The organism is Paenibacillus sp. Paensp111, from assembly GCF_059492195.1.
The window spans coordinates 4,103,701-4,161,371 of the sequence record NZ_CP168527.1; the positions used below are offsets into that span (position 1 = coordinate 4,103,701).

At 52.1% G+C, this 57,671-nt stretch carries 53 protein-coding genes and 1 riboswitch (1 of these 54 running past the window's edge); of the genes, 16 read left to right on the plus strand and 37 right to left on the minus strand.

Going from position 1 to position 57,671, the window contains the following annotated elements; all coding sequences use genetic code 11:
• The 3 genes from ACEN86_RS19285 to ACEN86_RS19295 all read right to left on the minus strand — a co-directional run.
• Positions 1 to 434: the 5' portion of an SUI1 family translation initiation factor gene (locus tag ACEN86_RS19285; RefSeq protein ID WP_495632093.1), read on the minus strand. It extends 43 nt beyond the left edge of the window; the window shows 434 of its 477 coding nt (coding positions 1-434); the start codon lies at positions 432 to 434; its stop codon lies beyond the left edge, outside the window.
• Positions 435 to 674: 240 nt separating this feature from the next.
• On the minus strand, positions 675 to 1,856 hold the full coding sequence (locus ACEN86_RS19290) for an NAD(P)/FAD-dependent oxidoreductase (RefSeq protein WP_495632094.1): 1,182 nt from the start codon (positions 1,854 to 1,856) through the stop codon (positions 675 to 677).
• Between the two features lie 34 nt (positions 1,857 to 1,890).
• Complete coding sequence (locus ACEN86_RS19295) at positions 1,891 to 2,349, minus strand: DUF1641 domain-containing protein (RefSeq protein WP_495632095.1); 459 nt, start codon at positions 2,347 to 2,349, stop codon at positions 1,891 to 1,893.
• 356 nt (positions 2,350 to 2,705) lie between these two features.
• Between ACEN86_RS19295 and ACEN86_RS19300 the strand changes: the two genes are divergently transcribed.
• Entirely contained in the window at positions 2,706 to 2,870 is a 165-nt protein-coding gene (locus tag ACEN86_RS19300; protein ID WP_495632096.1) for a hypothetical protein, read from the plus strand.
• Between the two features lie 123 nt (positions 2,871 to 2,993).
• On the opposite strand, the gene ACEN86_RS19305 is transcribed toward ACEN86_RS19300, so the two are convergent.
• The gene (locus ACEN86_RS19305) at positions 2,994 to 3,350 is read right to left on the minus strand and encodes a hypothetical protein (protein WP_495632097.1); all 357 of its coding nucleotides are present in this window, start codon (positions 3,348 to 3,350) and stop codon (positions 2,994 to 2,996) included.
• 39 nt (positions 3,351 to 3,389) lie between these two features.
• Positions 3,390 to 4,382, minus strand: a complete 993-nt coding sequence (locus ACEN86_RS19310; RefSeq protein ID WP_495632098.1) for a ketoacyl-ACP synthase III — start codon at positions 4,380 to 4,382, stop codon at positions 3,390 to 3,392.
• Between the two features lie 104 nt (positions 4,383 to 4,486).
• A riboswitch (cyclic di-GMP riboswitch) is annotated at positions 4,487 to 4,569 on the minus strand.
• A gap of 200 nt (positions 4,570 to 4,769) precedes the next feature.
• Between ACEN86_RS19310 and ACEN86_RS19315 the strand changes: the two genes are divergently transcribed.
• Positions 4,770 to 5,489, plus strand: coding sequence for a 3-ketoacyl-ACP reductase (locus ACEN86_RS19315; protein ID WP_495632099.1), 720 nt, complete (start codon positions 4,770 to 4,772; stop codon positions 5,487 to 5,489).
• Between the two features lie 488 nt (positions 5,490 to 5,977).
• On the opposite strand, the gene ACEN86_RS19320 is transcribed toward ACEN86_RS19315, so the two are convergent.
• Together ACEN86_RS19320 and ACEN86_RS19325 are read right to left on the minus strand one after the other, a co-directional pair.
• Entirely contained in the window at positions 5,978 to 6,571 is a 594-nt protein-coding gene (locus tag ACEN86_RS19320; RefSeq protein ID WP_495632100.1) for a hypothetical protein, read from the minus strand.
• A 217-nt stretch (positions 6,572 to 6,788) separates the two neighbouring features.
• Complete coding sequence (locus ACEN86_RS19325) at positions 6,789 to 6,998, minus strand: DUF378 domain-containing protein (protein WP_495632101.1); 210 nt, start codon at positions 6,996 to 6,998, stop codon at positions 6,789 to 6,791.
• A 113-nt stretch (positions 6,999 to 7,111) separates the two neighbouring features.
• Here ACEN86_RS19325 and ACEN86_RS19330 point away from each other — a divergent pair, with 113 nt between their 5' ends.
• A complete protein-coding gene (locus tag ACEN86_RS19330; RefSeq protein WP_495632102.1) occupies positions 7,112 to 7,630 on the plus strand; it encodes a cupin domain-containing protein in 519 nt (172 codons plus the stop codon).
• Positions 7,631 to 7,927: 297 nt separating this feature from the next.
• Here ACEN86_RS19330 and ACEN86_RS19335 read toward each other — a convergent pair whose 3' ends face one another.
• From ACEN86_RS19335 to ACEN86_RS19420, 18 genes are all read right to left on the minus strand, one after another.
• Positions 7,928 to 8,455 (minus strand): hypothetical protein, encoded by a 528-nt coding sequence (locus ACEN86_RS19335; protein WP_495632103.1) that lies wholly within the window; start codon positions 8,453 to 8,455, stop codon positions 7,928 to 7,930.
• Between the two features lie 180 nt (positions 8,456 to 8,635).
• Positions 8,636 to 9,394, minus strand: a complete 759-nt coding sequence (locus ACEN86_RS19340) for a Na-translocating system protein MpsC family protein (RefSeq protein WP_495632104.1) — start codon at positions 9,392 to 9,394, stop codon at positions 8,636 to 8,638.
• Between the two features lie 339 nt (positions 9,395 to 9,733).
• Positions 9,734 to 10,663 (minus strand): NAD-dependent epimerase/dehydratase family protein, encoded by a 930-nt coding sequence (locus ACEN86_RS19345; protein ID WP_495632105.1) that lies wholly within the window; start codon positions 10,661 to 10,663, stop codon positions 9,734 to 9,736.
• A 120-nt stretch (positions 10,664 to 10,783) separates the two neighbouring features.
• Entirely contained in the window at positions 10,784 to 11,806 is a 1,023-nt protein-coding gene (locus ACEN86_RS19350) for an LCP family protein (protein ID WP_495632106.1), read from the minus strand.
• Positions 11,807 to 11,834: 28 nt separating this feature from the next.
• Positions 11,835 to 13,265, minus strand: a complete 1,431-nt coding sequence (locus tag ACEN86_RS19355; protein ID WP_495632107.1) for a sugar transferase — start codon at positions 13,263 to 13,265, stop codon at positions 11,835 to 11,837.
• Positions 13,262 to 14,452: a glycosyltransferase family 4 protein gene (locus ACEN86_RS19360; RefSeq protein ID WP_495632108.1), complete on the minus strand. Its 1,191-nt coding sequence runs from the start codon at positions 14,450 to 14,452 to the stop codon at positions 13,262 to 13,264. The genes ACEN86_RS19355 and ACEN86_RS19360 overlap by 4 nt, the downstream gene beginning before the upstream one ends.
• Positions 14,418 to 15,539, minus strand: coding sequence for a glycosyltransferase (locus ACEN86_RS19365; RefSeq protein WP_495632109.1), 1,122 nt, complete (start codon positions 15,537 to 15,539; stop codon positions 14,418 to 14,420). The genes ACEN86_RS19360 and ACEN86_RS19365 overlap by 35 nt, the downstream gene beginning before the upstream one ends.
• Positions 15,505 to 16,782, minus strand: a complete 1,278-nt coding sequence (locus tag ACEN86_RS19370) for an O-antigen ligase family protein (RefSeq protein WP_495632110.1) — start codon at positions 16,780 to 16,782, stop codon at positions 15,505 to 15,507. The genes ACEN86_RS19365 and ACEN86_RS19370 overlap by 35 nt, the downstream gene beginning before the upstream one ends.
• Positions 16,779 to 18,380: a glycosyltransferase gene (locus ACEN86_RS19375; protein WP_495632111.1), complete on the minus strand. Its 1,602-nt coding sequence runs from the start codon at positions 18,378 to 18,380 to the stop codon at positions 16,779 to 16,781. The genes ACEN86_RS19370 and ACEN86_RS19375 overlap by 4 nt, the downstream gene beginning before the upstream one ends.
• On the minus strand, positions 18,377 to 19,795 hold the full coding sequence (locus ACEN86_RS19380; protein WP_495632112.1) for a polysaccharide deacetylase family protein: 1,419 nt from the start codon (positions 19,793 to 19,795) through the stop codon (positions 18,377 to 18,379). The genes ACEN86_RS19375 and ACEN86_RS19380 overlap by 4 nt, the downstream gene beginning before the upstream one ends.
• 10 nt (positions 19,796 to 19,805) lie before the next feature.
• The gene (locus ACEN86_RS19385; protein ID WP_495632113.1) at positions 19,806 to 21,419 is read right to left on the minus strand and encodes an oligosaccharide flippase family protein; all 1,614 of its coding nucleotides are present in this window, start codon (positions 21,417 to 21,419) and stop codon (positions 19,806 to 19,808) included.
• 30 nt (positions 21,420 to 21,449) lie between these two features.
• The gene (locus tag ACEN86_RS19390) at positions 21,450 to 22,574 is read right to left on the minus strand and encodes a DegT/DnrJ/EryC1/StrS family aminotransferase (protein ID WP_495632114.1); all 1,125 of its coding nucleotides are present in this window, start codon (positions 22,572 to 22,574) and stop codon (positions 21,450 to 21,452) included.
• Between the two features lie 3 nt (positions 22,575 to 22,577).
• Complete coding sequence (locus ACEN86_RS19395; protein ID WP_495632115.1) at positions 22,578 to 23,210, minus strand: acyltransferase; 633 nt, start codon at positions 23,208 to 23,210, stop codon at positions 22,578 to 22,580.
• Between the two features lie 25 nt (positions 23,211 to 23,235).
• On the minus strand, positions 23,236 to 24,573 hold the full coding sequence (locus ACEN86_RS19400) for a nucleotide sugar dehydrogenase (protein WP_495632116.1): 1,338 nt from the start codon (positions 24,571 to 24,573) through the stop codon (positions 23,236 to 23,238).
• 25 nt (positions 24,574 to 24,598) lie between these two features.
• Complete coding sequence (locus ACEN86_RS19405) at positions 24,599 to 25,618, minus strand: Gfo/Idh/MocA family protein (protein ID WP_495632117.1); 1,020 nt, start codon at positions 25,616 to 25,618, stop codon at positions 24,599 to 24,601.
• Positions 25,619 to 25,643: 25 nt separating this feature from the next.
• Positions 25,644 to 26,279 (minus strand): YveK family protein, encoded by a 636-nt coding sequence (locus ACEN86_RS19410; protein ID WP_495632118.1) that lies wholly within the window; start codon positions 26,277 to 26,279, stop codon positions 25,644 to 25,646.
• 58 nt (positions 26,280 to 26,337) lie between these two features.
• The gene (locus ACEN86_RS19415) at positions 26,338 to 27,390 is read right to left on the minus strand and encodes a polysaccharide deacetylase family protein (protein ID WP_495632119.1); all 1,053 of its coding nucleotides are present in this window, start codon (positions 27,388 to 27,390) and stop codon (positions 26,338 to 26,340) included.
• 221 nt (positions 27,391 to 27,611) lie between these two features.
• Positions 27,612 to 28,991, minus strand: coding sequence for a glycosyl hydrolase family 28-related protein (locus ACEN86_RS19420; protein WP_495632120.1), 1,380 nt, complete (start codon positions 28,989 to 28,991; stop codon positions 27,612 to 27,614).
• A 267-nt stretch (positions 28,992 to 29,258) separates the two neighbouring features.
• Between ACEN86_RS19420 and ACEN86_RS19425 the strand changes: the two genes are divergently transcribed.
• The gene (locus tag ACEN86_RS19425) at positions 29,259 to 30,206 is read left to right on the plus strand and encodes a GNAT family N-acetyltransferase (protein WP_495632121.1); all 948 of its coding nucleotides are present in this window, start codon (positions 29,259 to 29,261) and stop codon (positions 30,204 to 30,206) included.
• A gap of 64 nt (positions 30,207 to 30,270) precedes the next feature.
• Here the strand turns inward: ACEN86_RS19425 and ACEN86_RS19430 are convergent, their stop codons facing one another.
• A complete protein-coding gene (locus ACEN86_RS19430; RefSeq protein ID WP_495632122.1) occupies positions 30,271 to 31,341 on the minus strand; it encodes an HNH endonuclease in 1,071 nt (356 codons plus the stop codon).
• Positions 31,342 to 31,839: 498 nt separating this feature from the next.
• Between ACEN86_RS19430 and ACEN86_RS19435 the strand changes: the two genes are divergently transcribed.
• The 9 genes from ACEN86_RS19435 to ACEN86_RS19475 all read left to right on the plus strand — a co-directional run bounded on the left by ACEN86_RS19435 (position 31,840) and on the right by ACEN86_RS19475 (position 38,670).
• Positions 31,840 to 33,381 carry an alpha-amylase gene (locus ACEN86_RS19435; RefSeq protein ID WP_495632123.1) on the plus strand — a complete coding sequence of 514 codons (1,542 nt, stop codon included), beginning with the start codon at positions 31,840 to 31,842 and terminating at the stop codon, positions 33,379 to 33,381.
• A gap of 102 nt (positions 33,382 to 33,483) precedes the next feature.
• Positions 33,484 to 33,657 carry a CsbD family protein gene (locus ACEN86_RS19440; RefSeq protein WP_495632124.1) on the plus strand — a complete coding sequence of 58 codons (174 nt, stop codon included), beginning with the start codon at positions 33,484 to 33,486 and terminating at the stop codon, positions 33,655 to 33,657.
• Positions 33,658 to 34,156: 499 nt separating this feature from the next.
• The gene (locus ACEN86_RS19445; protein WP_495632125.1) at positions 34,157 to 34,750 is read left to right on the plus strand and encodes a TetR/AcrR family transcriptional regulator; all 594 of its coding nucleotides are present in this window, start codon (positions 34,157 to 34,159) and stop codon (positions 34,748 to 34,750) included.
• A 227-nt stretch (positions 34,751 to 34,977) separates the two neighbouring features.
• Positions 34,978 to 35,202 (plus strand): helix-turn-helix transcriptional regulator, encoded by a 225-nt coding sequence (locus tag ACEN86_RS19450; RefSeq protein WP_495632126.1) that lies wholly within the window; start codon positions 34,978 to 34,980, stop codon positions 35,200 to 35,202.
• A 1-nt stretch (position 35,203) separates the two neighbouring features.
• Positions 35,204 to 35,533: a hypothetical protein gene (locus tag ACEN86_RS19455; RefSeq protein ID WP_495632127.1), complete on the plus strand. Its 330-nt coding sequence runs from the start codon at positions 35,204 to 35,206 to the stop codon at positions 35,531 to 35,533.
• A 193-nt stretch (positions 35,534 to 35,726) separates the two neighbouring features.
• Entirely contained in the window at positions 35,727 to 36,353 is a 627-nt protein-coding gene (locus tag ACEN86_RS19460) for a TetR/AcrR family transcriptional regulator (protein ID WP_495632128.1), read from the plus strand.
• Positions 36,354 to 36,386: 33 nt separating this feature from the next.
• Positions 36,387 to 37,664, plus strand: a complete 1,278-nt coding sequence (locus ACEN86_RS19465) for an MFS transporter (RefSeq protein ID WP_495632129.1) — start codon at positions 36,387 to 36,389, stop codon at positions 37,662 to 37,664.
• Positions 37,665 to 37,976: 312 nt separating this feature from the next.
• Positions 37,977 to 38,414 carry an SHOCT domain-containing protein gene (locus tag ACEN86_RS19470; RefSeq protein WP_495632130.1) on the plus strand — a complete coding sequence of 146 codons (438 nt, stop codon included), beginning with the start codon at positions 37,977 to 37,979 and terminating at the stop codon, positions 38,412 to 38,414.
• Entirely contained in the window at positions 38,395 to 38,670 is a 276-nt protein-coding gene (locus ACEN86_RS19475) for a hypothetical protein (RefSeq protein ID WP_495632131.1), read from the plus strand. The genes ACEN86_RS19470 and ACEN86_RS19475 overlap by 20 nt, the downstream gene beginning before the upstream one ends.
• Here ACEN86_RS19475 and thmT read toward each other — a convergent pair.
• The 3 genes from thmT to hxlA form a co-directional block, all read right to left on the minus strand.
• A complete protein-coding gene (gene thmT / locus ACEN86_RS19480) occupies positions 38,643 to 38,834 on the minus strand; it encodes a 2-hydroxymuconate tautomerase (protein WP_495632132.1) in 192 nt (63 codons plus the stop codon). The two genes, ACEN86_RS19475 and thmT, sit on opposite strands and share 28 nt — an antisense overlap.
• Before the next feature lie 84 nt (positions 38,835 to 38,918).
• Complete coding sequence (gene hxlB, locus ACEN86_RS19485; protein ID WP_495632133.1) at positions 38,919 to 39,476, minus strand: 6-phospho-3-hexuloisomerase; 558 nt, start codon at positions 39,474 to 39,476, stop codon at positions 38,919 to 38,921.
• Between the two features lie 8 nt (positions 39,477 to 39,484).
• Complete coding sequence (gene hxlA, locus ACEN86_RS19490; RefSeq protein ID WP_495632134.1) at positions 39,485 to 40,117, minus strand: 3-hexulose-6-phosphate synthase; 633 nt, start codon at positions 40,115 to 40,117, stop codon at positions 39,485 to 39,487.
• Positions 40,118 to 40,317: 200 nt separating this feature from the next.
• On the opposite strand from hxlA, the gene ACEN86_RS19495 reads away from it, so the two are divergent.
• Positions 40,318 to 40,674 (plus strand): winged helix-turn-helix transcriptional regulator, encoded by a 357-nt coding sequence (locus tag ACEN86_RS19495; protein WP_495632135.1) that lies wholly within the window; start codon positions 40,318 to 40,320, stop codon positions 40,672 to 40,674.
• Positions 40,675 to 40,735: 61 nt separating this feature from the next.
• On the opposite strand, the gene ACEN86_RS19500 is transcribed toward ACEN86_RS19495, so the two are convergent.
• Positions 40,736 to 41,053, minus strand: a complete 318-nt coding sequence (locus ACEN86_RS19500; RefSeq protein ID WP_495632136.1) for an MGMT family protein — start codon at positions 41,051 to 41,053, stop codon at positions 40,736 to 40,738.
• Positions 41,054 to 41,235: 182 nt separating this feature from the next.
• On the opposite strand from ACEN86_RS19500, the gene pepT reads away from it, so the two are divergent.
• Entirely contained in the window at positions 41,236 to 42,471 is a 1,236-nt protein-coding gene (gene pepT, locus ACEN86_RS19505) for a peptidase T (protein WP_495632137.1), read from the plus strand.
• Between the two features lie 203 nt (positions 42,472 to 42,674).
• On the opposite strand, the gene ACEN86_RS19510 is transcribed toward pepT, so the two are convergent.
• The 7 genes from ACEN86_RS19510 to ACEN86_RS19540 all read right to left on the minus strand — a co-directional run bounded on the left by ACEN86_RS19510 (position 42,675) and on the right by ACEN86_RS19540 (position 56,339).
• The gene (locus ACEN86_RS19510; RefSeq protein ID WP_495632138.1) at positions 42,675 to 47,357 is read right to left on the minus strand and encodes a S8 family serine peptidase; all 4,683 of its coding nucleotides are present in this window, start codon (positions 47,355 to 47,357) and stop codon (positions 42,675 to 42,677) included.
• Positions 47,358 to 47,569: 212 nt separating this feature from the next.
• Positions 47,570 to 48,688: a response regulator gene (locus ACEN86_RS19515; RefSeq protein WP_495632139.1), complete on the minus strand. Its 1,119-nt coding sequence runs from the start codon at positions 48,686 to 48,688 to the stop codon at positions 47,570 to 47,572.
• A 21-nt stretch (positions 48,689 to 48,709) separates the two neighbouring features.
• A complete protein-coding gene (locus tag ACEN86_RS19520; protein WP_495632140.1) occupies positions 48,710 to 51,841 on the minus strand; it encodes a hybrid sensor histidine kinase/response regulator in 3,132 nt (1,043 codons plus the stop codon).
• A 261-nt stretch (positions 51,842 to 52,102) separates the two neighbouring features.
• Entirely contained in the window at positions 52,103 to 52,642 is a 540-nt protein-coding gene (locus tag ACEN86_RS19525; RefSeq protein ID WP_495632141.1) for a DinB family protein, read from the minus strand.
• A 100-nt stretch (positions 52,643 to 52,742) separates the two neighbouring features.
• A complete protein-coding gene (locus ACEN86_RS19530) occupies positions 52,743 to 53,687 on the minus strand; it encodes a helix-turn-helix transcriptional regulator (protein ID WP_495632142.1) in 945 nt (314 codons plus the stop codon).
• Between the two features lie 210 nt (positions 53,688 to 53,897).
• Complete coding sequence (locus ACEN86_RS19535) at positions 53,898 to 54,932, minus strand: NADH:flavin oxidoreductase/NADH oxidase (RefSeq protein ID WP_495632143.1); 1,035 nt, start codon at positions 54,930 to 54,932, stop codon at positions 53,898 to 53,900.
• Positions 54,933 to 55,175: 243 nt separating this feature from the next.
• Positions 55,176 to 56,339 carry a GGDEF domain-containing protein gene (locus ACEN86_RS19540; RefSeq protein WP_495632144.1) on the minus strand — a complete coding sequence of 388 codons (1,164 nt, stop codon included), beginning with the start codon at positions 56,337 to 56,339 and terminating at the stop codon, positions 55,176 to 55,178.
• 147 nt (positions 56,340 to 56,486) lie between these two features.
• Between ACEN86_RS19540 and ACEN86_RS19545 the strand changes: the two genes are divergently transcribed.
• Complete coding sequence (locus tag ACEN86_RS19545; protein ID WP_495632145.1) at positions 56,487 to 57,533, plus strand: LLM class flavin-dependent oxidoreductase; 1,047 nt, start codon at positions 56,487 to 56,489, stop codon at positions 57,531 to 57,533.
• Positions 57,534 to 57,671 lie beyond the last annotated feature (138 nt).

The window sequence follows — 57,671 nt, forward strand, 5'->3', positions numbered from 1 at the left end:
TCGCCTTTATTCGTCTTCACCGGCGGCTTCTTCTTATCCAGGAAGACGATCTCCTTGCATTTGGTACAATACCACTTGGTCCGGAAATAAGGGGACTCGGTCGTATACGTAGTACCGCATTTACAGTCAATATGTATCCATACCGAATTCTTCTTGAACTCCTCTGACAGTCTGTTGTAGACGACTTCCTGCTGCTTGGGAAGGACCACTTCCCGGTAGCTCGAGAATACATTTTGCACTTTGAAATCCGCCACCAATTCAGGGTTCAGACCAAAAAACTCTTTTCCAATCTCGGTTACAAACTTAGTACTGCTTCTATAACTGTCCAGCCACTCACCAATCTGGGCCGCAGAGAGGGGGACGGTTCCCTTAACCCCGCTGTTCAGTGTGTACGTCATTATATGTAAGTTATCTTCTTGTTTGCCAGAATACATTATTATACCTCCACTAAAGAACCGAATTTGGGATTATTCCCTAGGACTATTACACATTAATGTACCACTAAGTAAGAGCTAAACAAAGTCCGTTTATGTTGGAAAAATCATACTTCTCCCTCTGGGAGTTCTATTAATATAGGACTGAGCGGCGTAAAAGGAGATCAACGTACACCTCAGCTTAACAAAAAAAAGAAGAACACTTGGCGTGTTCTTCTTCTTGAAGAAATGAGCGATGGATTAGTAAGCCAGGGCGAAAAGGCCGTGGATATGGGACAAGTAACGGATATTACTTGCTTCTTTCATAAGGGAAGCCGGAGTTCCCTTCAAGCGGGTCTGGTTCGCACCCAGCATCGCGATTCCGTCTTTACGTCCAAGGCTTCCAAGCGTACCTGAGAATACAGGGTTGAACGCTTCAAATGGAGCGCCTTTGATCATAGCTGACAGGTTGTACCCAATGGTCTCGCCCATTTGCCATGCCAGCTGAGCCGTTGGCGGATAAGGACGCGCGCCTTCGCTAGGAATAACAACCGCACTGTCCCCAGCGATGAATACATCCTTGTGGGAAGTGGATTGAAGAGATTCGGTAACGGATGCACGGCCGCGGTTAACTTCGATGCCGCAGTTCGCAACAACGGAATTCCCTTGAACGCCGCCTGTCCATACCAGTGTTGAAGTTTCGATCGAACGACCGTCCTTCAGGATAACCGAGGTCGGCTTCATTTCTGTAATTGGCACGCCAGTTACGAACTGAACGCCGCGCTTCTCAAGACTGGTTGTTGCGCGTTCCACAAGCTCCGGCGGGAATCCTGCCAGAATCGAAGGACCTGCCTCAACACAGTACAGGGATACTTCATTGAAGTCGATACCTTTTTGACGGCAGATCTCAGGAAGCTCATCCGCGAATTCACCCACAAGCTCAACGCCAGTCAGACCGCCGCCGCCAATCACGAATGTAGCATCTGCTTTATTCTTGGATTGCTTGTAAGCATTAAGTCTTTCTTCTACATGAGCGCGGACACGGTTCGCATCATCCACAGATTTCAAAGTGAAGCTGTATTCCTGAAGTCCTGGGATTCCGAAGAATGCAGTCTCACTGCCCAGTGCGATGACAAGTGCATCGTATCTGAGGGTATTTCCGTTGCCAAGAACGACTTGCTTGTCATCCGGCTTGATGGTTTGAACTGTGTCAATCACCAAATTTACATTCTTGCCTTTAAGCAGCTTCTCAAGTGGAAGTGCTACTGCTTTCTCATGAAGATTGCCTGCAGCAAGGCGGTGAAGTTCAGTAATAATCTGGTGTGTAGGGTAACGGTTAACCACGGTAATGTTGGCTTCATTCGCATTAAGATACTTGCGTGCAGTCAATGCGCTCAGCAAACCGCCGTAGCCGCCGCCCAAAATCAAAATTTGCTTTGACATATCCATCCTCCGTTCTGAATTGTGTTGGTTTGAATTAACGTTGTCCTTTTTGACGATCGTTCAGCGTGTCCAGGAAAGCCTGGGCGAAACGAAGTGATTTTTGCACATTCGGATCTTTAAGGATTTTGAGCAGGCCAAATACGCCGATCGTTGAAGTGTCGGCTTGTGCGCGCTCGTTCGCTTCGATTGCTGCAGCAGCAACGCCCTTAACCTTACCTACTACTGGAGTAGCGAATTCTGCGAACCCGTGCTTAAGGTCGTTAACGAATACCGGATCCTTGGCGATGCTTTGAGCGAAGTCATAAGCTGTAGTAAGACTGCTCATCATTTCCGTGAGCTTTGGCAGCTGGTCAACCAGCACCAATAGGGATTGCTGTACCTCCGGCTTCATCAGCTGATCCAGCAATTCTTTACCAGCTTCAGGAGATACCGCTTGAGCAGCAACTGCCTCCTCAGCAGCAGCTGTCTCTTGTTGATTAGAAGTTTGTGACATTTGGAACTTCCTCCTTTACATTGAATTATACAGCGTGAATTTTGGAACAAGAATAGGAATACTCATCTTCGGTTCACTCTGTATAGCAGTCCGTTATATACGTAATACCTGCAGACCTTACTAGCCCGGCTTAGTTACCCGGCATAGGCAAGGGACTGTTTTCTTAACGTTTCCGAGAAGTTGAACAGGCCGAAACGGAACTCTATACTTCTATATTACACCACTTGTCAAAGAACTGAAAAATAATTTTCATAATATTTCAAATATCGCAATGAAATTTAGCTTAGACATGCTACAATTTGGTCATCATGTGCGTCACACATGCAACAAAACTAATCCAAGGAGGCGTTAGAATTATGAAACAAGAGGCCTTGCTCCGCCTTCTTTTTGCTATTGTCCTCTTCACGCTTGTCCCGTTCCTGTATGAATATCGTCTGGTTGCATCCTTATTCACAGTATTGGGCATTTACTTCGTCGTGACAGGGGCCTCCAAGTTCACCAAGCAACGTCCCAAGAAATAATCTACCCGGTCTTCTTGCCCGGTACTCTAGGTTTCCCTGAACCCCATAAGGTATGCGTGTGAAGTACTGATTTTGTCACAAAAAATAAACGGCCCTTCTTCTCGAAGCAGGGCCGTTTATGGTTTAGTTATAAGCGTAAGCCTCTTCCATCGTATCCATGAATATTCCTGTGTAGGAGATGGACTGGGCCAGCTTCTGCATTTGATTCTTGGCGATAACAGAAGAAGGATTAACCATCAGAATTTTCTTGAATCCATTCGACATGTACAGGTTGAAGCAGCCCTCAAGCACAGGCAGCATGTCCTGCTTGGATACAGCAAGGTCCGTGGAATCAATGATCAGCTTGTACTCAGATGGCTGAATGGAATTCACATTCTCCTCATATTCCTTCAGGAATGCCTCGGCCTCGTCTGGCTTCATGAATCCTCCAACCGTGATGACCAGAGCCTTCTCAGCCTGCTTCTTCTCAAATTTAAACATGTTGATTCTCCTCTGCATAATAATATTTAGTCTACCTGGCTAAAATTGATATAAAAGTGCGGACATGGTATATCCGATTCCCACCGAGCAAAAGACTACTTTGTCTCCAGGTGAGATGGTGCCGGCTTCAATGGCTTCCTCTAATGCGAAGATCGGGCTCGTCACCCCGGTATAGCCGTATTTCTCACCGACAAACGTATATTTATCCAAGCCTGCATTCATCTTCACCAGCGTCTCCTCGATCTCCGGACGGGAGAATTGGGAGAATAACCAGTGATTCACATCTGCGGCGTTCATCCCGTTCCGCTCCAGCATGACGGAGATCATATCTCTCCACTCATCTGAGAAATAGCTAACATCATGAGGGATGAAGCGCAGTCGCTTGTCCGATTCCTGCACGCCTTCACTGAACATCTTGGACAGGCCTACCGCCGGGAAAGTCACCGTATCCCCAAGCTTGGAGTCTGTCTTATAGTTCGCATCCAGGAAGCCTCCAGGGATGTCCTGCTTCTCCAGGATGACCGCCGCCGCCCCATCCGAGAAATTCGGATAGACTACAGTATCATCCTTCCGGGCAATGTTGCTGACATGCACACTGCCTACAATCAGCGCACGCTTGACGAAGCGGTTCCCTGTAAGGTACTGACGCACCTGATCCATGGCTGTGAGCATTCCAATACAATTCGTGTTCAGATCATAGACAATATGGGCATTGACCGCCCCAATCTCCCTATGAATCAACAAAGCGTTGCTTGGGTAGGTGTATTCAGGCGTATCCGATACGAATACCACCATATCCAGTTCTTCCGCAGATACCTTCGATTCAGTGAGCAGCTTCTGTGCTGCCGCTACCCCCATGGTCAGTGAATTCTCATCCTCGGAGCTCACCAGATATCTGGTCTTTCTCCCCAGGTGATTCATAAGATTTTCCGATTCCAGGCCCATCTTGTTAAAATGCTCTACGAAATAAGCATTGTCATAGGCCGTAGACGGATGGTAGGTTGCAATTCCCTTGATGTGAACCTGCTGCACGTGATTAACCTCCTAATAGAGTAGGTCTCTCCTTATTGAACCCAGACAAAAGGCCTACTCCGAAGAGTAGACCTGAGGTTATAAAACCTAGTATTCATCCTCCTGCTGGTAACCGGCTGTCTTAGCGAAATGCCTTAGACCCGTGGCTTTGCGTCCTTGCCTTTCAGCAAGTTTGCCTTTTTCAAGTTAGAGAGTGTTTAGACCTGTTTTGCTATTCTATTATAGTTCTATTTTCCTGCTATGTAAATAAAACCCTAGTATTTTTCATAAAAATTCCCTATCATTCCTAATCCCAATTCGCTTCCTACCCATGGAAGTGTAAAAACGGAGCGGTTCGGGGTATTATTATAGAGGTGTGAACTAATGAATGGACTGGAGTGATTCAAGATGGAACTTACCGGGAAGAATGCCCTGATTACGGGCGCCGGAAAAGGGATCGGGCGAGCCGTAGCTGTCGCCTTGGCCAAAGAAGGCGTAAATCTTGGCCTGATTGCCAGAACCGAATCGGACCTGAAAGACCTCGCCGTGGAGCTGCAGCGCGAATATAGTATCAAGGTCAGCATCTCCCCTGCGGATATCTCCAATTCCGCTGAGGCAAAAGCTTCCGCTGCCAAGCTCAAGCAGGAGCTGGGATCCGTGGATATCCTGATCAATAATGCGGGGATCGCCAAGTTCGGAACCCTGCTGGAAATGGATCCGGAGGAGTGGAAAAGAATTCTGGATGTGAACGTGATGGGGACTTATAACGTCACCCGTGCGGTTCTCCCTGATCTGGTCGCCCAAAATAGCGGCGACATTATCAACGTGGCTTCCACAGCAGGTGAGCGCGGCTTCGCCACAGGCTCAGCTTACTGCGCATCCAAATTCGCCCTCATGGGCATGACCGAGTCGCTGGCACAGGAGGTTCGCAAGCATAACATCCGCGTCACCGCCCTGACGCCGAGCACGGTCAACACCGACCTGGCCTCGAACGCCGGACTCAAGATCGGCGATGAAGACCGCATGATGCAGCCTGAGGATGTGGCGGATCTCGTTCTCGCTGCACTCAAGCTTCCTGCTCGCGTCTTCCTGAAGACGGCCGGGATCTGGACAACGAATCCGCAGTAAGGAACGGATTGGGATGAACGTGGGCCCCTCTGGAAGCGGCGGTGCGTTGTAAAGTAACAGGCTGTGAAGTCTGGCGTACGTTGCCACCCGTAATATCATGTAGTAATATGGGTATAAAGATAACAAGCGTAAGATACTATGAAATAAGGGACTGGTGGCGACCAGTCCCCGGTACAACAACTTGAGTGGGGTTACTCCTCCACGGTTGAAGTTACAAGCGGAAGAAGTGACCTGCACGGTTTGCCGACCTGGAGCAGGTTACTTCTTTTTTCGTTCGATGTAGGTCAGCAGCGCGACTATAAACGCAGCAAAGCCAATAACATCTGCAAAAGAGAAGTTCATACGCCTCACCTCCTTTCCGGAGGAAAGCGCACCCACTCAAGGCGTGTTGTCCACGCCTATTATATCAGACCGTTCCTTTTTATGGATACGGTCTTTGTTTGTGTATACCTAAAGTTCTAATGTCGGCACCGTGAGCGCGTTCTTGTCTATTTCTGAACAGTTACAGGAATCTTCTTGGACCAACTCAGGCCCCCTGAATCCTGCATATAAGTCACTACGATAAATGTATTGTCTGGACTCGCCAGAGGCGCGTCTTTCCGAGTGAAATACATGGGTCTAATCGGATAGCTGGCCTTCAAGTAGGCAAAGCCTGTGGATTCCTTAATTAAATCCCACTGACCAGCAAATCCGGCTTTCTCAACCTCCTTCTTAACAAGGGCCAGACTCGCTGAGCTGCTGCCGATAGAGAAGTCATATGGATTGCCAGATACATGCGTTCCTGATCTAAGAACTGAATAGGCGCAAATCGGATATATCATGATCGTGTAATGATCGGCTGTAAGCGGGATATTCTTTTTATTATCAATTTCCATCTGGATCGCCTGCTTGTAGAATGTTTTGGTCGGTATATCGGTGCCGGGCAGTATGGAATTGGGATCTACATCTTGGAGATAAGCCTGAATCACAATATCATCCGGATGAATATGCATTACCACTGTGGTTCTGGTTAACCAATATGTAAAGATAATGACGAGTAATAGAATCACAGTAACACTGAAAATTCCCCTTTTATGGCTCAAAATAAACCTCCCTCTTGATCAAGAAAGCTTAACATGAATTGGTATCCAAAATTAGGATATGATTACATTATACAGCTTATTAAGGGATCGCCTTCTGATAATTTCGCAAGGATGAGATTATTTCAAGCAAAATAAAAAAGCCCCAGTCCGGTTGAATCCGAACTAAGGCTGCAAGTTCTTGCATAATGATCTGTTTGACGCGATCAGCTGCTATTGACTATACTCTTTCACGGTTGTTAACACCCGCGAGGAATTTAATGCAGTACATGGCACAGAGTCCAACAATTACGTAGACCAGTCGGGATAACCCGCTATCTGCTCCTCCGAAGATTGCAGCAACCAGGTCGAATTTGAATAAACCTACGAGAAGCCAGTTGAGTCCGCCCACGATAAGCAGAACAAGAGCAACAGTATCTAATGTTTTCATATTTGAACCTCCATCTATCCGATTTGCGAAGCAGTTATCTTCATGCATTATCTTTACCCTTCAAGGACTTTCCTAAACATATCCATTTCTTTATTCAGAAAGGAGTCATACTTATGACCATGCCAGAAGCCATCCCCCTTCAGTTCGCTGACGACGGCATCATCCCAGGCAATCCAGATCTGCCTGTTCTGGTGTATTCGAGAGCACTGAAGAATAATCCCCAGGACACTGAGGCTGTCTTCAATTCCCATGGCTGGCTGAACAGCTGGACGAATGGCGTGTTCGATTACCATCACTATCACAGCAACAGTCACGAAGTGCTTGGCGTTATCCGCGGCACCGTCCTGCTTCAGCTGGGCGGCGACCAAGGCCAGCAGATACAGCTGAATGCCGGAGATGTCGCCCTGCTTCCGGCGGGAACGGGGCACAAGAAGGTATCAGCGAGCGCCGACTTTCAGATCGTCGGCGCATATCCAGGCGGCATGAAATATAACACACGCCGGGCAACCCCGAACGATCGGCAGAAGGCGCTGGCCGAGATCCCGCAGGTGCCGATACCGGAGACCGACCCGGTCTATGGCCGGGTTGGGCCTGTTCATAGGCTGTGGAGGAAGGGTAACCGGCAGGACTAAGACACTTGTCCAGGAGAAATACTTGTCCGGGACAATGCCGAGGAACGGCCTCTTTAGCTGTATTGTGAGTGATTGCGCCATAGTCGGCGGAGAGAAGAACGATTGCGGACAAGCGGCAGCGCTCGCCTTTGTGTTCGGATATCTTCCACCAATCATCATTCAGGATATCCGAACACAATAAGCGATGGGAGCAACGTTCTTTTCGGAGCGGTTCGAACGCTAACCAACCTCTTACCGCAAAAAGCTAGGGCCGCCCCTTGTGGGACGGCCCTCTGTTATATTTTCATATTCGCTTCCTTAAGGAACATACTGCTGCACGATCTTGATCACTTGACCCTCTTTAATCGTAATGTGATACGGGAATGCCCGTACGTCCATCAGCTTGGTATTACGGTAGATCGACTGAAATTTCTTAAGTGATACATGCTCATTCCATTTGATGTCGATGTCTTCTGCCTTACCGGTACGGTCATAAATCTGCATCATAACCTTGGCATTCGCTGCTACCGGGTAGCTGACCGTGCGCTTGCTGTCATTGGTAATGTAGTAGCCGTCGGGGGCTCCCCCAATCTCCTTATAAGCCTTGGGCTCGCGCTCCTTGAACTTCAGATCCGCATCCTTGCCCATATACCAGCCGATCGGGTCCACCGTGATGCGCACCTTCCCGTCCGCACTCTTCATCTGCTTGATGTATACGGTTCTCGTCTGCGTCTTGACTGCTTGCTTGGAAGCCCCTGTTGCTGAGGCTGTACTTGTTGACGTACTAAATACGGTAAATACGGCTAAGCTGAATAAAGTAAGTATTATCGCTGCTGATTTTTTCACACTGCATCCCTGCCTGTTTCTTAGTGGTATATCATTCAATAACCAATTTAACGCGCTTCAAACGCCGGATCGGTGTTTTCTTTAATTATATATGTGCAGATCTGGAAATGGATAACAATATCGTTACAGAGAAACGCCTGATTTGTCATAAATAATTGCAAAAAAATACCGCGCTGAAGCCTAGCGCGGCGGATTTGTAAGTATGACGGTAATGCTTTGATCCAGCTCATCATCCCAATCCATGAAGCAATCGGCAATGGTTCGGCCAAGTGTGCTGCTGATCTGAGTGCTGCTTGTTATGTAGCCCTTTTCGAGCCGTCTTTTCACATCTCTCAGAAGCTCTCCACACTCCAGACGGATCAATTCCTTCTCCAGCTCGCCAAAGACCCCTCTGCAAAGGATTAGCAGCGTTCTCGGATTAACCTCATAAGAGGAAATCTCCAGCGGTTCCTTCTGCACCCGCCCGCTGATCCGTACCCATTCACGTTCGATCTCTGACTTTCCAGGGTAATCCTTCGGCTGCATCTGTGCATCATTTACACTTATAACTTCAGGGAAGATGGCCACCAGCATTCCGTTCTTGCTGCCGAAATCCCAATCATAATAAAGCTTCTCCGGCTCTATACCAAGTACGAGCTTGAGATAGCTTGTAATCTCGGGGATAACGCGCTGCATGATCTGGTCTCTGATTTGACGGATAATAGATTCATGATTCTGTTCCAGCAATACACGCTCTGAATTGATCAGGAAGTTTCTCAAGTAAATCGTAGTGAACTTATGGCTGATCGAGACGACAACGGATTCAGGTCCTTTACCGAAGTGCTCTCTGAATACTTTTCCTGTAAAACTTGCGATTAACTGATATAGCTGCTGAGATTGTATATGATCCATTAACAACAGACTCGCCTTCAGCGGCGGCCAGACCGGCCTATGCTGCATTCCGGGCCTCGTACTTACATGCTGCCGCGAGTCATTCTATCCCTCCCTTAGCAAACATAAAAAGGCCTAACATCCCTGTTCATAGAGAGGTTAGGCCATGAAATTGACTTTTATCCTAAGATAGATTCATTCATTTACCTGACAATATAAAGTTCACGTTCTGCTGATGATATATAATCCGTCAACCCAGTAAACTGCGAGCATTGGGGTTAGCCTGCAACTTTCACTAACTTATACACACAGTCCTCTTTATAATATCACATTCTACTTGAGAATAAAAATACCAATTTTTATAAATTAAAAAAGTTAATTTAACGGGACACAATCATTACTACAATGCTAGCGCGCGGCCGCTTGATGGAGGGCATATTCATTCAGAGTCATCTGCAGTCCGTCTACAAGGGAATGAACAGGCTCCCAATTCAGCAGCTTAATAGCCTTATCATTACTCAGCAGGCTGTGAACAATATCGCCCTCTCTGGGTGCCTGATAGTCTGGCACGATATGTAGGCCCCTTAGATCACGCAGGGTTTCGAACAGCTCAAGAATCGTCAGCGGCTTCCCGCTGCTGATATTCATCACTTCGCTGGATCCACCCCAAAGGGCGGCAATATTGGCTAAGGCTACATCTCGCACAAAAATAAAGTCTCTCGAATGCAGCCCATCCCCGTAGATAACAGGGCGCTCGCCCTCCAGCATCCGGTTCACAAAGGAAGCAACGACTGCCCCTTCGCCCTTCACCGTCTGTCCGGGTCCGTACACGTTGGCATATCTCAGAATAGTATAGTCGAGACCGTGTTGATGGGAAAAGAATTCAATATATTTCTCCGAAGTCAGCTTGGAGAGTCCATAGAAGGAGAGGGGATCTACCTTATGATCCTCTTCAATCGGGAGGCAGAGCGGATTGCCGTAGACGGCTGCCGTAGAAGAGAAGACGATTTTGCGGACATGATAATCCACACACTGTCTCAGCACATTGACCGTACCCAGAATATTGTGCTGAGCATCGAGGTAGGGATGGTTCAGAGAGCGCTGCACACTGATCTGACCAGCCAAATGAATAACCGCATCCGGCCGCTCCGTGCTGAAGATCTGCGAAAGCATGCCTGAGCATATGTCCGTCTGATACAAGGTAACTCTCTCATCGAAGTAGGACCTGGTCCCGTCCTCCAAATAATCGATAACCACGACCTGGTGGTTCTGTTCCAGCAATGCCTCAACCGTATGCCTGCCGATAAAGCCGGCGCCGCCTGTTACTGCGATCTTCATTGAATCTACTCTCCCATTCTTATAAGTACATGTACATGGAAGTGAACCAAGCTCGCAGTTCTCTCTTCCATGTGAGTCGATTCAATGTATGAAGACGGCAGTGAAAATATGACTTTTATTTTATTTCATATCATATATTTCTTTCATCTGCGTTAAGTCGGGTATCCAGTAATACAGGTCCTTCTTGACCAATGGATCGTACAGCTTGTCACTATGTCCCGGGATTTGATAGTATTTCATATCTTCCATCTTCATCTCTTTGGCCAGCAGGGATAAGCTCATTATATCGCTGTCGCTCAGATTCGTATCTAGAATATCCTCTCTCACCTGCTTGATCAGAGCTGGAAGGTTCGCAAGATTCGCCGGCTGCAGCAGAGTCCGCAGAACGCTCTTCAGCACAAGGGCCTGATTCTGCTGACGCCCCTGATCGCCTTCGGCAAGCGAATGGCGCTCTTGTACCAGCTTCAGCGTCAAATCCCCGTTCAGCCGCTGCTCGCCTGCGGGCAGTGTCAGGTGAGCATAGGTCAGCTTCACCGGGGCAGGAAGCGTGACCTCAAGCCCGCCCAGCGTATTAATGAAATGTTCAAACCCTTCGAAATTGGTCTTCACATAATAATTGATCGAGCAGCCGCATAAGTTGCTGACAGCCTGAAGAGAGGCCTTCGTCCCTCCATGGTTGCCGCCGCCGTGAAGCTCTCCGAGCAGATGGGCATGGTTAATCTTCGTATATCCCACTCCCGGCAGCTGAACCCGGGTATCCCGCGGAATCGAGACAAGACTAACCTTCCCCTCGTCCACGTTAACCTTGGCCAGCATCATCACATCGGTCCGGGAATCTTCAGTTCCTCTGGCGTCTATGCCCAGAATTAGAATAGTAAGATGGGTCTGTTCCAGGCCGGACTTCTTCTCCTCCATCTGCGAAGAGCCCGAAGAGGCGGCCGCTGCCAGCGATCCGGTGCCAGAAGGTACCGTGCTCGGGTTGCCTTCTCCTGCTCTAGCGCCCGAGTCCGGGGCAGCCAGCACGGGAATCTCCGAAGAGCGGAAATGATGCGCAGGCTGAAGGGACCAATAGAAGGCATAGCCCCCAAGAGCTGTGCAGAGCAGGAACCCGGCTATCAGCATGTATACTCTGCGTTTTCTCATATTTCTGCCCTTACCTCCCTTCTCCACCTTAACCATGCAGCTGCTTCGATGCAGCTGGCAGTTCGGACGCTGCGGTGTTCAGAATTTGCTCCAGGCCAAGCCGGGCTGGCTTTGTCTCCGCCTTGACGCCCCGGGATTGCTCCCGCTTCAGCACTACCATAATCGTCTGGAATAGAAGGCGTAGGTCAAGCAGCGGGGAATAGTTCTTGATGTACAGCAGGTCGTAGCGCAGCTTATCCTCCGGAGAGGTCGTATAGTTCGCCTTGACCTGGGCTAGACCGGTCAGACCCGGCTTGACCATAAGCCGGTACGTATAATGCGGCAGCTCTAATTTGAAGGCCGAGATGAAGAAGGCGCGTTCGGGGCGGGGGCCGACCAGACTCATATCGCCTTTGAGGACGTTGATCAGCTGCGGAAGCTCATCAATTCGGGTGGCCCGGATGAATTGGCCCAGCTTCGTTATTCTGGCATCTCCATCCCCGGCAAGGACCGGTCCTGTACTCTGCTCCGCATTGTCGATCATGCTTCGGAATTTGAGCAGATGGAAAGGCTTCTCATGATGCCCTATCCGCTCTTGAACGAATAGCGCTCTGCCCTTCGAGGTCACCGGAATGAGAATGAACATGAGCAGCATGACCGGCGAAGCGGCCAGCAGCAGCAGTGACGAGATGAAGAGGTCGATAGACCGCTTCATGATGCGCTCGAGCAGGGTGAGGTGCGGCGGCATGATGGAGTAGACCATCAGATCATCGAGCTGCTGAGGTTCGGCATTGACGAGCGACAGCTCGTAGAAGTCCGGAATCAGCAGGACTTCGATCTGCCGAGTCCCGGCTGCGCGGATGAGGGAGGACTTGGTTTTTGCAGGGAGAGCATGGGCGAGAAGGACGACATCAATCTCCTCCCACATGCTGCCTGGCAGCGCGTCTTCCTCCTCATCCATGGCCATGACATACTGAATATCCAGCCAGGCGCTTCCCTTGGTAAGCAATTGCTCGAGAAGGGGGATATCCGAATGCTCCCGGCTTACGATCACCATGGCTCTTTTGCGACCCGTTCCCCTGGACTGAATGAAGAAGATGAGCAGACGCAGGCCAAAGGTAAGGATAAGCTGGATGACAAAAGCGATAATAACTACACTGCGCGGCAGGCTGAAGGTCTTCAGCCAATAATTCAGCGCAATCAGCTCGGCGACAAAGACAAGGTGAGCAAGCACGAGATTATACAGATAGGCTGCAGGCTTCTGGCGCCCTGCGAAATCGTACAGGTAGAACATATAATAAGGCACTACGGTGAACAGACCGAGCCAGGGGGCATAATCCAGAAAAGAGCTCCATTCGGACTGTGGAATGTCTCCGCGAAATATGAGCTTGTAAGCCAGCAGGTAGCTGGCATAGACAATGAAGCAGTCCAGCAGCAGTATGAATACCTTCATGCCCTTGAAGCGAAACAGCCTGATCATCTGGAACGCGCAGCTCCTCTCTCCCCGGTTCTATCTTCAGTCAAAAGATCATCATACACTTCTCTCATCATGGAACGAATCAGCTTCACATCATAACGGGAAGCCATCTTTCCGCTGCGCTCCCCCATCTGCGGGCGGAGCTGTGGATTCTCATACAGCTCTAGCAAGGCGTCGGCGGCTGCCCCGGCCTCGTCAACCGGAATGACATAGCCGTTATCCCCGTGGATAACAAGGTCCCTGCTGCCGCGCACATCTGTGGCGAGGATCGGCTTCTCGGCCGCAAGGCCCTCGAGCAGTACCTTGGGAAGGCCCTCCCGCCTTGATACCAGGGCAAGCACATCAGCTGCCTGCATCAGCTCCTGGATATCCTGGCGGTAGCCAAGGAACTTCACCTGCTCCTCTACGTCAAGCTGCTGACACAGCTTGATGAGATTTTCTTCCTCGGTTCCCACGCCTGCAAGCAGCAGAGTCGTGGGTACCCCCCGCTGTATAAGCCTATGTACGGCATGAATAAGCTGCTGCTGATTCTTGTTCCGGTTCAGCTCGGCGACACAGAGGATAACCAGCGCAGCGCTGCTGATACCCAGTCCGCGCCTTAGTTCCTCCGACTTCACATCCGGATTCGGGCTTAACGCACTCACATCCACACCTACGCCAGGTAGGTAGATAAGTTGACCCCGCACGGGGAAGCTGCTAGCCCGGTCGTAATCCTCCTGATTAATCGTAATCAGGCTGTCCGTGAATCTGGACATGAACCGCTCCAGCGGATAATAGATCAGCCAGGCAAGCCGGGAAGCTCCCGTATGGAAGTGAAACCCGTGGGCGGTGTACACCACCCCCCGGCAGCCTGTCAGAAAGGCCGCTAGCCGGGTGATCAGGCTGGCATTCGGCGTATGCACATGGATGAGATCATATTTCTCTTTGCGAAGCCATCTGATCATCTGGAACAGGGCCCGCGCATTGCCCCAGGACAGAGGCCTGCGGCTGAAGGAAATGTCCCTGCATTCAAAGCCCCTACTACTAACCTTCTCCCGTCTGGGATCAGGGCTTCCATAAGCATGAACTTCAAAGCCTTCATGCCGGAGATCCTCCATGAAAGGAAGGTGGAATGCGGCCAGGTGGGAATACACGGTTGCTACATAAGCGGCTTTCCTAGGAACTGGTTGACTTGCTTGCCTCTTGCCCATAAAGGTTCTCCCATCGTTCAACAATCGTATTTATATTAAAATGGCGGCTAACATATTCCCTTCCGGCACGGCCCATATTCGACCGAATCTCTTCCGGCCTCGTCATCACCTTGATCATGCACTCGGCCAGCTGGTCCGGATTGGATGCTTCAGCGAGATAACCGCTCACCCCGTCATGGACCACCTCCTTATTGCCGCCTACATCCGTAGCCACAATCGGCAGCCCGCTTGCAGAGGCCTCCAGCAGAACCATGGGCAACCCCTCCCACTTCGAGGACATCAAATAGCCATCCGCCGCACTCATCAGGCGGGTCACATCGGTGCGCATGCCAAGGAACTGCACAGATTGTTCCAGTTGAAGCGTCCGGCACAGTTCTTCAAGCCGGGCACGTTCCGGGCCAATGCCCGCGATCAGGAGGTGGCTTGCCGGACAAGCCCGAAGCGTCTCCGCAAAGGCACGGAGCATCGTCTCGTAGTCCTTCTCCGGAACCAGACGGCCCAAGGCCAGCCAGATGAACCTGTCTTCGAGGCCCATCTCGCTGCGCAGAAGCAGCCGCTCCTGTTCTGACCTGCTGAAATGCTCCAGATTGATGGCGTTCGGAATGAAGATGATTTTGCGTCGGGGGGCGGCTTTAATTTGGATATACCGGTCTACAGCTTCCTGACTGACATGGGTCATCAGATCACAGAGCGGATCTGTAATCCGGTACAGAAGATTGCGCAGCCGTCCCCCTTCATTAATGCTGTGCGCGGTACAGATCAGCAGCTTCATGGGCACGAATAAGCGGGTTACCCGGGCCAGCAGGTTGGCATGGACCATGTGACTGTGAATCACGTCCGGCTGGAAGGAACGAATGAGTCTACGCAGACGGAAGATGGCTCTGGGGTCGGGGATCCCTTTTCGCATGTTCAAGGAGTGGACCTGGGCGCCCATCTCATCCAGTTCATCCAGATAGGCCACAGGCCGCACCATGCTGATCAGCTGAACCTGGTAGCCCTTGCTCTTAAGCGATCTGCACATGTGTACGAGCTGGCTCTCCGCGCCGGCATAGTCAAACCCGGTAATAAGATAAAGCACCCTTTTCACTTCGTTCCGCCTCCTCCTTCTGCCTCACCGGCACGAATGCCAGTGACACAAATGCGATCAGCATATATTCGTAGTTATAGCCAAAGTCACCGCTGAGCAGGGCGCAGCCGAGCGACTGAAGCAGCAGCACCATCAGCACTGGCTGGCTTCTCGCCGACCACAAGGAGAACAGGTACGCCAGCCCCCACATGAACAGCCCGGCAATGCCCAGCTCGCTGGCCATCTCTATAATGACGTTGTGTGGGAACTCATCCTGAACAGGCGGGGTATTGCCTCCAAGACCCGAACCGAAGAAGGGATGCTCCTGAAAAACCTCAAACGCCTTGATCTGCAAATCCATGCGTCCGAGAAAATTATCATCACCCTTCAGCTGACTCTGGCTGAACAGCACCGTGAACCGGCTGCTGCCCACGAGCTGCCCCAGCTGATCCGCGTAGAGGCCGGCAGCGCCGGCGGCCAGCAGAGCTACCCCTGCGATTACTGCGGTGTACCGCTTCAGCTTGCGGAACTCCCCGCTCTTATACTTCCTGTATAAGAAGTAGGCCAAGATGAGCAGATTGGCAGCTGCAAAAGAGGCAACGGGCCCCCTCGACTGCGTAGCAAACGCAGAGGTCAGGGCCGTCCCGAGCGTGGCCAGCCTAATCAGCCAGGGGATGTTCCTCCCCCAGATCGCGACCGCGGCCGCCATGAGCGAGATTCGGGCATTGAAGATCGGATTATCTCCGGGAAGCGTTAATCTTCCGGGATATTCCGGGTTATATTCGCCGAAGAGAAGATGGGTCGCCGCATAGGCAAGTCCGAACATGGCGACTACGGTCCAGGAGAGCTTGCCGTATCTTTTGTAGACGATATAGGTGTACAAGCCGGGAATAACCGCCCGGGTCATCAACAGGAGCTCTTTGGATAAGCCGCTGGAGTTCATGGAAGCCCAGGCAAAGGACACGGTGCAGTATCCGAAGAACAGGACCCACAGCCATAGGCCTTCATTGCTGAACATGTCCCTAAGAATCGGCGGTTTCTGGAAGAGAGCAATGATCACGAGGAGTAGAGGAGCGCCGACCAGGAGGATGAGGGAATTGATCGGGATGTACTGCTTGTAGAAGTACCCGATCGCATCAAAGAAAATGCTGAAGCCGAGCACATAACCCGAATCCAGCTTAAGCCCAAGCTGAAGAATGCACTGCACGCTGAAGACCAGAATCACGAAGATTAATAGGAGAATCAGAATAAGCTGGGCGTTCACGATCGTTCACCTTGTTCCCTGATCAGCTTCAAATAACTGAGCCGCTGCGACTCCTTCACCCGGGTATCCAGATGGCTGATCGCCTTCCTTGGAACCTTCCTCCCCCGCCATGCGCTGGCGAAATCGTCGATCCTTGCAAGACCGTCCCTTACATTGCCGGGGCTGCTCGGGAGCTGAAGTATGAACGGTACCGGCTCCGGAAAGTCTGTCTCCGTGTATGCCGTAATCACAGGCAGGCCGTTCGCCAGATACTCCCGGACTTTCAGCGGCGAAGCCTCCTTCATCTGCTTGCGGTACAGCGCAAGCGTACCGATCGCAAGATCCGCCCGTTCCAGCAGCGGCTGGTAATCCCTCCGGGCAAGCCTGCCGTGAAAGGTCATGTTCGCGGGCGCAGGCTCCGGCAGTTCAGACGCATCCACCCCGATGAGGTCGAAGCTCCACTGCGGCCTGGCCTCCGCGAGCTCAGCGATCGCGTCGACCCCATGCCAGGCTTGGCCTGGGGAGCCGATGAAGACGAGCTGCACAGCATCGGCGGCTGCCGGGCCCTGCTGGATCGACGGGTCGCCTAGCTGCTGGTCCGGCAGCTGATCAGAGTGAGGCGTCTTATGGAACTGCTGCTCGGAATGCTCAGGCTGATGAGACTCGCGGGGCCGTTCGGGATCCTGATGCCCGAGCGGCGCAGGCTCCTGATGCTGGGGCTGTGAAAACTCGTGAACGGCCTGTGACTGAGGGGACTGATGAGTAAGCTCAGAATCATTAGGCTGCGGCACAGGATGGAATAGCTCAGGCTGATGAGGCTCGCGGGGCCGTTCGGGCTTCTGATGCCCGAGCGGCGCAGGCTCCTGATGCTCCCGCATGTGCTCCCGCCCAGACGGCCCGGACTCCTCCAGAACCAGGAGGCCGGCCATGGCTCCCGCAGTCCCAAATGCACCAGAGGCGGAAGTCTCGGACGCGCCAGAGGTGAGAGCCTCTTCAAATCGGCCATCTCTGCTGGAGAGGCCGTCTGCAGCGACCTGTGCGGAGACAGCAGCAGACGCCGGGGGCGCGCTGGCAAGGCTTTTGCTCACCAGATAATGATCCAGATTGATGCCGTTGCCAATAACCGTGCCGAGCTTCGTATAGCGGCTGAACTCCGGCGCCTCGGACAGCTCCCTGCTTACGAATACAGCCCCTGCTGCCGCTCTCAGCACCCGCGCTCGGGTCAGCCGGTGAAAATGATAGCGCAGATCCTTGTCCATCCTCATTTCCGTCAGATCATTGCTGTTGATCTCAAGTACCGAGGGGAACTTCTTGAGAAGCGCCGGTAGTGAATAGTAATAGTGGTCGAACCGATGATACAGGACCTCCGGCTTCCACTGCCGGACCCGCTGGGCCAGCTTGCGGAAATCCATCAGACGGGACAAGCCTCCTTGATAGGACTGGACAACCACCTCAACCCCGCCGAGCTCACGAACCCACTCTTCCCCGCTTTCGCTTGTGAACAGGAAGAGCGCCACCCGGTGACCCAGCCGCGTCCACTCCGTGATCTGGTCAGCTACCTTCTTGAATACACCGCTGCGGGGACCTTCATTCCAATGGATTAAGTATGCGATTCTCACTGGACACTCACCTTTTTCGGATTGTGGATACTGAGCTTCTCAAGACATGCCTGATAAAGCTCCCTGTCAGAAGACCTCATAAGCTGGCTGTTATGCCACAAAAGCGTGAAGTCCCCCTGGTACTTGGCACACTGCTTGTAATAGTGAAGAATGGTCCGCAGCGCTTTTTCCCCGGTCAGGCCCATATAGCTCTGGTGGACAATCGTCTGATCCATGACGATCAGCGGACGTTCACGAAGCTGAAGCGGCTGCCGGGTCCGCAGATTGAACACGGGAAATTCATAACATACCCCGCAACGGAATCCGGCAAGGTCCGCATAGATCAGCGTGCTGTCATAATGCAGACCCGCATCCTCCCAGTGCTGCCAGGTATCCGGAGCGCGCCATCTGAGGTAGTGCTGTCTGCCGCCCCAGACCTGCTGGGAGATGCCGCATTCCTCGGCTGTGCTCCGCAGGATCTCGTACTGCCTGCGGATTCGCTCCGGATTCAGATAGGTCTGATAAGCCGGATGCAGCCCGATCTCGTGGCCGCGATTGTGAATTTGTCTCAGCAGGGCGCGAATATTCGGGTCGGCCATCTGGTAATTGCCATCCATCCCCGGCTCGGTCTCCTGGGTAATGAAGTAGAAGCTGCTGCGGATTCCATTCCGCTCGCTAAGATCCATAAGCCACTCGAATGTGTTAAAAGGATCTGCGCTTAAGTCACGAAGACCCCGGCGGAGCATGCCCGCCTTCTTCAGTGCGGATTCCGTATCGAAACGCCGGAGCATATCTCCGGCACTTTCCTTCGCTACACTGAGGAAGCTGCGTCCATATACGAAGAAGGGCGCGTCTACATCATGACTGATAAGCTTCCTAAGCTCCCGTTCCTTCCTTCTCAGCTCCGGCCACAGCCGGGAAAGGCAGGTGTAGAGAATCTCCAAGTATTCGTTGACAATCGGACGATCCAGAAATCCGGCCTGATAGGCAACGGAGCTGTAAGCCGTGAAGCGGTCATGCTGGTCCCGGTCTGTAACCACCAGCTCCTCGTACCTGGCAAGCATGAAGAAGGAGCCGCCGAACAGGTCGATCCCGCAAGTAATCTTTTCTTCATCTGTGTGAATAAAAGTCCCTTTTCGGTTAGGTCTGCCGTACAATACCGGGACCGAGCCAAATCCGGGGATTACCGCTTCATCCAGGGGCAGCTTCGGCATCGAAGCGGGCTTCAGCCACTCTGCGTCTTCCGTTCGAAGAAGCACATCGGCAATAATCAGCTGGGCCCCGGCCGAGCCCCAGGCTTCGGCTTCGGTAATCTCAACATCCTCCCGCTCTTCGTAGGACACGATATAATCCAGACCGAGAAACTCTTCAAAAATAACCCGGTAGATATATTCCCTTTCCGGCTTGCGCTCTATTGGAGAACGTAGCATCAGCATTGCAATCTCGTTACCCTCGTTCCTTTATATTTTCGATGCTGGAGGAGCCTGGCTCCGGCCCTTCCTCAGACAAGCCAGATCCGGGTTCCAGCAAATCCTGCTTCTGAGCCTCTTTCTCCAGTCTGGCTGCTCTCACGATATGTCTGGCTGCTTCTGCATAAGTAAGCCTCTCCTGGGGCCTGGTATCCCAGGCCTCCCGCTGTTCCCGAAGCCACTGAAGCCTCGCTCTATGCAGCTCACGCTCCCGGATTTCATGTTCCTGAAGCACCTCGGGCTGAGCTTCTGCCCCCGAAGCAGAGAGCTTCGCCTGACCCTCTTCCGCCTCCACCGTGCGTTCGCCGGGAGCGTCCGCACCTGCACTTGGGCGAACGTCCTCGTATTTCCTAATCGACAACCAGGATAATCCCAGATGAAGAACATAACCCAGTGTGGAGGCCAGGCTGAAGAACAGAATAACCATCTCCGGCGTCTGCTTCGTATATAGAGCCAGGACGAGCGCGGAAGTAATGATGAGCGTTCGGATGATCTCCCGGTACAGATGAAGCTCCTGCCGCTCCATAACATCGATGGTGCTCCCAACCGAGTTGGCTACGAACTGGCTTAAGTACATGATCGAGAGAATGCGGATGTAATCCCCGGACTCCCTCCATTCCTCCCCGAACAGGAAGGAGAACGCCGCGGGGCCAATGGTGAAGAATACCGCAATAATAGCAAGGCCCAGTACGAATACATGCCGCACGGTCTTAAGGAACAACGGCCGCATCTGACCGGGGCTTGAGATCATATATTCGGAGGACTCGGCTAGATATACGTTGCGGATCGAGCTCATAATCAGCGTCATCGGCGAGCCCAGAATACGCTGTCCCAGCGCGAACCAGCCAGCCACATGAACGCCGTAAAAGGTCGCCAACCAGATCGTCGGCAGATAAATGACGACACTGTTAAGCATGTTCGACGCAAGCGACAGCTGGGGAAAGCGCCGGTACCGATAGGCACTTTCCCGCAGATCCAGCCACTTCAGCCGGATGGCACTCTGACGCATATCCCCGCGCCACTGCTTCCACTGGGGAAGCAGCCCTCCGAACCTTCCCAGGATATCTCCCGCGATCAGCCCTAGCGGCCCGAAGTGGAACAGGCTGAGGGTGATCTGGGAGGATACCTGCCCGATGCTCTGCGTATATTTGGTTCTGGCGAGCTTGCGGTAATGCTTTTTGCGGATCAGCCAGTAGTTCAGGATCTGATAACATCCTCCGAAGAACAGGCTGATGGCGAACAGCAGAGAGTAGTGGGGCAGGTCACGGTCATGCAGCCAGACGGAGAGCGGCTGCTGCAGGAGGAAGATGGCGATCCCGCTGGCCACGCTCACTCCGCTGCAGATCAGAAGGCACAGCCCAAGAACGCTGGAGGCCGTCTTGTCATCTTCCGGCAGCGTAACCGCACTTTCATAGGAGAAGGACACCAGCATCAGCAGAATGCCGATGACGGACAGGTAGATCGAATAGGTGCCGTATTCAGCCGGGGTGTATAGCCTTGTCACCAGCGGCAGTGTCACCAGAATGATCAGCTGGCTGATCAGCGTGCCGCTGGCAAGCACAAGAACACTGCGCAGAAATTTATCCAGCACTAGCTTCCTGAAGTAATTCCGCATGTGATTCTATCGAAGAGCCTCGATTACAGATTCAGCTACGATCTGCTGAACGGAAGCCTCGATCTTCGGACCGATCGGCAGAGACAGAACCTCTCCGGCCAGCAGCTCGGCGATCGGCTGGCTGATTCTCAAATGGTGATAGACTGGCAGCTGATGAACGGGGATCGGATAATAGATCACCGAGCTGATCCCCTTCTCCGCAAGCTTCGCCTGAACCTCATCGCGCCTTCCGTCCTGTACCCGAATCGTGAACTGATGATAGACATGTCTTCCGTAGAACTCCTCGGCAGGGAGGAGGACCCCCGGAATTTTATCCAACAGCTCCCGGTATGTATCGGCCGCTCTTCTGCGGGCTTCATTCCATTCTTCAATATAAGGGAGCTTCACTCTTAGAATGGCGGCCTGAATTTCATCCAGACGGGAATTGTAGCCGACCAGCTCATTCATATACTTCTTCCTTGATCCATGGGCTCTAAGCATGGAGACTCTCTCGGCGAACACAGCGTTGTTCGTTGTGATCATGCCGCCGTCCCCATAGGCCCCTAGGTTCTTGGAAGGGAAAAAGGAAAAGCAGCCAAAGTCCCCGATCGTACCGGCCTTCCTCCCTTTGTATTCCGCTCCAAAGGCCTGCGCGGTATCCTCCACAACATAGAGTCCATAACGGTCAGCCAGCTCCAGAATCGGGTCCATATCCACGACTTGACCGAATAGATGAACCGGAATGATCGCCTTGGTTCGCGGGGTAATCACTTCTTCGATCCGGTTCACATCGAGATTGAAGGTCAGGGGATCCACGTCAGAGAAGACGGGAGTGGCGCCTACATGGCTGATGGCTTCCGCTGTTGCGAAGAACGTAAAGGGCGTGGTGATCACCTCATCACCGGGACCCACCCCAGCCGTAAGCAGCGCGAGAACCAGCGCATCTGTGCCTGAATTAAGCGCGATCGCATGCTTCACATCCAGATACTCGGCGGCCTCCCGCTCAAATTGTTGTACATTCTCCCCCATGATAAATGCACCTTTGTCCAGCACGTCCTCAATCGAACGCAGTAGCTGGGGCTTCAGTTCCGTGATCTCGGGGCTGAGATCCAGGACCGGGATACGCTTTAAGGTTACAGGCGGCTGCTCCATCTTCTACACCTCTTTCGTTAGATAAACTTCGTTCTGACTCCATTCATATTCACGTCCGCAGGACGTGCAGACCGCGCAGGCCGGGGATACCGTGCAGGACGTGCAGGCTGTGCAAGCCGAGGACGAACCACCTTCCGCAAAATGAAGCGTCACCCCGCACCGGCACACCCAGCCAATCCGGCGGGCCGGAACTCCGGCATAGAGGGCGTAAGGCGGAACATCCCGGTGAACCACGGCCCCGGCCGCGATCAGCGCCCACTCCCCGATTGTCACCCCGCACACGATCGTGGCATTTGCCCCGATTGAAGCCCCGCGCCTCACGAGGGTTCTGCGATAATCTTCGCGGGTATTGCGGGGAAATGCCGCCCTCGGCGTGAGCACATTCGTGAATACCATGCTGGGACCGCAGAAGACGTCATCCTCCAGCACGACGCCTTCATAGACCGAGACATTGTTCTGGATCTTCACTCCGCTGCCGATCGTGACATGGTTCCCGATGTAGACGTTCTGCCCGAGACTGCACCGGCTGCCTATGACCGACGTGGGGGATACGTGTGAGAAATGCCAGATTTTCGAGTCTCCCCCGACGATAGCTCCATCATCGATCACCGCGGTGGGATGAGCATAATAAGTCATGACTACCTCCAATCCAAGTCAAAAGCTACAGCAAATAATAATGCTCCGGCTTATCCATCGCCCGCATTCCGTTACGGGTATCGAACAGGCACCGGCTCGCGCTGCCAATCAGCCCGTAATCAAATCCGGAATGATCCGTCGTGATGACGGTCATATCCGCTTCCGCAAGCTTCTCTGCGGTCAGCTCTACACACTCATAATCCCGGCCGCGGTGTCTGAACGCCTGAACATGGGTATCGCTCACCCACACCTCAGCGCCCCTCTCCTCGAGCAGTTCAATCATCTTCAGTACCGGCGATTCTCGGTAATCGTCGATATCCTTCTTGTAGGCAACGCCAAGCAGATAGACACGCGAACCGCTAATCGGCTTCTTGTACCTGTTCAGAATCTCGCTTATTCGCTGCACGACGAACTCGGGCATCGCATTATTGATCTCGCCGGCAAGCTCGATGAGCCGGGTATGGTAGTTATACTCCCTGGCCTTCCACGTCAGGTAGAACGGGTCGATCGGGATACAGTGTCCGCCAAGTCCCGGCCCGGGATAGAAGGCCATGAAGCCATAGGGCTTCGTCTTGGCCGCATCAATCACTTCCCATACATTGATGCCCATCCGGCTGCACAGCACCGCCATCTCATTGGCGAGGGCAATGTTAATGTGCCGGAACGTATTCTCGTAAATTTTCTCCATTTCCGCCACAGAGGGGCTGGAGACGACATGGACATGACCATCCAGCACCTCGGCATACAAGGTCTGCGCTACCCTAGAGCAGGCGGCCGTGATCCCGCCCACCACCTTGGGCGTGTTCTTCGTGTTGAACGATCTATTGCCCGGGTCCACCCGTTCCGGTGAATAAGCGAGGAAGAAATCCTCTCCGCATTTCAGCCCAGTGGCCTCCAGGATGGGCCTCACCAGCTCCTCCGTCGTTCCCGGGTAGGTAGTGCTCTCAAGCACGACCAGCATGCCCGGATGAAGGTACCTGGCAATTTCCCGGGTGGAATTCTCTACATAGCTGGTATCCGGCTGCTGGTAGGTATCCAGCGGGGTAGGGACACAGATCGCTACGGCGTCCACCTCCCGGAGAAAAGAGTAGTCCGGCGTTGCCTGCAGCTGCCCCCGTTGGACAATACTCCGCAAATCCTCGTCAACCACGTCCCCAATGTAGTTGACTCCGCTGTTCACCATATCGATTTTGCTCATCTGTACATCCAATCCGATTACGCGGTAGCCTGCCTTTGCCTTCTCCACAGCCAGCGGCAGGCCGACATAACCGAGACCGATCACCCCGATGACCGCTGCTCTGCTCAGCAGCTTCTCCATTAATCCCTCGCTGTAATCCTGCAGCTTGGCCTTATCCCCCAGCATGATTAACCTCCGTCCCCATATTCCATCAGGTATGAATCTCCTGCCGGCCAGCGGCCGTAATAATCTCATCCACAAGGCGGACGGCCCGGATCCCGTCGTCCACCGTAACTGCGGGGCTCCGATCCTCTTCAATCGCCCGGATCATATCTTCGATAATGCGCTGATGCCCGGGTACCCCGTAAGGGTCAAGCTCTACACGCTGGGTGATCATGTCAATCTCTCCCTGCGTCATGGAAGAACACTTCCACTGCTTAATCCAGTTCGCCGTAGCTCCGCCAATCACCACATATCCATGCTCACCGAAGACACTGATCGACTCCTCAAGATTGTGCTCATATACGGTTGTTGCCGCCTCCACGACCCCCAGCGCTCCGCTGCCGAACCGCAGCGCCGCGATCGCTACGTCCTCGGTCTCGATTCGGCGCAGTCTTGTATCCGCCATAGCCTGCACCTGGGTTACCGGGCCGAACAGCCAGAGCAGCAGATCCAGGCTGTGAATCGCCTGATTCATCAGCACGCCGCCATCCATCTCCCGTGTGCCGCGCCAGGCGGCCTGGTCATAGTAGGCCTGGGACCGGTTCCAGCGGACGGTGGCATTTACATGACTGATCTTGCCGAGCAGGCCGCTGTCCAGCGCCCATTTCAAATAGCGGATCGCCGGCCGGTAGCGGTTCGGGTGCACGACGGCAGCTTTGACTCCGCCAAGCCTGACCGCTTCCCGGATCGCTTCGCCATCCTCCAGCGTCAGCGACACCGGCTTCTCGATGATGAGATGCTTGCCCGCCCGCGCCGCCGCCTCCGCGAGCCTCGCATGGGTCCCGCTCGGCGTGCAGATGCAGACCAGGTCAATCTCCGGCATCTGCCGCAGCATTTCGTTCATGCTGGTGAATACGGCTGCGCTGCTTCCAGCCTGAATCTGGAGTGCTTCGAGCTTGGCCGGGTCCGTATCGCACAGCGCCACAAGCTCTGCGCCTTCCAGTGCCCGAATGGCCTGCATATGCTTCAGGGCAATGTGCCCGCAGCCTACAATGGCGCACTTCATCATAAGTCATCCCTCCATGGTCATTTGATCAAGCAGACTTCTCCATCTTGCCGCTCTTCATACCGCTTCTGCGGCGGGATAGACGCCGGTTCTCCAGCAGCAGGCAGAGGCTTAGGGCGGCGAATAGGCCGATTAGAACGCCGAGCGCCAGATTGAACAGCTTCTTGGGGCTGACCGGCTCAGAGGCCTGATCCATATCGGCATAGTCGAGCACCGTTACCTTGGCGCTGGAGACAATTCCCTTCGACTTGCTGATGAAGGCATCTGCGAAAGCATTCACAATCGATACCGCGCTTTGCGGATCCCGGTCGGTGGCATACAGGTTAATGACCAGCGTGCCGGGGTCGGTGCGCACCTTGATCTTCCGCAGCAGCAGGGTTGGCGACTCACTCAGTGCCAGCTTCTTCTTCACTTCACCCGCCACGCTGCGGCTCTGGATCGTATCCTCGTAGGTCTTGGTCAGCATCTGGCTTGCCAGAAGCTCGTTATAGGTGCCCGATTCATTGGCCTGAGCAATATTCGCCATTAAGCTGGCAGAGGCCTGATACTGCGGCTGTACGAACACATTGATCAGATAGGCTCCTCCCACACAGATAAGGAGAGTTAGAATAGCGATGATAAAGTGCCTTTGAACCGCTTTGATTAGGAAAAGTAAATTCAACACGCTCACCCTACCTTTTGCTTTTATACCTGTATAAAATGGATGCTTTGCCTGCCGGTCCTCAAGCCTTCACTTCCCGGGTCCATTCCACCGGGCTCGTCATTAATTGCGGTTCACGAACCGCCGCAGCGCCAAGGATCTGGTCGCTCAACTCCTCCATATTGCGGCTCTCCATGCCATACATTGACTGAAGCTTCTTATAGTGCTGGATAATCTCGCCCAGCAGCTTCATATTACGGTCTTGTTCATCCACCAAATTGTAGGGATGGCACCACAGATGATAGACTTGATTGTTCCTCGCCGCATGGGTCATCCCCCTAAGGATCCGTCTCAGCCGAAGCGGCTCCAAAGGTGCAAGCTTCCTGGAGTAGGAGCGCAGGAAATGGCTCGCCGGCAGATTGACGGGTTCCCCCTGCCTCGCTTCTTCCATAGCATAACTATGAAAACCCGACAGATTGAGATATGTATCCGCGAGGCGCAGGGCCCGCCGGAGAAGGGAGTCGCCCGTGCTGTATCCCCTCTTGTACAGCCAGTGCCCCGGATTGCCCCGGTAAGCACGAATGCCTTCAGGCCAAAGCAGCTTTAGATAATCGGGATTGACCTGGTTGCGCGGAAATACAATACTTTCAAGCTGAATGCCCTGACGCTCGGCGGCCCGGACTGCCGCCCGCAGGTCTGCCAGGAACTCGGCCGAGTCTTGTCCCGCTTCCAGGCAGTAGTAGTGAGAGAACGTATGCGTGGATACGCGCTGATACGGGGTTTCCTCAATCCGCCTGATCAAGGAAAGGCCATAGTGCGAGGAATCCGTCTGTTCATCCGCACCTACTTCGCCGCTCGCCAGGTGCGGGTAAGGGGATAGATTGGCATCCTGATAGACCGGAAGCTTCGCGGGAATCCCGCGCAGCATCTGCTCCTTGGATTCGAAGAACATCAGCCCTACCGTTGCCCAGGTCGCGTGGATGCCGCTCTGCTCAAATAACCTCAGCACTTTCCTGATCGTCTCTCTTTCTCCGGCAAAGTGCTTAAGGTAGTGAGATCTCGGGCAAATATCCCGAAGCCCCCAGTACAATTCCAAATCCATGGATATAACGAATTGGCCATGGTTCATAGGCATCGCGTTACCAAGTCCCCCTTAATGGATTGAATCCTATTCCTGCACGCTTGCTGCGGCACTGCCCGAACATGAACGGGTTCATTCCCTTGTCCGTCAGAAGCAGCCCGGTGTGGTTCTTTCGTTCGCAGCCTTGGTCTGTATTTCATAGATATACAAATAGAGCGGCCGTTATGCCAAAAAAGTAGATTCAGCATAAAGACCGCTCTGTAGTTAGCTTGGAATTAAGCTCTGACTGTAACATTCCGGTTGGTTGAAGCCAATTGAATGTTAAAGGTTGAAGCTTCAATTATATTCCCGCGAAGGGCCAGATTAATCTGGGTATATCCGTCCAGATAAGTAGATAGATCGATGCCCCCGCCATTTTTCATAATCAGGGTGTTATCCTTGATGACTCCGAAATCGGCATTCTGCCAAAGCCAGATTCCCCGCTCGCCGTTCTCAATCGTATTGTTCTTGATTGTAAAGTTATAAATATTGCCCAGCCGGATTGCCGTTGTACCCTTAATCGTACTGCCGCTGCCCATAACAATTTTATTACCATAAATCACGGTGTTGCGCACGGTTTCGAACGCACTGACCTCAATGGCCGCATAGAAGCTGCCGATCCCGTCAATGACGTTGGAGGAAATGATGTTGTTGCTTCCGTACACACTGATGGCAGAGAACATATCAGGTGCCAGGTTGCCCTTGTTCACTCCCTGATAGTAGTTGTTGTTCAGATAGGAATTCACAATATGGTTGCCGTTCACCTTGACCCCCTGGGCGTAGATCTTCATTCCGCGCTTCGCACAGTACTCAAGCAGGTTCCCCGAGATCACACTGTCCGTATTCTGGCCGGCATTCTCGTCCATGGCCGGGTCTTCATAATAAATCCCGTCGCCGTCGTCGGCTGGACCGATATGATGAATATGGGAATTGGTGATCATCACCTGTCTGGCCGCGGCCTCATTCGATCCCCAGGTTGTCGTAATATAGATCCCCCGGGCAATCATGGAGCCATTCGACTGGTTAATCGCATAGATATTGCTCACTTCCGAGCTGTCAATCTTAATCAGGCTGGTATTGCCGTATACGACGATGCCGGCCACCACTTCCGAGTAGCCCTCTTCATCTGGATTCCTGCTCTGCGAAGCATTGGCGGCAGTTACTCCGGTTATGTTCACGCGCTGCACGCCCCCGCCCACGACAAGGACCCTGTTCACCTGCTTGTTCCCGTCGAGAATGAGGTTACAGATCTCCACATCACTGCCCGTTACCCGCATCATCTCCCAGCCGAACCTCTTGCCTGACGCCTTGATTACCGAATCGCTGCCCTGTCCAACCAGCTTGGTCCTGCTGCCGATCATCAGCGTGCGGTTCGGATCGATCACATAAGTCCCCTTGGGGAAAAATACACTGGCTCCCTTTCCGGCAGCCTGATCAAGCGCCTTCTGTACAAAGAGCGTATCGTCGTCCCGCCCATTGCCCTTGGCCCCCAGCTGTCTTACATTGATCACACTGCCGGAGCCGCCGAGCTGGCTGATCACAGCCTGCTGAACCGTATCTCCTGAATTCGCCATAGCGAGGATGGCAATCATAACCTGTTTGAAGAATCTTTTCACACGGCATCCCTCCATAACAAAATAGCCTGGCTGCCCTCGTTGTAATCGTTTGCCGCTGCAGAAATGGGTAGGCTTGGATGCTTCTTATATACTTAAATTCTAACATCCCCGCCTGTGCATTAAGAATCAGTATTAGCCTAAATCTGGCTGTATAAGCAGCCCGAAAATGTACTGGGCATAAAGTGACGGAAGATGAATATACATGCTGGTATGGAAGTATGGGAAGACAAGCTTGATATTTCTGTAAGATAGGAGAGTAGGAACCACATGTACGATATAAAGCTGCTGGAGCGCTGGGCAGAGTTCAACCGCCAAAAGTGGGGATGCCGCACGGTTATTCGCAGCTTCCAGGCTCCCGGCTCGAACAGCCGCTGCGAAAGCCTGTTCTTCTTCAACCGGAGGGGAAAGCTCTACCTCCCCCCTCTTAATCCATATCATCCCACTCTGTTCTATCCTACGCCCACGTCCAAGACGCACCGGATCAGTACCCAGTGGCACGAGACCGCCGGGCAGATGATTCCGGAAATGAGTACGGCTATGGGAAGCGCCGGCTTCTGCCTGCCGCCTGAGTTCACCGATATACGTCCATTTATCTGGCAGGGATTCGAAGGGAGGGTGAAGTATACTTACTATCTCGAATTCCCCTTCTGTCTGGAGAAGGCCAGCGGAGATATTCGCGGCCGGATCAAGAGGGCTGCTTCAGAAGGCTATTATGCCCGGCGTACGACAAATATGAGTGAGGTGCATCCATGCCTGACTGGTACGGAGACCAGACAGGGCTTCTCTCACCAATTGTCGCTCGAAGATTTGGAGCTGGCCCAGGAGCTTCTCGGTGAAGAGGCTTTTCGCTGTTATGTATGCTACTCCCGTGAGGGCGAGCCGGTCAGCGCAAGCGTCGTTCTGGTGCTTGACCCGGACCGGCCGCAGGGGTGGATTGCCGGCAGCAAAGTGGAGCACTTAAGCAAGGGCGTTGTCCAGCTGCTCCAGAGTGTCCTGCTTCAGGATCTGTCGGACCGCGGAACGAAGGGCTTCGACTTCGCCGGGGCCAATATTCCGTCAGTGGCCAAGTCCAAGGCCCCCTGGGGAGCCTATCTTGTGCCCTATTATCTAATCAAAAAGCCGGTATTCAAGGATGTTCTGCGCGTCACTTGGAACTGGTGGAGATTCGGCAGGCTTAAGCACCGCTTTACACAGACAAAGACGCCATCCGGTTAAGGACGGCGTCTTTGTCTGTGTAAGTGATGACTGTGTGGTGATGTTATCGTGGGCACGGCTCCATTCATTTATCTATTCCCTTAAGGAATTCCTCCGCATCCTTGTCCGCCTTCAGCTGGTTGCATAGGTTACAGGCACAGACACAGTTGTCCGGTGTCGTATGCCCCCCTTTGGCCCGCGGAAGCAGATGATCGATCGTATCCCCATACTCCCCGCAGAAGTAACACGTATAGTGATCCCGGGTCAAAATAAACCTGCGGAAGCCCTTGCTCGTATACAGCCGGCGGATCGTATGCGGATTCACGACGACGGCGGCATGCTCCCTGACCAGCGTTACGGCGAGCTCCAGATCAATCTCCTGCTGCCAGCCTCTGCCGCGGTCGGTCCTTCCGCGCATGCGGACAAGGCCCTGGTGATTCGGACGCAGCCGGGAAGGATCGGACGGATCCAGGCCGGGTTCCGTCTTCTTCGGCTGCCGGTTAGAGACTGGCCGGGAAATTGGCCCCGGCCTCGAAGAGGCCCTGCCGCTCTGCGGCTCCGCGGGAAGCGCTGCATGGAGTGCAGCGGAGGGCCCGGCGTCCGCTGCGGACAGCGGCCCGGAAGAAGCTGCGGCGGGACGCCCCGCAGGCTGCGGACGGCTCGGGCCCGCAGCAGGACGCCCGGCGACGTATGGCGGGCGGCGGGAACCTGCCGCCGCCGGCTTCGCCTGCCGCGGCTCGCCTGCATCTCGAGCAGGCCCATGCGGGGGATGCTCCCGGCTCCCAGCATGGGCGCTCTCCTGCTCCGCTGCCTGGGCACTCCCCTGCTCCGCTGCCTGCACACTCCCCCGCTCCGCTGTCTGCGCGCCCTCCCGGCCCCCAGCATGGGCGCTCTCCAGCTCCGCTGCCTGCGCACTCTCCCGCATCCCAGCCTGCGCGTTCTCGCGGCTCCCCGCATGGGCGCTCTCCAGCTCCGCCGCTGCCGTGCTCTCCTGCGGAGAGGAGGCCGCCTTAAGCCTCCGGCGGCAGTCGCGGCACATTCCCCGGCGGGCACCTGGCCTGCTCCCCCTGCCGGTTCGGCGGAGAAATTCCGTAACCGGCTTTTTTTCATGACAATGAGCACACTGCTTATATGTAGTCGATTCGTTAGAAGTCATTGTATTCGGGGCAATCTGTAGTTATGGATAAGTAGGATTATCCGGCCCCTTTCGTCACCTCGTATGTTCATTTATTAATAGTTAAGTGTTCCGTTCAACGCCTCTACACTTATACCACTTTTCCAGGTTATTGAAGCTGCCAGGAAGATTAGCCGCCGCACAGAGGTGTGAATATATATGGATTGAACTAAAGACTGTGTGATCGATTTCCTACCGCAATAAGCGGTTGCCAGAATCTAAACATTCATTTCTTTAGTTCATTCCATATAGTTATAACTATACTGGTTTTTCTCACAAGAACCCAATTCCTAGACGGAAATCCAGGAATAAGGTTACAGCCTGCTTGAAACTCGGGTGTATTTTTGTTTATTTACGTAATTTTTCAGAAATCTTTGGCTTTACTGGAGCTTGCTAGGTTAAAACTTGCGGGTGAATGGGTAATGCTTAATTATGCAGGTTTAAGCACACGAGTCTGTGCTGATGGAGGAGGAGTGCAAGTTGAAAAGAAATCATACGATTATGCAGTTTTTTGAATGGCATGTTGAACCGGACGGACAGCATTGGAATCGGCTCACCGAAATCGCCCCTGAACTCAAGGCTGTAGGTATTGATGCCGTATGGGTGCCGCCTGTTACTAAAGCCATTACAAATAAAGATACCGGCTACGGTGTTTATGACCTATACGATTTGGGTGAGTTCGACCAAAAAGGAAGTGTTCGCACCAAATACGGAACCAAGGATGAGCTGGTTAAGGCCATTGCAACCTGCCAGCAAAATGGAATTCTCGTCTATGTGGACCTGGTTATGAACCATAAAGCTGGCGCAGATGAGACCGAAAGCTTTGAAGTGATTGAAGTGGATCCAAATAACCGGACCGAGGATATCTCCGCGCCTTTTGAGATCGAGGGATGGACCAAGTTCACTTTTCCGGGCCGCGGAAATACGTACTCTCCTTTCAAATGGAATTGGACGCATTTCAACGGAACGGACTATGACAATAAGGAAGGCCGCAATGGCATATTCCGGATTCATGCCGAGAACAAGCAGTGGGCCGAGAATGTTGATGATGAATTCGGCAACTATGACTATCTGATGTTCGCGAACATTGATTACAGTCATCCGGATGTACGTCAGGAGATGCTCGAATGGGGTAAGTGGCTTGTAGACACGCTGCAGTGCGGCGGGTACCGACTTGATGCGATCAAGCATATCAACCATGACTTTGTCCGGGAGTTCGCAACTACGATGAAGAAGAAGCGCGGAGAGGACTTCTATATCGTTGGGGAGTTCTGGAAGGATGAGCTGCAGGCGTGCCAGGAATTCCTGAATACCGTCGATTATAAGATCGACCTGTTCGATGTCTCTCTCCATTACAAGCTGTATGAGGCCTCTCATGCTGGAAATTCTTTTGACCTGACAACCATTTTCCACGATACGCTTGTGGGCTCTCACCCGCTGAATGCCGTGACCTTCGTGGATAACCACGATTCCCAGCCGAATGAGGCACTGGAGTCCTGGGTAGAGGATTGGTTCAAGCCAAGCGCCTATGCCTTGATTCTGCTGCGCAAGGATGGTTATCCGGTTATGTTCTATGGCGATTATTACGGTATTGGCGGGGAGCATCCAATTGAAGGCAAGAAGGATCAGCTCGATCCTCTGCTCTGCGCCCGTTACAACAAGGCGTATGGGGAGCAGGAGGATTACTTCGACCATCCAAATACCATCGGTTGGGTCCGGTTCGGTGTTCCGGAGATTGAGCGCTCCGGCTGCGCGGTAGTCATCTCCAACGGGGATAACGGCGAGAAGCGGATGAATGTCGGAAAAGACCGGGCCGGTCAGGTATGGGTCGACCTTACGGGAACGCGTGATGAGCAGATTACCATCGAAGAAGACGGATTCGCCGTATTCCCGGTTAACGGAGGCAGTGTATCCGTCTGGGCGCAGCCGGACGTCGATATTGAGCAGGGTGAGGAAGTTCCTGCCGATCTCATCTGCGGACAGCAGGAAGGGGAACACTTCGGGCTGGAGGAGCAGGCGTAAGAACTGCCCCCGATGTTCCCGCGGAGATCCTCCCGCCCCTCTGATTGATTATTCCCGTATCGGGTAAGTACTCTATACACTAACCATAAGGAGTTGTTGAATATGAGTCACGATAACGGGCTAAGCGATAAAATCAAAGGCGGCGTGTCCAAAGCCAAGGGCGAAGTGAAAGACCAGGTCGGGAATGCGACGGGCGATGCTTCACTTCAGGCAGAAGGCAAAGCAGACAAAGTTAAGGGCGCTGTTCAACAAAAGGTCGGCGAACTTAAAGACTAAGATTGTCTAAGAGTAAAGCTGCTGGTTCAGCAGCTGACATAGCTAATTAGTAATACCCCCGCTCATCTCAATATGGGCGGGGGTATTTGCGTAGGTACAAGACTCATTGCAAAGCTGTAAAACTATAAAAGGCCTATCCCTCTCACAGTGGTATAACAACCATTTAATGGTATAATCATTATAATATTAACATTTGCGAGGTGGACCATGAGGCTTTTGAAAAACTTCGTTGTTGTTGTACTAACTTTGGTTGGAGAACTATGGGCAGGCATGTTCAACCGAAGTCCGGAGTTTTACGATAAACGCACAGAGACTAAGACAAGAAGAGGTTATGTGTGGTTTGTGTTATTTGCCTTTGTTGCATCTGTAGGAATTGTAACCTGGATGTATAAAAGGGTTTACGGCTAGTTGTGGCAGAAAGTGTTCTCCCCCTTTACTTCTCCTCCAAAATTAGGGATGATGGACTGAACTAATGTTCAGATTCACGGAGGGATGCGTCATGACCAAAGGAGAGCAGACGCGCAGGTTCATTATCAAGCAGTCGGCAGAGCTCTTCAACCAGCACGGGTATGCAGGTTCTTCACTTTCAGATATCACCCTCGTTACCGGGATTAAGAAGGGGGGATTGTACCGCCACTTTGCCAGTAAAGATGAAATTGCCGTTGAGGCATTCAATTACGCCTGTCAGGTCGTCGGGGGCACAATTGGAGAGGCTGTCCAGCGGGAGAGTACAGCGTACGACAAGCTGATGGCCTACTTCCTTGTCTATGAGCATGCGGCTGAGTCACCGCCCTTCATCGGCGGCTGTCCCCTGCTTAATACCGCGGTAGAATCGGACGACTCCCATCCGCTGCTCCGGTCCAAGGCCCAGGAGAGCTCCCGGCGAACACTGGACGGCATCCAGGAGATCGTGGAGCAGGGCAGGGCTAGCGGAGAGTTCAAGGCGGACCTTGATGCCGAAGCCGTGGCCATGTTCACCCTGTCACTGCTCGAAGGCGGGATAATGCTCAGCAGGCTTGAAGGAAGCAACCGTCCTATGCAGCTCAATATAGAGAGCTATTCCAGTTATCTTAAGCAGTTCTGCCTTAAGTAAAGGCGGCATGTAAGTGTATGCCGCATGTGGCCCTACTCGTTCGTTAGACCGAAGACCCGGCTGTGCAGGGATTACGATTCCGCGCATGGCCGGTTTTTTGTGTTGTCTAAAGAGAGTTCCTTTGTGTGACTGCAACTATGCCTCAAATTTGCGCACCTTTTTTGTATAACTTTACTTTACTTTTTTTAAAGTATGATTTACTATTTTATTGGAAGGAGTTGGGTATTATGGAAAATTCACCGGACTCTATTATTAACAAAGTTTATGAATTTAGAGTGTTAAGGAAGATGTCCCAGAGTGAACTAGCCAAAGCCGTTGGCGTATCCAAACAGACTATTTTTGTCATGGAAAAGAATAATTATTCCCCATCTCTGCTGCTGGCTTACCGAATCGCCAATTTCTTCGGAGTACCTATTGAGGAAATCTTCGCCTATACCAAAGGAGGTCATTAGAATGATTAGCAGTCTGGATCTGTGGCTTAGCCATGTCAACAACTTTAACTTGTTCGTGGGAATCGTCATCTTCATCGGGATATCCAGTATGGCCGCTTATACTTACTTCCTGAACAAGATTGGCAAAAAAGATGAATACAGTCTGCAGATCAGACTGGGCGTGACGAATAAGATGTTCATATCGCTCGTAATATTGCTCATGATGTTTATCTTTGTGGTACCAAGCGGCCTGGTGTATTACAAGCAGCTCATCGCCCTGTGTATATCGATTACCGCTCTCGTGGGCGCTATATCGGCAGCCTACTATTACGTTAGAGACTTCAAAGGTTAAGATGTTCTAGCGTAAGCATAACCACACTCACCAATCCTCCAAGCACGGCCATTTCACGTGCAAATCAATGCAATTCAAATGCAACTTAAATGCAATTCATAAAAAATCCCAATTTCCCCCTTGCAAAATGAACCATGTGTCATTTATATTAATGACACATGGTTCATTTATTTCAGTCAGAAAGGATATTGTCATGTCACCCAAAATATCAGACGAAGTCAAAGAACAGCGCCGACAGCAGATTCTAGATGCGGCTGAACAGGTCTTCATCCGCACCGGCTATGAGCTCGCGACGATGAAGAATATTGTGGAGGAAGCGGAAATGAGCCGTGGCTGGATTTACTTATATTTTCAGACGAAGGAGGAGATCTTTGAGGCCCTGATCAAGAAATATGAGCTGGAAAGCGAGCATATGTTCAGTCAGCTGATCGCCAGCTGCCCCAGCCTCTGGTCAGCGCTTGAGACGCTACTGAGCGAGCAGAAGAAAGCGATGAACACCCTGGAGAACAGCCTGGTTTCCGCCTACTACGAGTATTTCCTCTCCGGTTACCGCGACAAGGAGCGGCGGTCTCGGCTGATTCGGCATTTTGAGACGTCACTTGGCCTTATTACTCGTCTTATTGAGACCGGGATTGCCAAAGGGGAGTTTCACCCCACTCTGCCGACTGAGCTCATCAGCAAGATCATAACGTCCAATTTGGAAGGCATCATGAGTCTGGCCATGGCGGTCGGTACAGAACAAGCGGAGGCCGCCGCACAGGTTGATGCCCTGATTCCCTACTTCAAGATGCTGCTGGGCATTAACGAACAAGCAGGTTAAAGTAAAACCATTTCGTTAATGAAGGAGCCTACTATGATGCAGTTATTCAAGAATTTAACGTTCACCAAAATGTTTCTCGCACATTTCGCCTCCCAGCTGGGTACCGTGGTTGGCAATATGGCTTTTGTCTTCTACCTGCTGGATCACTTCAGCACCCAGCCCGCATATGCCACGATTGCCGAGCTAATGTACTCGCTCCCTACCCTTGCCGTCTTCCTGTTCGTAGGCGTACTCGCCGACAAGCTGGACCGCAAGCGGATTGCCATGAACAGCGACTGGATCCGCGCTGGACTTACCGCCGTACTGCTCCTGGCCGTTCATGAGGAGTGGATTGTAGCGGCCTTCGGCATCCTGTTCCTGCGCAGCGCGGTATCCAAATTCTTCGTGCCTGCTGAGACGAGTCTGCTGCAGGGCATCATGAGGGAGGATCAATATGTGCAGGCCGCGGGCCTGAATCAATCGGTAGCAGGGATCTTCATGCTGTTCGGAACAGGCCTTGGATCGATATTTTACACCTACCTCGGCATCGAAGGAGCCGTCATTATGGATGGAGCCAGCTTCCTCATCTCGGGGCTTCTCATCGCCAGATGCAGGTTCGAACCTGAAGTTCGCCTTCCGAACGGCAAGGTGAGGCTTGGCGATCTGCATATCCGCATCATCGCGAAGGATTTCTGGCAGGGTCTGACGTATATCCGCAGCAACCGGCTGCTGATGGCGATCATCTCCGGCTTCCTGGTATTCGGCCTGATTAATGGAGTATTCGCAGTCCTGCTAATATTTACGATGAAATATAAGCTTAGCCCAGAGCATTATCAGACCTATTCTGCCCTGATCACCGTATTCCTCGGAATTGGATTCCTGATTGGCAGCTCGGTTGGACCTCTATTGATCAAGAAATTCTCCAAAGTATCTGTCCTGATTACCGGTCTCATCGTGTCTGCGATATTCACCATTCTGCTCGGATTCATGGATGAAATATGGTTCTATCTCGCACTTGTCCTTATCGTCGGAGCTATTCTCGCCCCCGTTAACGTGGTCCTTGGCGGATGGCTGCCTGAGCTCGCGGATCCGGGTAGTATGGGGCGTGTCAGTGCATGGATCGATCCTCTGATGATGCTCGGCCAATCCATCTCGCTGGGGCTTATGGCCGCAACCTTCCCTAAATATGTATCCATCGAAACACTGTACATCCTGCTGGGAATCTGTATTCTAGCTGTCAGCCTGTACTACTGGTTCGTTCTTCCCTCGCTTGACCGGAAGCATAGGGCTGCAAAGCTTCAAGTCACCGCTGCTGCGGTATCTGCTGATTAAATCATACATCGCGATTCAACCACAGGGGCCAGTGGTTAATAATCGGGGCCGGGATATGAGATAGCTGGCTAGCTTCCGCTGAATATTACGAAAACAAAAACAGTTTAAATATGTCGATTTCGTGCTTTTCAGCTTAAACTAAGGTTCGGCGCATATAATGACCTTAAGTTACAAATTCACCTGAACAGAAAAGCTCAGGAATGTAACTTTTACCGGAGTCATTCGTAATATACACCATGACGTTGTCGCCTTACCCAAGCCAACCATCGTGCCCTGTACATACAAACAACCCCGAAACGAGGTTATTTCTACATGCATCCGAAACGTATTATTATTAGTGGAACCATTGCCGTAGTCGTGACGATCAGCACAGGTCTGCACAGCGAGAAAATATACGCCAGTCCGCTTGTTAAACTCATTAGCATCAACCTGGATAAGATTAACCCCCAGCTCAAGAAGAGCCAGGCCCAGGCCGATCTTCCCGCGGGAGATCCGCTGCATGCGGCGCTCGGCACTGCATCGGACGAGGAGCTGTACCAAGCTGTGTACAGCGGCCAATCGCTGGCACAGATTGCAAGTGCCAACCAAGGCGATGTGCAGCAGGTCATTGACCTTCAGCTTGCGGAGCTTACGCAGCAGCTTGATGAACGGCTTGCCGCCGGCAGCCTGACCCAAGAACAGTATGAAGCGCAGAAGGCTGAGCTTCCTGCTATCGTGGCCAGCAGTGTGCATGGGCAGCGGTACAGCTAACCTGGGGGCAGCTCGGTGCCCAGGCGGCGGTGCTTCCCGCCACCCGGGCCAGCAGCGTGCATGGGCAGCGGTACAGCTGACCTATCCTTATGCAGCCAGCCTGGCAGACCAGGCGGCAGGAGTAGCCAGCTTGCGAGCCGACAACTCCGCCAGGATGGCTCGGCTCCATGGCCTCGCACAGCAAGAATCCCCAGCCAGTACCCGGCTGGGGATTCTTTTTATACCATTCTACGATTCCATATCCGCATACAACTGACCGTGCTTGCCGTAATTGTCTGGCGCGAGGTCCTCGAAGAAGATGAACACCTTGTCAGCCGGGATCCCCATCGTCTCGCTAGCTGCCTCAGTCACCCGCTTAATGAACTCACGCTTCTGTTCTTTGGTCTTGCCCTCAAGTATTTTTACCGTTATAAATGGCATCTTTCCTTCATCCTTTCAGTTACGGAGTCATGGAGAAGCTCAATTCAACTGGTTCTTCACAACATGTTACACCATCCGGCGCTCCTATTCCAGGTTCGCATGCCTTCCGAACATCTTGTTCGAGCTCTGACCCTTCTTCTCCATTAACCGTAAAATCAAGGCATCAAAAAAGATTAGCAGCATCTGCTCGAATAACGAGCCCATCGGCTGAATGCTTTGACTTGTCCCATCGGCTTTGTCCTTCACCACGCCTGGAAGCTTCACCGTAATATCAGATAGCACGCCCAGCGTAGATTCCGGGTTAATGGTAACAGCAACCAGCGTTCCACCAAGTGACTTCGCTTTCTCTGCCATAGGCAGAAGGCTCTTTGTCTCTCCGGAGCCCGACCCGATTAAGAGTATATCCACTTCTTCAAGTCCAGGTGTGGAGGTCTCTCCAACTACATACGCCGGAATACCCATGTGCATCAGCCGCATGGCGAAGGCGCGTGTCATCAGTCCAGACCTGCCCGCACCGGCAACGAATACACTTCCTCCAGCTAGAATCCGCTCGGCAAGAATTTCAGTCTCAACTGCAGGCAGGTGATCCGCTGCCTGCTCCAGCTCGCGAATGATCTTGTCAGCATAATTGACTATGGTCATCGCGGGTCTTAACCTTGGCTGATGAGTTTTTTCATTTCGGCAGCCGTCGCCTTTTTGTCAGCTTCACCCGTAATACCGCCGCCAACGATCACAAGATCAGGTCCTGCCTGTACGACCTCAGGCAAAGTGCTCAGCTTGATGCCTCCGGCGACTGCTGTCTTGGCCTGCTTGACCACTGACTTGATGGTGCGGAGATCCTCGAATGAGCTTTTGCCAACCGCCTGAAGGTCATAACCTGTGTGCACGCAGATATAATCTACGCCCAGTTTGTCCACTTCCTCCGCTCTCTTGGCAATATCGCTGACATTGATCATGTCGATCAGAATTTGTCTGCCTTGCTTCTTAGCTTCTGCGACTGCACCTTTGATGGTCTCATCGGTTGTTGCACCCAGAATCGTGATAATGTCTGCACCAGCTTCGGAAGCCTTAATGACTTCGTAACCACCCGCATCCATTACTTTTAGGTCAGCCAATACTTCAAGCTGCGGGAATGCGTCTTTAATGGCTTTTACCGCATGTAGACCTTCGTTAATCACGATAGGTGTACCGATCTCAACCACATCGATATATTCTTGAACTTCTGCTACAACTTCCAATGCTTCAGGTATATTTACAAGATCAAGTGCCAATTGTAACTTCATGAATGATTCCTCCCAGGAAATATAATTGTATGATGCCTGCCTTGATCCGCACAGCTTAATATGTCCTGGATCAAAATTAGGTATTCTTGCTCGGAATCTATATTACACCTTGAGTATCATTGAAGTAAGTAGGCACATTAAAAGCATATAGTGTCGTGAATGATACTGTTATGATATACTCTTGTCATGAGGTGATGGTAATGGCAAGGGATTATGACAGAATGTACAATTGCGAGAAGGAAGTAACCTTGTCCGTGATCGGCGGCAAATGGAAGATGATTATCTTGTGGCATCTCGGAAAAGAAGGAACCAAAAGGTTCAACCAGCTTAAATCGCTGATTCCGGATATTACACAGCGCATGCTTACTACACAGCTGCGGGAACTTGAAGAGGATAAGATCATTAACCGGAAGGTCTATCCGGTCGTTCCGCCTAAAGTGGAATATTCGCTTACTGCGTATGGAGAAAGTCTGATTCCCATCCTCGATCTGATGTATGACTGGGGCAAGAATTATATTAGAGATGCCATGGATAATAAGGTGAATATACGGGAATAGCTGCTCTTTATGAAAAATAGACAAGCCCAGCCAAGTCGGCCGGGCTTGTCTATTCTTATTTCTATGCCTGCTCCGCAGCATCCCACTGATACACGGCCAAGTCTACCCGATTGCCCATGAGCAGTTCAACGCCCTCGCTCTCCAGCAGCAGCATCTGCAGCGACTTCGACTCGTCCTCCTTCAGCGCGATCTCCCCCTGCTTGTTAACCACCCTGTGCCAAGGCAGCTGCAGCTTGCCGCTCATGGAATGAAGGATTCGCACAACCTGCCTGGCTGCTCGGGGTGACCCTGCACAGGCTGCAATCTGGCCATACGTCATCACTTTGCCCTCTGGAATCGATTGAATGACCTGGACCACCCGGGCCGTGAATGGAGTCATAGGACTTCACCTGTTTTCTGTATTAAAATAATGGTTGTCTATATATGCGTCTGATCTAATTGGAATGGTAGCCCATTTCAGCGAGAATTACCACTTCAAATGGTGCCCTGGTTGATAACTCGGGCCGCCTTAACTATCCTTAGAGTAAGCCTACCCTAACACTACGACTGGAGATGAAGGAAATGAAGGACGAGATTATAAAGCGGTTCACTTCCTATGTGAAAGTAGATACTCAATCAAGCGAGGACAGCGAGACTTGTCCGTCCACGCCTGGGCAGCTTACGCTTGCCCGCATGCTGGTTGATGAGCTGAAGGCCATCGGAATGGCCGAGGTGACTATGGATGAGAACGGCTATGTGATGGCCACGCTTCCTTCCAACACCGATAAGGATGTGCCGGTCATCGGCTTCCTGGCCCATGTCGATACCGCGACTGACTTTACAGGAACCGGAGTGAAGCCCCAGATCAGGGACAACTATGACGGCGCAGATATCGTACTGAACGAACAGCTGAACGTTGTGCTCTCCCCGAAGGATTACCCTCAGCTGTCCAATTATATCGGGCATACCCTGATTACCACGGATGGCACTACCCTGCTCGGGGCCGATGACAAAGCCGGGATTGCCGAGATTATAACCGCGATGGCTTACCTGATTCAGCATCCGGAGGTGAAGCACGGAACGATCCGGGTCGCTTTTACCCCTGATGAAGAGATTGGCCGGGGGCCGGAGCGCTTCGACGTCGCTGCCTTTAACGCGACCTACGCTTACACGGTAGATGGCGGATCCCTTGGGGAGCTGGAGTATGAGAGCTTTAATGCGGCGGCTGCCAAGATTACGTTCAAAGGCAACAACATCCACCCGGGCTCGGCCAAGGGAAAGATGATCAACTCCGCCAAAATCGCGATGGAGTTCAACCGCCGCCTGCCTGCCAGCGAGGCGCCCGAGTTCACGGAGGGCTACGAAGGCTTTTATCACCTGCTATCCGTACATGGCGACGTGGAATCAACAACCCTGTCCTACATCATTCGTGACTTCGACCGCGCCAAGTTTGAGGAACGCAAAGCGATGATCCAGATGCTGGTCGAGGAATTCCGCCAGACGTATGGAGTAGATGGTGTCCTGCTGGATTTGCACGATCAATACTACAACATGAGAGAAAAGATCGAGCCGGTCAAGGAAGTGGTTGACCTTGCCCACCAGGCTATGGTGAATCTCGGTATCCAGCCGGACGTGAAGCCAATCCGGGGCGGTACCGACGGTTCACAGCTGTCCTATATGGGCTTGCCTACCCCGAATATCTTCACTGGTGCCGAGAATTATCACGGCAAATTCGAGTTCATCTCGGTTGACGTTATGGTCCAGGCCGTGAAGGTGATCGTTGAGATCGCTCAGCTTTTTGAGCAAAAAGAAGCCTGAAATCATTTATTCAGGCCGTATATCTGAAGGGCAGGTAAGCCGCCGGACCTCCGGCGGCTTATTTGCTGCTCCGGGTGACTAGCTTGCTCCAAAGGCAGATAGGAAATCTGCAGCGCCAAATACCTATCTTTCACGAACAAAAACGTGCAGACCTGAGTCTGCACGTTTTTGCGTTCTGCTATGAGATTAGCTTTCCCCTTAGACTATTCTACCAATTGAGCTTTAACGAGCAGCTGCCAAATGGTTGCGGCTGCCATCTCCCGGCTTGTAATAGCACCTGGACGGAAATAAGAAATTCCGTTAGCGATCTCACCACGCATCAAGCCGGCTTCGGTAACCGCCTGGACACTGTCCTTGGCATAGCCGGACACTTTGGAGTTATCCTCATAAGTGGTATGCGATGGATTGCTGGTAGAGATATTTAATAGAGAAATTGCTTTTGACAAAATTACGCTGAGCTGCTCACGGGTAAGCGGTGCGTTCGGATCGAACTTGCCATTTCCCGTACCTTTGAGCAGGCCTGCTTCATAGGCAGCAGCTACATCGGCTGCATACCAGGCTCCTGACGGAACGTCGGAGAACACGGCCTTATCTTGGGATACCAGGCCAAGCGATCTGGCAAGAATCGAAGCGAATTCTGCACGTGTAACATTCGCCTGCGGTGAGAAGGTAGTGGCAGAAGTTCCGTTGATCAACAGCTTGCTTGCCATAGACTGAATCTGGGATTTAGCCCAGCTTGTACTAATATCCTTAAAGTTCACCGGACGAGTCACTGCCGCATAGGTGGAGAAGCCTGGACGGCTTACCGTGACAATCGTTGTTCCGTTAGCCTGCGGTGTGAATACCGAAGCCACCGGACGAATGACACCCTCCTCTTCATACAACACTCCGGCTGTACCCGGCTGGATAGTTCCGTCTACGGTAAAGGAGCGCTTGATCGGAGTCTTGTTCACTTTAATCGGTGTGCTGCCTTGGCTGCCTACGACGTTCACTTCATAGCTTATTGGGCTGCCTACAACGCTGCTGCCCGCTGCTTGAGATGTGAACTGTGTCTGCTTGGAAGCGTTCGGAGCAATAATAACCTCCACTCCTGAACCGCCTGGTACATTGCCCATCAGTGAGACTGGCAGCGAGACGGAGGAGCCTCCACTGTTCACAACCAGCGTACTTTGAGCTGGTGCTTGGGTCAGAGCCTGCACTTGGGAAGGGCTGATCGTTGCCTTAAGCTGCTGATTGTCGGTATCAGCTGCCGCCAGGATGAACGCAGCTGCCGAATTGCCAGCTGACTTGATGGAGCTGACCAGATCCTCATCTTTCATGGAGAGGGTAACCCCAATTCCGTTCTTCTCTGTAGTAGTACCCACTTCTACCTTGTTCTGCCCTTTGCCGATAACAGCTGGAATCGAAGGATTCACACTAGTATTAGGCTTTGGCTGTGTTACTGGTGACGATGGAGCTGGAGACGGCGCTGGTGCTGCAGCAGGCTGAATAGTCACAGGTACTCTGACTGTAGTGGATGCGTCATTTCTCTTAATTTCAACCTTCAGCTCTACTTTAAACGCTGGCTCGGCAGTTGCCGGAATCTTCTTAAGTACCCCGTTGTCATCAATATAGCCTGTGTTGCTGCTTTTAATGACCTTATAAGAAAAGCCGGTATTTTCCGGGAACTTCAAGACGTCTTGATTCAGCTGTGTTGTGTTGACAATATTAGCATGGAAGGTCTCTGCTTCAGCCAGGACCGCTTCCATATCCGTCGAGGTCACACGGAATGCAGTGTAGGCTGTATAAACAATATCGTTATTGGCACTATCCTTTACCACAACATAATTTCCATTGCTATCTACTGTTAATTGAGCAGCGAGGACTTCCAGTTTATAAGTACCTGGCTTGAGATGCTGTACACCTTCTGCAGTAGTATAAGTTCCATCAACCGCATCAAAACTGTAATCTCCAGGCTGAACAAATTGATTAAAATACTTGTTGTCGATCGTACCTATAGTCTCATCATCCAGACCGAGTACGTTCAATTCCATATAGTTCGTATTATTGGCAGTTAACTTGTACTTCACATCCGTAGTCTTGATTGTTCCGTCTGTCGAGATGATCGAGTGATCAGCGACCACATCCTGTACGCCAAAACCATTAGCCGGTCTATCATTGCCTACGTGTACGACAAATGGCAGGTGAAGCGCAGGAATTCCTTGAGCCTCCAGACGAACCTCTCCCTCATAGACACCTTGGATAGCATTCGCCATAGGAGCGACATTCAGTGAGAAGCCTGCCGTACCGGCAGCTTGACCCGTAGCCGGATCTACCGTGATCTTGTCCCCATCTGTAAGCCCTGACAGCTCCGCTGATATTTTGCTAACATCCGGCGTAGGAATCGGATTACCAGGGTCTGAAGTAACGGAAGGATGCATCACAACTGAAGCTGTATACTCCACAGCTGTGTCCGAGAAGTTCTTCACCTGAAGCTTCTCTTCCTTGGCAGCGTCTCCCGCGGCCATAATTCCAAAGCTTGCCGAGGAACTGTAGTTATCTACCTGTTTATCCTGCAGGTATTTGTCCTTAATCGTAATCTTATCCACTGTCTGTAGAACAGCCGGCGTATCTATCGCTTTAGCAATATCAACCCGTCCCGCACCTTGGGAATATACATCGTAAGGGACAGGGACATCCGACCCATCACTGATCTCGTCTGCCGTATTCGCCAGTGCAGCGCGAATGTCGAACGGAGTCCAGTTCGGATGCTCCTGCTTAAGCAGCAGCGCTAGTCCGGCAACATGCGGTGTAGCCATACTTGTTCCGCTGATCCGGGAATAAGCTTCACTATACGAAGCGTTCGGATCATTCAGCCCGTATGCCGGCCAAGTGGACATAATATTCACACCCGGTGCAACCAGATCCGGCTTAATGCTCAGATTCGCATCGGAGTTAGGTCCCCTTGAGCTGAAATACGCCACTTTATCCCCAGCTTGGGTTGCATTTGTATAGTCACTGCCAAAGGTAAAGGTAAGAGGCATCTCCGGGTGAGCCATCAGCTCTCTCGCAAGCGCTCTACCCTCTATTCCCGGCATATCAAAAGTAGGTACAAACTCAAGGCTATCGCCGAGATAGCCACTGCTCCCAATGGCACCATTTCGGCTGTCAGAGACACTCGCCTCATCTAGGTTAGGCACATCTCCCGCGTTAATGCCATTGAATAGAACAACCGCCTTGGCCCCATGGCTTTTGGCAATGGCTACTTTATCGGTAAAATTAGACTTACCGCGGGAAATAAAGGCTACCTTGCCCTTGACAAGGTCATTCCCTTCCGAGTCTTTCGCGTAATCATCTTCAAGTCCAAGGCCAACATAGACGCCCTCAATCGGATCGGTTCCAAGTACCGCATGGAAGTCCTCCTGTGCAGTACGCCAGGCCATCAAATTCATACCAAGAGATCCCGCGTCAGCAGAAGGTGTAACGGATGGAGTTACATTCGCTTCTACCTGTGCTGATGCGGAAGGCGTGCTCTCCTCGCCTGAAGCAGTCTCAGATGCAGCTGCATCTGATCCGGAAGAGCTGTCCGTGCCTACACTAGCCGCTTCCTGACTTTGCTGTGGATCTACAGCCGCTGGTTCCGCGGCTGCCGGCTCTGTGCCCACCTCGGTTCCTGCCTGAGCACCTGAAACCTCGCCTGCATTAGTCAGATTCTGTGGAGGTTGGGCTAATAACCAGCTTACGCTACCTGAGAAATGCTTGCTTTCGCTCGATGCTGCTCCAACGGAAATGGCAAGCTGGGAAGATGCTGGCGATCCCATGGAGTAATAATATCCATCTCCGCCATCGGTTGCTGCATTTCCGTTCGCAATGACAGCCGTAACTCCCGCCATAACTGCATTGTTGATGGCAATGGAATCGGGCGTATTTACGTCTTTCTCTGAATCTGAGCCAAGCGACAGGTTAATGACATCCATGCCGGCTTCCACGGCATGCTCGATCCCGTCAATAACTTGTGCGGAGGAACCGCTGGCTCTGCCTGTCTCAGGATTGTAACCGAGCACTTTATAGGCATACAGATCGGCATTATAGGCTATACCCTTTTGCACAATGTCTGAAGTGGTATTCGCTGCCCGTCCGGCAATTGTACCGGATACGTGTGTGCCGTGCTGGGAACCTTCCGAATCCTCGTCAGGAATGTCCTCATACGGGTCGTCATCTTGGTTGATGGAGTCATATCCTCCCTTATAAGCGCCTTGCAGGTCTGGATGCTTATAATCAATACCGGTATCAATAACCCCAACCTTCATATGAGACCCATCGAGTCCCTTCGCCCAGGCTGCCGGAACCCCAATCTGCTCAAGCGGATTGATATCAAAATAAGGGCTGTTCACATCAAGCCCATTCTGTTCTTCACGTGGAATACTAAAGTAAGTGTGGTTCTCATTGACCGACTTCACACCGGGGAGAGCCGCAAGTGCTGGAATCTGATTCGCAGGAATCGTTACTTCCATTCCGTTCAGTACGGTATTAAATTGATAATTCACTTTGAGATTAATGCCATTTGCCTTGGCTCTGCTGATCAAGGTAGCCTGCTGACTGTCAGTTGCCTGCTCCGCAGACTCGGCGGTCAAGCCGGAGACTCCCATCTCACTTGCATACATCCCTACTGCGGCCGGCTCAGCGGTAAGCTGCACGATAACCCGGACCATTTTGGTAGAATTCGTATTAATTTCTGGTGAGATCAAAGCTGGTTGTGACAATGAGGCAGTGAGACCTGATAACTTCAAAGGGGCACTGTTCTCGGCAGAAGCCGCAAATGCCTGATAAGGCGCTGCTCCCCCTGCAATCAGACCAACGACAAGTGGAATCGTGGCGACTTTGCTGAAAATACGCGATCTGTTCAATGTGTTCCCTCTCATTCTTTTTAGTAGAATCAATATCTACCAGAATATCAGGGACCACTGAACCAATTCTGAACCATTGGAACTACGGACCGCATAGGACCTATTTACGACAAAAAAGCATGCCCGGCCTAGAAGACCGTGGACTACACTCTCTCCACATTCTTCAGGCAGGCATACTTACCTGATATATTTCACCTGATGAAAAGCGCCTATTAGCACATCCAGTGCTCATAACAGGATCTCGTCTCTTCCTCCGGGACCGTTCCAAGCTCCTCATCAAGCAGTCTTTCATACTGCACATAGTATTGCTGAAGCTCCTTGTATTCTCCAAGTCTTCCGTAAGCTTCGATGAAGAGACGGCTGATGGAATCCGAATAGGGGTCCAATTCCGTGAGAGTTGAAAGTCTTCTAAGCGCCTGCCTTGCCTGCCCAGAGTCAATCTCATAGCGAGCTAGATCCAAGTTGATTTCCTTGTGCTTCTTGGCCAAGCTCTCTCTTCTTGGCTTAACCCAGTCATATTCATGCTCTTCCAGATACCCTCCCCGGTAGATGGATAGCGCTTGTTCTGCGAGCTCCCAGCGCCTAAGTCCACTTGCTTTGGCGTACTCCTGATGAATTTGCTCGAACTGATCCGCATCGGTCATGATCTGTCCGGGCTTCAGCCGGTAGTTCTCATGAGCATACTCCACTTCTGCCGACGCCCCCCAATCTCTAAGCAGCTTGCGGATCTGGTAGACTCCCGTATGGAGATGGGTGGCTGCCTTATCGGTCGGGTATCCGCTCCAGACCACCTCCAGAATACGATCCTTGGATACCCATTCCCCATTCAGATTTAGCAGGAATGCGAGCAGCTCCTGAGCTTTGGCTGTTCTCAGCTTAAGCTTCTTCCCTTCGGCTTGCGTCTCGGGCAGAGCCATTCTTCGGAACAGCTGAATACGATACAGATCTGTCTCACCGCGGGATTCTCCCCGTGCTACTATTTGCATAATACGATCTATCGTCTTGGTCAGCCGGGCAGGCATTACAGGTTTCAATACATAATCCAAGGCATATAACTCAAATGCTTCAAGAGCATACTCTGAATAGGCCGTAACATATACGATACGAGTATGGGGATCGATCTGCTGAATATATTCCGCTGCCTCCAGGCCATTCATCTCCGGCATACCAATATCCAGAAATACCACATCGGTCTTCTCCCGGCTAAGGTAGTTCAGGCCCTCCTTAACGGAGGTGAACTCGCTTGAGACAGTCACGCGCCCGTCACTCGCCAGCAGCCGCTGAAGCTGCATAAGTGCTGGCTTCTCATCATCGATTAGAACAGCTTTCACCCGCTACTACCTCCTGATTCCTTATATAAAAGAGTTGTTCCCTGCTACCCTAGGCAGCTCGAAAGAAACCCTCGTGCCCCGTCCCGGTTCGCTCTCAATCCGCAGACCGCTTCGGTTCAGAGCCCGCAGCCTCTGGTGAATATTCTTCAGACCGACACCACTGCGCTTGACCTGGTCGGATAGCAGATTGTCCAGCTTTCCGCGCGTCATGCCGACACCGTTATCAATCACCGCTATAATTACCTGCTCCTTCGTTACCTTGATCTCCAGACGGATCAAGCCCCCAGCTTCCTGCTGCATGATGCCATGACGAACTGCATTCTCCACGAGTGGCTGGATGCTCAGCGGCGGAATCATCACAAGCATATCTCCTTCCAGACTAGTCTCCATCTGCAGCCGATCCTCGAACCGGGCCTTCTCCAGATAAATATAAGACTCTACCAATTCCAGCTCCTTCTGAATAGGGATGAACTGTTCCCGGTTCCGAAAGTCAAAGCTTCCCCGAAGATACTGACTGAGTTCCAGCAGCATCCGCATGGTTTTATCCGGGTCTACCGGACATAACGCAATCATCGTATTAAGCGCGTTATACAGGAAATGGGGCTTGATCTGCGCCTGAAGAAAGGCCATTTCTGTGCGCACGGCACTCTGCACGGATCGTCTTAGCTCCAGCAGGGTTCGCACACGTACCCGAAGCTCCAATGAATTTACCGGCTTGCTCAGGAAGTCATTGATCCCTGCTTCAAAGCCTGTTTGTATATCTTCAGGGCTGCTCCGCGCCGTCAGCATCAGCACCGGAAGCTCAGATAGCAGGAATCGCTCTCTCAGCTTCCTGCATAAATCGAGCCCCGACATCCCCGGCATCATCCAGTCCAGAATCACAAGGTCAATCTTCGGATTCCTGAGCGTCTCCTCCCACGCCACCTGTCCATTATCCACCGTAATCACCCGATAATTCTCCGTATACAGCATACCGTTAAGCACCTTGAGGTTCATAGGATCGTCATCCACGATCAGGATCGTGAACTCTCCAGCCTCCCCGGGCTTAATCTCACCCGGATCCTGAGTCTCCTCCATCCTCCCGGCTGGCGGGAACGATTGAGCTTGAACTGCTGCACCAGTGTTCTCCACCACCATTAGGCCCGCCGCCCCCTCCGTTAGTTGGCCCGCATCCTTGGCTGCGGGAAGGTGAATATGGAAGGTGGAGCCGCTTCCTTCAGCAGATTCTACCCTTATCGATCCGCCGGCCAGCATGACAAGCTCACGGGTAATTCTCAGCCCTAATCCGGGGTATGTATAATCACTCACCGGCTGGCCTTTTCTCTGAAAGAACTGCATGAGCTCCTGAACCTGAGAGTCAGGCATACCGAGACCCGTATCGGACACAGACAGGGTTACCCCGCCTCGATCAGCCTTGGCCTGGGCAGCTATATAGCCATACTCGGTATATTTGACACTATTTCTCAGCACGGAGAAAAGAATCTGCTGTAGATGGTTCTCATCCATATAGACGTAAGGCAAATCTGCTGAAGAATTCTGTACGAACCGGATGGGCTTCCCGTCGATAGTGTGACTGATCACCTCCCACACTGCGGCGACTGCATCAGCAAGATTCACAGGCTTGGGTTCCATGCTAAGATCTCCGGCCCTCAGCCTGGTAAATTCAAGGATTCCCTCGATTTGAACCGTCAGCCGCTTGCTTGTAGAAGCTACGAGGGACAGGTGCTCTGTCTGGGCACGGCTTAAAGGGCCCGCTACCCCTTTGATCAGAGATTCCGTAATATTAACGATCGCATGGAGAGGAGTTCTGAGCTCATGTGAGGTCGAGGCCATGAACTCATCTTTTAATCCATCCAGCGTGAGCAGTCGGTTCGACAGGGCCTCTACTTCCCGATAGGAGCTCGTGAACCGCCTGGACATAATCAAGGTCTGGACCATGACGAAGATCAGAATCTCATAGACCGTGTAGACTTCACTAACCTGAATCCCCATTACATTCAAGAGCTTCAGGATAATGATGGCGAGAATACTGAGCCCGCCTGTCAGCATGAGCAGACTATTCCCGGGGTGAAGCCGGACCCCTCGTAACAGGGCATACAAGACATAGGACACACACATAAATCCGTAAGCGAGGATGGGTCCCTCCCATACCGAGAATATTCGTGCCGGAAGCAGAATCCCTGCCGCAAGCTGAGCAGCGGACAGAATATCCAAGAGAAGCAAAGCCCATTTGGAAATGACCTGCGGAATTGAGGCAGCAACATACCGGAGTATGAAGAAATAGACCAGTGTTGAAGAGAGGAGCTGGATTTTCATAATAATCTCGTACGACATACCCGGCATGATGATGCCAATTAACTTCTGGCCATGGGTCAGAACATACACAAGTCCGGCTAGGCAGAACCCGCCAAGGAATAGAGAGGCGTACTCCTGCTTGCGTACCCGAAATACATAGAATAGATGCAGACTGAATAATAGAAAGCCTAGTGCCGTGATCAAGTCTACCATCATATTTATTTGATATGATCTGGAGATCGATGCCCAATCCCCCAGAATAATAGGGGTAATCATTCCCCCGGAGGCATAGCTGTAATTAGCTACCTGGACGAGAATCTCGGCATTGTCTCCAGACAAGTGAATAAAGGAGGAGAAAGGAATATTACCCGAAACCCCCGTGTCTGCAGATCCAGAAGGAACTCCACTTCCTCCGACCTCTTCCCCATTGATAAAAATACGGCTAGCCATTCGAATATTCGTAGTCTGAATGCCGTAGACATCCTTGCCCGGGTGATCCTTCAGCCGGATCACAAGCCGGTAAGTGCCATAACCGAATGAAGCCGGTCTTCCATTTGGAGAAATATAAGAATTCCATTCTCCCGGAATTCGGACAATCCCGGATAGCTCGGGAGCCGAAGAAGAAGCGCGCATCTGGTGGAAATCCCCCGGTTCAAGCAGCTGATTACGATAGAACTCCCACTCGCCTGTCAGCTCAACTTTGCCTTCGGAGTGGAAGTCCCAATTGCTCAGATTCATAACGCCCTGCCGGGCTTCCGGTTTCATGGGAGAGGAATAATGTAGAGTAATCATGACATAGAGTGGAATAACAAAAACAAGTCCCAAACTGCACAGGACCTTCAATCCGCGTGTTCTCATAGATGCTCCTCGGCAAACTTATCTCTAGCTACTAGTGTTCTTACTATAGGAATTTTATCTAGTTTTTACCAAGGATACAACACATTTTGATGAAATATGTATATTATCGTCGAATACTAGCAAGGAATACTTCTGAATATATGTAAAACAGCGGCAGTCATGGGCTGGGTATTCAATCCCCTATGACTGCCGCTGTTTCTATAATTGATCTTCGTGTATTTTTGCCCCAGCCTGGACAGGACTTCTTCTACAAATTCAAACTCATGCCCCGAGCGCCTGAATCAGCCGTTCCTCTTGGAGCAGATGATGACGGTAATGCATCTCGGTGAGGGCGAACCACTCCATGGCGGTTAGCGCGCCCAACCTAGGATGACGTACTTTGCGGTCCCCTGTGGAATCCTTCACCTGAGCTTCAAGCTCCTCCATCTTCGCTGCTGCCTGGTGAAGACCAGCCTTAAGCTGCTCCTTGCTCTCCGGCTGGGCAGGCGTATATTGAGGAGAAGGCGGGACCTGGATTCTCATAGGCGGGAAGCCCCCGAGCTCGAATATTTTGGCCCCGGCCTCCGTCTTGTCTGGCCCCTCTACCTCATCGCCATCCCCGGATAGACAGCGCTCCGCATTCCCCAGCTGCATATGTATGGCGGATCCGATCAAGTGCATATACATCTGTCCTAGGGACCATTCGCCTTCGGCGGGTACCTGCTGAAGCTGCTGCAGACTGAAGCGCTCCACATTCTCCAAATAGTGGTTAGTTAACTGCTTCAAATCCTCTACAATCACTGACGTATCTTTTATATTCATAGGTTACTTATCTCCCTTCTTTATGAAGAAGAACCTGGATTCTGATCCATAGCTCATCTTTCTAATCTCAATATATACGATCGCTCCTGACAGCATTATGTCAGTAGTGTTTGAGAATATTCACTACCTCTTCGCGTACGCGAATTCTCAGCGATTCCGGCTGCAGCACGCTCATATTGGCTCCATAGCTCATAATCCATGAAAGAATATCCTCCGGTCTTCGCACACGCAGGGTCAGGATCAGATGGCCCTCCTGCTCCTCTATACTGTCCAGATAGAAGCTGCCTGTCTCCTTGAGATGATCGGCTATCGCAGGACTAGCCTGAACGATCACCACTTCATTCCGATCATCGGGAGGCGAGTAAGCCTGCAGATCGAAATCCTCAGGCAGGGAAAATGGCTCTTCCAGCAGAGTCAGCTCCGCAATCCGGGAGACTCGGAAATGGCGGATCTCCTGCCGGAGCTCGCAATAACCGAGCAGGATCCACCTGCCCTGAACCAGCATAAGCCCATAGGGCGAGACCGTCCGTTCGCTGCGCTGTTCAAGGTGGGTTCCTGGGGTGATGCGGATATACTGGAGGCGAACCTTTCGCTGCTCCAGAGCAGCAAGGCGAAGCTTCCCAAGCAGCTCATACTCTCCGGACGTGTCATCTCTGGATTTTGACAGCAGCCGGATTGCCGCTCGTATTCGATTCGCCTCCAAGCGTGTATTCTCCGGGAGGATGGCTTCAATCTTCCTCCTTGAAGACTCCGCCCGGCTTCCGTAGAGATCATCGAAATATCGCCCGATGAAGTCTGTCCCGATTAGAAGGGCAACCGCCTCCTCGGAGGTAAAGCTCACAGGAGGCAGAAAGTAGCCCTCCATCAAGGAGTAACCCATGCCCGGTGCTCCTACGATAGGAACCCCAGCCTCACTGAGCGCCTGCATATCCCGGTAGATCGTCCGGACACTGGTCTCAAATTCAGCGGCCAGGTCCTCAGCCCTCAGGCTTTTTCTGGACTGAAGTGTAAGCACAATGGCTAACAGGCGATCGGTTTTGTTCACAATTATTCCCCTTATCCTTAGGTGTGGCAGTTCTGTTCATCTGAATAAGATTTGACTACTCAGAGTCTCATTATTCAACTGCCTCATTCAGCTAAATTTTACCACATACCGATTCAAAAGGGCCCCTTAATCTCAATCAATATCCCTTCTCATGCAAAAGAACCCTCCATGCCCATTCGGCAAAGAGGGTTCTTATATAGAGAACTGAGCTTAGTACGCACGTGTGTACGGCTCAGGAATATGACGATCATGATCGCCGTGCTGCTTGGCTACGGCTGCGTGGGTCGCCCAGTATGGATCACGGAGCAGGCCGCGCGCAATGGCTACAAGATCGGCGTCTTCATTACCCACAACATACTCAGCCAGCGCCGGATCTTCCAGCATACCCACCGCAATAACAGGAACCTTGAGCGCATCCCGGATCTGACGGGCAAATCCAACCTGGTACCCGGGGAAATTACCCGGCTTCCTTGCACCGGCAGGGCCTTCCCCGCCAGAGCTTACATGAATGACATCTACTCCAGCCGCCGTATAGGCCTTGGACAGTTCAATCGCATGGTCGATGTCATAGCCTCCGTCGGCATACTCCACCGCCGAGATCCGGAAGATCAAAGGCATTCCGGCAGGCATTTCTTTTTTCACAGCCTGGATCACTTCAACCCCGAATCTGGATAGCTCCTGACCGTAGATATCGTCCCGCTTGTTCGTAAGTGGGGATTGAAACTGGTGGATCAGGTATCCATGAGCTCCATGGAGCTCAATGGTGTCTACTCCTGCCTGCACCGCCCGGCGCGCCGCATCAGCGAAGAGCTGCACCTGCTCCTCTACCTCGCTCGTTGTCAGGGCACGAGGCATTTTGTAGGAATCCCCCGGGAACTTAATGGCTGATGGAGCCACAGGCTCAGCAGCGTCCTCCGCCTTGCGGCCGGCATGGGCAATCTGGATTCCCACCTTGGCGCCATTCGCATGGATGCCTTGAGCAATGCGGGCAAATGCCGGAATGTGCTCATCTGACCATAACCCAAGATCATAATCTGTGATCCGTCCATCCGGCTCCACATCCGTCATCTCGATAATAATCAGTCCGGTTCCGCCAACAGCCCGGGTCACATAATGAACATAATGCCAGTCATTTGGAATCCCGTCTTTGGCTGTAACCGAATACTGGCACATCGGGGCCATAACAATACGATTCTTAAGCTGCAAATCCTTAATACTAAATGGGGTAAATAATGAATGGGTCATGGGTGACCTCCTTATGTGATAGTGAAATCGAATACACCTATTTTTCAGATACTATATTTATTATTAATAAATACATTACTTTATGCAAGTACGTACATTTTTGTAACTAGGTATATTTAATATACTATCGTACATCATCCACCGCATTCATTAATGTAACCCTTCTGCCCGAAAATCAATCAAGGACGCGCACCTATCACACCACAGCTGACGGCATACAAAAAAGCCAGGAGCCCAAGACTCCTAGCTTGATCTGCTGCGGACCACCTGGTTGCGTCCGCCTCTCTTGGCCTCGTACAAGGCCTGGTCACTGATCTGATACAATCGGCTGACCCGGGTATCCGTGCTTGCTTTTACCGTAACAAGCCCCATACTCACTGTGAACCGCAGGGAGAATACCGTAGATGGAGTCGCGCTGATAGACATGCGCAGCTTCTCAGCTAACTTCTCCGCCTCCGCCTCATGGAGACCCGGCAGCAGAATCGCGAACTCATCCCCGCCATAACGACCAAGGAAGCCCATCGTTCCCAAATTGTCCTGCACAAGCCTGCTCATATACTTCAGTACCTGATCGCCCACATCGTGTCCATAGGTATCATTAATCGTCTTATATTCATCAATATCGAACAGGATAAAAGATACCGGCTGCCCCCTGCCCGCTAATTGCTTGATCTCAGCCTCGGCCTTCTGGATGAATGTCCTCCGGTTGAATACTTCCGTCAGATCGTCGAAGCTGGCCAGACGAAGCAGACTGTCATCGGCCCGCTCCTTGGCGAGCAGTATAAACCCGGTGTTACCGAGAATCATAATAATATACAGGGAGACAAACTGAAGACTCTGATAAATGCCCGGGTAGAACAGACTCATCATCCCGAATGCATCCATCGTCATCACGGCGCGCCCCACCAGCGACAGAGCCACAAATCCGTAGAAGCAGCCCATTGTTCTCATCAGCACGGAGGCCGAACGCTTCGTGATCATTCCATAAGCGGGATACACAATCAGCGCCGCTGTACAGAGGGATGCATACACGATGCGAATACTCTCATAATTATAGAAGTAGTAGATTCCCGTGAATCCCACGATAAAAAAGACCGTCAACCAGAGATAGAACCGCTTCACTTTCCTGGTAAATGCATCCTGAACCCGAATCAGCGCAATCGTCTCGAATGCCGAGCCCACGAACAAGATGGAGTTAATCAGTGGAATAGCCACGCTCTCCGGGAGAATACCCCGGAAAATCAATGTACCCCACGCGATGGACTGAAGGCATCTGGAGACGAAGAACCAGTTCACTGCGATGTCTTTCATATGCTTGTGCCGATATGCACTTATCAGAATAACCGTAAATAGATTTCCAATTACTATGGATAAAAATACAGTTGTCATGTCCAGACTAACCTTCATGCTTGCTTGTTCACCATCTTTTTTTGATCATGTTCTGGCAGTACTTGGTTAATTATAGCAAAGAAGATCAAGTTTTGTATAATAAAAGATAGGGCCTGCGGCTCTGCCGCTGAGACTTAAAGCTTTACAGCTGAGGAGGGACTATACATGCATAACGAACAACCGGATCATCAGCCATCATCATCGCGGACTGGTGTCCGCCTATCCATACTGGATCTGGCCCCTATTATCACTGGGGGAACACCCGCAGATTCTTTTCGCAATTCATTAAATCTGGCGCAGCATGCAGAGCAGTGGGGATACCACCGCTACTGGCTCGCTGAACATCACAATATGCCGGGCATTGCCAGCTCCGCTACATCGCTGGTCATCAGCCACGTTGCAGCCGGCACGAAGACGATTCGTGTCGGATCAGGCGGGATCATGCTGCCGAACCACGCACCGCTCGTGATCGCCGAGCAATTCGGCACACTCGAGTCGCTGTATCCCGGCCGGATCGATCTCGGCCTTGGGAGAGCGCCGGGGTCCGACCAGCCGGCTGCCCGCGCCCTTCGGCGCGGCGCGGCAAGCGATGGCCAGGACTTCCCGGAGCGTCTGGCCGAGCTTCGCGCTTACTTTAATCCGGCCATGGGATCCGGCACCTCTCTCGTACGGGCCGTGCCTGGCGAGGGAATGAATATCCCTATCTGGCTCCTTGGATCCAGCGGATTCAGTGCACAGCTTGCCGGTCAGCTTGGCCTGCCGTTTGCTTTTGCCAGCCATTTTGCTCCTGATTATCTGCTGCCCGCACTGGATCTTTATCGCACGAACTTCCAGCCCTCCGAGCATCTAAGCGAGCCCTACGTTATGGTGGGCCTGGGTGCGGTAGCTGCAGATACGGAGAAGGAGGCTCACTTCCTGGCTACCTCGCAGCAGCAGCAATTTCTCAATCTGATTCGCGGCCGTACAGGCCCGCTGAACCCGCCGGTAGAGGATATGGAGCAGCTGTGGAACTCCCGTGAGAAAGCGATTATCCAGGATATGCTCCGCTATACCGTGGTGGGAACCAAAGAGACCGTTCGTACCCGGCTGGAGCAAATTATCCAAGAGACAGGAGCGAATGAACTGATCGCCGCCGCCCAGGTGTATGATCATGAAGCAAGGCTTAGGTCATACGAGCTGGTTGCAGAAGCCATGGATTTGAAGAAGGGTTAATGAATAAAGGGGTGTCCCACAGCGTTCTTTGAACCCGGGGCACCCCTTAAGACTGGATCTTGTTTTAACACAATTTATGAAACCTCTGTAACGGCAAGCTTTAAAAGAACCGTTCAGCTATGTAAAGATCTTCTCTAT

Bases quoted from the DNA above. Each gene is read 5' to 3' on its own strand.
- ACEN86_RS19290 (WP_495632094.1), bottom strand. From the start codon at position 1,856: ATGTCAAAGCAAATTTTGATTTTGGGCGGCGGCTACGGCGGTTTGCTG.
- ACEN86_RS19295 (WP_495632095.1), bottom strand. From the start codon at position 2,349: ATGTCACAAACTTCTAATCAACAAGAGACAGCTGCTGCTGAGGAGGCA.
- ACEN86_RS19300 (WP_495632096.1), top strand. From the start codon at position 2,706: ATGAAACAAGAGGCCTTGCTCCGCCTTCTTTTTGCTATTGTCCTCTTC.
- ACEN86_RS19305 (WP_495632097.1), bottom strand. From the start codon at position 3,350: ATGTTTAAATTTGAGAAGAAGCAGGCTGAGAAGGCTCTGGTCATCACG.
- ACEN86_RS19315 (WP_495632099.1), top strand. From the start codon at position 4,770: ATGGAACTTACCGGGAAGAATGCCCTGATTACGGGCGCCGGAAAAGGG.
- ACEN86_RS19325 (WP_495632101.1), bottom strand. From the start codon at position 6,998: ATGAAAACATTAGATACTGTTGCTCTTGTTCTGCTTATCGTGGGCGGA.
- ACEN86_RS19330 (WP_495632102.1), top strand. From the start codon at position 7,112: ATGACCATGCCAGAAGCCATCCCCCTTCAGTTCGCTGACGACGGCATC.
- ACEN86_RS19340 (WP_495632104.1), bottom strand. From the start codon at position 9,394: ATGCAGCATAGGCCGGTCTGGCCGCCGCTGAAGGCGAGTCTGTTGTTA.
- ACEN86_RS19345 (WP_495632105.1), bottom strand. From the start codon at position 10,663: ATGAAGATCGCAGTAACAGGCGGCGCCGGCTTTATCGGCAGGCATACG.
- ACEN86_RS19350 (WP_495632106.1), bottom strand. From the start codon at position 11,806: ATGAGAAAACGCAGAGTATACATGCTGATAGCCGGGTTCCTGCTCTGC.
- ACEN86_RS19355 (WP_495632107.1), bottom strand. From the start codon at position 13,265: ATGATCAGGCTGTTTCGCTTCAAGGGCATGAAGGTATTCATACTGCTG.
- ACEN86_RS19360 (WP_495632108.1), bottom strand. From the start codon at position 14,452: ATGGGCAAGAGGCAAGCAAGTCAACCAGTTCCTAGGAAAGCCGCTTAT.
- ACEN86_RS19380 (WP_495632112.1), bottom strand. From the start codon at position 19,795: ATGCTGATGCTACGTTCTCCAATAGAGCGCAAGCCGGAAAGGGAATAT.
- ACEN86_RS19390 (WP_495632114.1), bottom strand. From the start codon at position 22,574: ATGGAGCAGCCGCCTGTAACCTTAAAGCGTATCCCGGTCCTGGATCTC.
- ACEN86_RS19395 (WP_495632115.1), bottom strand. From the start codon at position 23,210: ATGACTTATTATGCTCATCCCACCGCGGTGATCGATGATGGAGCTATC.
- ACEN86_RS19400 (WP_495632116.1), bottom strand. From the start codon at position 24,573: ATGCTGGGGGATAAGGCCAAGCTGCAGGATTACAGCGAGGGATTAATG.
- ACEN86_RS19405 (WP_495632117.1), bottom strand. From the start codon at position 25,618: ATGATGAAGTGCGCCATTGTAGGCTGCGGGCACATTGCCCTGAAGCAT.
- ACEN86_RS19415 (WP_495632119.1), bottom strand. From the start codon at position 27,390: ATGCCTATGAACCATGGCCAATTCGTTATATCCATGGATTTGGAATTG.
- ACEN86_RS19425 (WP_495632121.1), top strand. From the start codon at position 29,259: ATGTACGATATAAAGCTGCTGGAGCGCTGGGCAGAGTTCAACCGCCAA.
- ACEN86_RS19430 (WP_495632122.1), bottom strand. From the start codon at position 31,341: ATGACTTCTAACGAATCGACTACATATAAGCAGTGTGCTCATTGTCAT.
- ACEN86_RS19440 (WP_495632124.1), top strand. From the start codon at position 33,484: ATGAGTCACGATAACGGGCTAAGCGATAAAATCAAAGGCGGCGTGTCC.
- ACEN86_RS19445 (WP_495632125.1), top strand. From the start codon at position 34,157: ATGACCAAAGGAGAGCAGACGCGCAGGTTCATTATCAAGCAGTCGGCA.
- ACEN86_RS19450 (WP_495632126.1), top strand. From the start codon at position 34,978: ATGGAAAATTCACCGGACTCTATTATTAACAAAGTTTATGAATTTAGA.
- ACEN86_RS19455 (WP_495632127.1), top strand. From the start codon at position 35,204: ATGATTAGCAGTCTGGATCTGTGGCTTAGCCATGTCAACAACTTTAAC.
- ACEN86_RS19460 (WP_495632128.1), top strand. From the start codon at position 35,727: ATGTCACCCAAAATATCAGACGAAGTCAAAGAACAGCGCCGACAGCAG.
- ACEN86_RS19465 (WP_495632129.1), top strand. From the start codon at position 36,387: ATGATGCAGTTATTCAAGAATTTAACGTTCACCAAAATGTTTCTCGCA.
- ACEN86_RS19470 (WP_495632130.1), top strand. From the start codon at position 37,977: ATGCATCCGAAACGTATTATTATTAGTGGAACCATTGCCGTAGTCGTG.
- ACEN86_RS19475 (WP_495632131.1), top strand. From the start codon at position 38,395: ATGGGCAGCGGTACAGCTAACCTGGGGGCAGCTCGGTGCCCAGGCGGC.
- thmT (WP_495632132.1), bottom strand. From the start codon at position 38,834: ATGCCATTTATAACGGTAAAAATACTTGAGGGCAAGACCAAAGAACAG.
- hxlB (WP_495632133.1), bottom strand. From the start codon at position 39,476: ATGACCATAGTCAATTATGCTGACAAGATCATTCGCGAGCTGGAGCAG.
- hxlA (WP_495632134.1), bottom strand. From the start codon at position 40,117: ATGAAGTTACAATTGGCACTTGATCTTGTAAATATACCTGAAGCATTG.
- ACEN86_RS19495 (WP_495632135.1), top strand. From the start codon at position 40,318: ATGGCAAGGGATTATGACAGAATGTACAATTGCGAGAAGGAAGTAACC.
- ACEN86_RS19500 (WP_495632136.1), bottom strand. From the start codon at position 41,053: ATGACTCCATTCACGGCCCGGGTGGTCCAGGTCATTCAATCGATTCCA.
- pepT (WP_495632137.1), top strand. From the start codon at position 41,236: ATGAAGGACGAGATTATAAAGCGGTTCACTTCCTATGTGAAAGTAGAT.
- ACEN86_RS19520 (WP_495632140.1), bottom strand. From the start codon at position 51,841: ATGAGAACACGCGGATTGAAGGTCCTGTGCAGTTTGGGACTTGTTTTT.
- ACEN86_RS19525 (WP_495632141.1), bottom strand. From the start codon at position 52,642: ATGAATATAAAAGATACGTCAGTGATTGTAGAGGATTTGAAGCAGTTA.
- ACEN86_RS19535 (WP_495632143.1), bottom strand. From the start codon at position 54,932: ATGACCCATTCATTATTTACCCCATTTAGTATTAAGGATTTGCAGCTT.
- ACEN86_RS19540 (WP_495632144.1), bottom strand. From the start codon at position 56,339: ATGAAGGTTAGTCTGGACATGACAACTGTATTTTTATCCATAGTAATT.
- ACEN86_RS19545 (WP_495632145.1), top strand. From the start codon at position 56,487: ATGCATAACGAACAACCGGATCATCAGCCATCATCATCGCGGACTGGT.